The sequence below is a fragment of the Streptomyces sp. NPDC006544 genome (assembly GCF_040611715.1).
In the GTDB taxonomy this organism is placed as follows: domain Bacteria; phylum Actinomycetota; class Actinomycetes; order Streptomycetales; family Streptomycetaceae; genus Streptomyces.
Map to the genome: position 1 here is coordinate 1 of NZ_JBEXOV010000053.1, position 51,985 is coordinate 51,985.

The 51,985-nt window shown below is 68.2% G+C and carries 48 protein-coding genes and 9 pseudogenes; 24 read left to right on the forward strand and 33 right to left on the reverse strand.

Annotation, left to right across the window (positions count from 1 at the left end):
* A pseudogene (locus ABZY44_RS23210) lies at positions 1–853 on the forward strand (hypothetical protein); the annotation flags it as partial.
* Between the two features lie 63 nt (positions 854–916).
* Here the strand turns inward: ABZY44_RS23210 and ABZY44_RS23215 are convergent.
* The 3 genes from ABZY44_RS23215 to ABZY44_RS23225 form a co-directional block, all read right to left on the reverse strand.
* On the reverse strand, positions 917–2,200 hold the full coding sequence (locus tag ABZY44_RS23215; protein ID WP_356656789.1) for a DUF6545 domain-containing protein: 1,284 nt from the start codon (positions 2,198–2,200) through the stop codon (positions 917–919).
* The gene (locus ABZY44_RS23220; protein WP_356656791.1) at positions 2,200–2,823 is read right to left on the reverse strand and encodes a toxin-antitoxin system, toxin component; all 624 of its coding nucleotides are present in this window, start codon (positions 2,821–2,823) and stop codon (positions 2,200–2,202) included. Before ABZY44_RS23220 ends, ABZY44_RS23215 begins: the two co-directional genes overlap by 1 nt.
* 467 nt (positions 2,824–3,290) lie before the next feature.
* On the reverse strand, positions 3,291–4,007 hold the full coding sequence (locus ABZY44_RS23225; protein ID WP_356656793.1) for a hypothetical protein: 717 nt from the start codon (positions 4,005–4,007) through the stop codon (positions 3,291–3,293).
* A gap of 465 nt (positions 4,008–4,472) precedes the next feature.
* Between ABZY44_RS23225 and ABZY44_RS23230 the strand changes: the two genes are divergently transcribed.
* From ABZY44_RS23230 to ABZY44_RS23250, 5 genes are all read left to right on the forward strand, one after another.
* Positions 4,473–4,610: a hypothetical protein gene (locus ABZY44_RS23230; RefSeq protein WP_356656795.1), complete on the forward strand. Its 138-nt coding sequence runs from the start codon at positions 4,473–4,475 to the stop codon at positions 4,608–4,610.
* A gap of 869 nt (positions 4,611–5,479) precedes the next feature.
* Positions 5,480–6,019 carry a winged helix-turn-helix domain-containing protein gene (locus ABZY44_RS23235; protein ID WP_356656797.1) on the forward strand — a complete coding sequence of 180 codons (540 nt, stop codon included), beginning with the start codon at positions 5,480–5,482 and terminating at the stop codon, positions 6,017–6,019.
* A complete protein-coding gene (locus tag ABZY44_RS23240; protein ID WP_356656799.1) occupies positions 6,016–6,315 on the forward strand; it encodes a hypothetical protein in 300 nt (99 codons plus the stop codon). The genes ABZY44_RS23235 and ABZY44_RS23240 overlap by 4 nt, the downstream gene beginning before the upstream one ends.
* Before the next feature lie 182 nt (positions 6,316–6,497).
* Positions 6,498–7,586: an IS110 family transposase gene (locus ABZY44_RS23245; RefSeq protein WP_356656801.1), complete on the forward strand. Its 1,089-nt coding sequence runs from the start codon at positions 6,498–6,500 to the stop codon at positions 7,584–7,586.
* A complete protein-coding gene (locus ABZY44_RS23250) occupies positions 7,583–8,350 on the forward strand; it encodes a transposase (RefSeq protein ID WP_356656803.1) in 768 nt (255 codons plus the stop codon). The genes ABZY44_RS23245 and ABZY44_RS23250 overlap by 4 nt, the downstream gene beginning before the upstream one ends.
* A gap of 403 nt (positions 8,351–8,753) precedes the next feature.
* Here the strand turns inward: ABZY44_RS23250 and ABZY44_RS23255 are convergent, their stop codons facing one another.
* The 4 genes from ABZY44_RS23255 to ABZY44_RS23270 form a co-directional block, all read right to left on the reverse strand.
* Complete coding sequence (locus tag ABZY44_RS23255; protein WP_356656805.1) at positions 8,754–9,407, reverse strand: hypothetical protein; 654 nt, start codon at positions 9,405–9,407, stop codon at positions 8,754–8,756.
* Positions 9,408–10,016: 609 nt separating this feature from the next.
* Positions 10,017–10,487: a hypothetical protein gene (locus ABZY44_RS23260; RefSeq protein ID WP_356656807.1), complete on the reverse strand. Its 471-nt coding sequence runs from the start codon at positions 10,485–10,487 to the stop codon at positions 10,017–10,019.
* Between the two features lie 515 nt (positions 10,488–11,002).
* Positions 11,003–11,239 carry a hypothetical protein gene (locus ABZY44_RS23265; RefSeq protein WP_356656809.1) on the reverse strand — a complete coding sequence of 79 codons (237 nt, stop codon included), beginning with the start codon at positions 11,237–11,239 and terminating at the stop codon, positions 11,003–11,005.
* A gap of 70 nt (positions 11,240–11,309) precedes the next feature.
* On the reverse strand, positions 11,310–17,537 hold the full coding sequence (locus ABZY44_RS23270; protein WP_356656876.1) for a DNRLRE domain-containing protein: 6,228 nt from the start codon (positions 17,535–17,537) through the stop codon (positions 11,310–11,312).
* 757 nt (positions 17,538–18,294) lie between these two features.
* Here ABZY44_RS23270 and ABZY44_RS23275 point away from each other — a divergent pair.
* Positions 18,295–18,672: a hypothetical protein gene (locus tag ABZY44_RS23275; protein WP_356656811.1), complete on the forward strand. Its 378-nt coding sequence runs from the start codon at positions 18,295–18,297 to the stop codon at positions 18,670–18,672.
* A gap of 317 nt (positions 18,673–18,989) precedes the next feature.
* Here ABZY44_RS23275 and ABZY44_RS23280 read toward each other — a convergent pair whose 3' ends face one another.
* The 5 genes and pseudogenes from ABZY44_RS23280 to ABZY44_RS23300 all read right to left on the reverse strand — a co-directional run bounded on the left by ABZY44_RS23280 (position 18,990) and on the right by ABZY44_RS23300 (position 22,647).
* A complete protein-coding gene (locus ABZY44_RS23280) occupies positions 18,990–19,262 on the reverse strand; it encodes a hypothetical protein (RefSeq protein ID WP_356656813.1) in 273 nt (90 codons plus the stop codon).
* A gap of 249 nt (positions 19,263–19,511) precedes the next feature.
* Positions 19,512–20,382, reverse strand: a pseudogene (locus tag ABZY44_RS23285) (transposase); the annotation flags it as partial.
* Positions 20,383–20,443: 61 nt separating this feature from the next.
* Positions 20,444–21,028: pseudogene (locus ABZY44_RS23290) on the reverse strand (ISAs1 family transposase); the annotation flags it as partial.
* A gap of 37 nt (positions 21,029–21,065) precedes the next feature.
* A pseudogene (locus tag ABZY44_RS23295) lies at positions 21,066–21,433 on the reverse strand (transposase family protein); the annotation flags it as partial.
* Between the two features lie 200 nt (positions 21,434–21,633).
* Complete coding sequence (locus ABZY44_RS23300) at positions 21,634–22,647, reverse strand: YncE family protein (protein ID WP_356656815.1); 1,014 nt, start codon at positions 22,645–22,647, stop codon at positions 21,634–21,636.
* 887 nt (positions 22,648–23,534) lie between these two features.
* Between ABZY44_RS23300 and ABZY44_RS23305 the strand changes: the two genes are divergently transcribed.
* On the forward strand, positions 23,535–24,293 hold the full coding sequence (locus tag ABZY44_RS23305; protein WP_356656878.1) for an NlpC/P60 family protein: 759 nt from the start codon (positions 23,535–23,537) through the stop codon (positions 24,291–24,293).
* Between the two features lie 1,442 nt (positions 24,294–25,735).
* Here the strand turns inward: ABZY44_RS23305 and ABZY44_RS23310 are convergent.
* Positions 25,736–26,023 carry a hypothetical protein gene (locus ABZY44_RS23310; protein WP_356656817.1) on the reverse strand — a complete coding sequence of 96 codons (288 nt, stop codon included), beginning with the start codon at positions 26,021–26,023 and terminating at the stop codon, positions 25,736–25,738.
* Positions 26,024–26,507: 484 nt separating this feature from the next.
* Here ABZY44_RS23310 and ABZY44_RS23315 point away from each other — a divergent pair, with 484 nt between their 5' ends.
* The gene (locus ABZY44_RS23315; protein WP_356656882.1) at positions 26,508–27,059 is read left to right on the forward strand and encodes a hypothetical protein; all 552 of its coding nucleotides are present in this window, start codon (positions 26,508–26,510) and stop codon (positions 27,057–27,059) included.
* A 43-nt stretch (positions 27,060–27,102) separates the two neighbouring features.
* On the opposite strand, the pseudogene ABZY44_RS23320 reads toward ABZY44_RS23315, so the two are convergent.
* Positions 27,103–27,258 (reverse strand): annotated as a pseudogene (locus tag ABZY44_RS23320) (HNH endonuclease); the annotation flags it as partial.
* Between the two features lie 901 nt (positions 27,259–28,159).
* Here ABZY44_RS23320 and ABZY44_RS23325 point away from each other — a divergent pair.
* The 3 genes from ABZY44_RS23325 to ABZY44_RS23335 all read left to right on the forward strand — a co-directional run bounded on the left by ABZY44_RS23325 (position 28,160) and on the right by ABZY44_RS23335 (position 29,459).
* Entirely contained in the window at positions 28,160–28,372 is a 213-nt protein-coding gene (locus ABZY44_RS23325) for a hypothetical protein (RefSeq protein ID WP_356656819.1), read from the forward strand.
* Positions 28,373–28,448: 76 nt separating this feature from the next.
* Positions 28,449–29,000 carry a hypothetical protein gene (locus ABZY44_RS23330; protein ID WP_356656821.1) on the forward strand — a complete coding sequence of 184 codons (552 nt, stop codon included), beginning with the start codon at positions 28,449–28,451 and terminating at the stop codon, positions 28,998–29,000.
* Between the two features lie 267 nt (positions 29,001–29,267).
* Positions 29,268–29,459 (forward strand): hypothetical protein, encoded by a 192-nt coding sequence (locus ABZY44_RS23335; RefSeq protein WP_356656823.1) that lies wholly within the window; start codon positions 29,268–29,270, stop codon positions 29,457–29,459.
* A gap of 182 nt (positions 29,460–29,641) precedes the next feature.
* Here ABZY44_RS23335 and ABZY44_RS23340 read toward each other — a convergent pair whose 3' ends face one another.
* On the reverse strand, positions 29,642–30,052 hold the full coding sequence (locus ABZY44_RS23340; RefSeq protein ID WP_356656825.1) for a hypothetical protein: 411 nt from the start codon (positions 30,050–30,052) through the stop codon (positions 29,642–29,644).
* A gap of 254 nt (positions 30,053–30,306) precedes the next feature.
* Here ABZY44_RS23340 and ABZY44_RS23345 point away from each other — a divergent pair, with 254 nt between their 5' ends.
* Both ABZY44_RS23345 and ABZY44_RS23350 read left to right on the forward strand, forming a co-directional pair.
* Positions 30,307–30,453, forward strand: a complete 147-nt coding sequence (locus ABZY44_RS23345; protein ID WP_356656827.1) for a hypothetical protein — start codon at positions 30,307–30,309, stop codon at positions 30,451–30,453.
* A gap of 151 nt (positions 30,454–30,604) precedes the next feature.
* Positions 30,605–31,174, forward strand: coding sequence for a GNAT family N-acetyltransferase (locus ABZY44_RS23350; protein ID WP_356656829.1), 570 nt, complete (start codon positions 30,605–30,607; stop codon positions 31,172–31,174).
* Positions 31,175–31,190: 16 nt separating this feature from the next.
* On the opposite strand, the pseudogene ABZY44_RS23355 reads toward ABZY44_RS23350, so the two are convergent.
* The 3 genes and pseudogenes from ABZY44_RS23355 to ABZY44_RS23365 all read right to left on the reverse strand — a co-directional run.
* Positions 31,191–31,277: pseudogene (locus tag ABZY44_RS23355) on the reverse strand (IS5/IS1182 family transposase); the annotation flags it as partial.
* 694 nt (positions 31,278–31,971) lie between these two features.
* Positions 31,972–32,844 carry an IS3 family transposase gene (locus ABZY44_RS23360; RefSeq protein ID WP_356656831.1) on the reverse strand — a complete coding sequence of 291 codons (873 nt, stop codon included), beginning with the start codon at positions 32,842–32,844 and terminating at the stop codon, positions 31,972–31,974.
* Positions 32,841–33,140, reverse strand: a complete 300-nt coding sequence (locus tag ABZY44_RS23365) for a transposase (protein WP_356656833.1) — start codon at positions 33,138–33,140, stop codon at positions 32,841–32,843. Before ABZY44_RS23365 ends, ABZY44_RS23360 begins: the two co-directional genes overlap by 4 nt.
* A 199-nt stretch (positions 33,141–33,339) precedes the next feature.
* Here ABZY44_RS23365 and ABZY44_RS23370 point away from each other — a divergent pair, with 199 nt between their 5' ends.
* A complete protein-coding gene (locus ABZY44_RS23370) occupies positions 33,340–33,651 on the forward strand; it encodes an NIPSNAP family protein (RefSeq protein ID WP_356656835.1) in 312 nt (103 codons plus the stop codon).
* Here ABZY44_RS23370 and ABZY44_RS23375 read toward each other — a convergent pair.
* Together ABZY44_RS23375 and ABZY44_RS23380 are read right to left on the reverse strand one after the other, a co-directional pair.
* Positions 33,648–34,592 (reverse strand): annotated as a pseudogene (locus tag ABZY44_RS23375) (IS481 family transposase). The gene ABZY44_RS23370 and the pseudogene ABZY44_RS23375 sit on opposite strands and share 4 nt — an antisense overlap.
* Before the next feature lie 70 nt (positions 34,593–34,662).
* Positions 34,663–34,944, reverse strand: coding sequence for a hypothetical protein (locus ABZY44_RS23380; protein WP_356656837.1), 282 nt, complete (start codon positions 34,942–34,944; stop codon positions 34,663–34,665).
* A 106-nt stretch (positions 34,945–35,050) separates the two neighbouring features.
* Between ABZY44_RS23380 and ABZY44_RS23385 the strand changes: the two genes are divergently transcribed.
* Together ABZY44_RS23385 and ABZY44_RS23390 are read left to right on the forward strand one after the other, a co-directional pair.
* Complete coding sequence (locus tag ABZY44_RS23385) at positions 35,051–35,458, forward strand: DUF3662 domain-containing protein (protein ID WP_356656839.1); 408 nt, start codon at positions 35,051–35,053, stop codon at positions 35,456–35,458.
* Positions 35,459–35,815: 357 nt separating this feature from the next.
* A complete protein-coding gene (locus tag ABZY44_RS23390) occupies positions 35,816–36,097 on the forward strand; it encodes a hypothetical protein (RefSeq protein WP_356656841.1) in 282 nt (93 codons plus the stop codon).
* 542 nt (positions 36,098–36,639) lie between these two features.
* Here ABZY44_RS23390 and ABZY44_RS23395 read toward each other — a convergent pair.
* Complete coding sequence (locus ABZY44_RS23395) at positions 36,640–36,993, reverse strand: PRC-barrel domain-containing protein (protein ID WP_356656843.1); 354 nt, start codon at positions 36,991–36,993, stop codon at positions 36,640–36,642.
* A 269-nt stretch (positions 36,994–37,262) separates the two neighbouring features.
* Positions 37,263–37,787: a DUF1877 domain-containing protein gene (locus ABZY44_RS23400; protein WP_356656845.1), complete on the reverse strand. Its 525-nt coding sequence runs from the start codon at positions 37,785–37,787 to the stop codon at positions 37,263–37,265.
* Positions 37,788–37,957: 170 nt separating this feature from the next.
* Here ABZY44_RS23400 and ABZY44_RS23405 point away from each other — a divergent pair.
* Positions 37,958–38,407, forward strand: a pseudogene (locus tag ABZY44_RS23405) (transposase); the annotation flags it as partial.
* 157 nt (positions 38,408–38,564) lie between these two features.
* Here ABZY44_RS23405 and ABZY44_RS23410 read toward each other — a convergent pair.
* The 6 genes from ABZY44_RS23410 to ABZY44_RS23435 form a co-directional block, all read right to left on the reverse strand.
* Positions 38,565–39,770, reverse strand: a complete 1,206-nt coding sequence (locus tag ABZY44_RS23410) for a peptidylprolyl isomerase (protein ID WP_356656847.1) — start codon at positions 39,768–39,770, stop codon at positions 38,565–38,567.
* A 635-nt stretch (positions 39,771–40,405) separates the two neighbouring features.
* Entirely contained in the window at positions 40,406–40,810 is a 405-nt protein-coding gene (locus ABZY44_RS23415; RefSeq protein WP_356656849.1) for a hypothetical protein, read from the reverse strand.
* A gap of 157 nt (positions 40,811–40,967) precedes the next feature.
* A complete protein-coding gene (locus ABZY44_RS23420; RefSeq protein ID WP_356656851.1) occupies positions 40,968–41,270 on the reverse strand; it encodes a hypothetical protein in 303 nt (100 codons plus the stop codon).
* Positions 41,271–41,379: 109 nt separating this feature from the next.
* Positions 41,380–41,595, reverse strand: a complete 216-nt coding sequence (locus ABZY44_RS23425) for a hypothetical protein (protein WP_356656853.1) — start codon at positions 41,593–41,595, stop codon at positions 41,380–41,382.
* Between the two features lie 184 nt (positions 41,596–41,779).
* On the reverse strand, positions 41,780–43,024 hold the full coding sequence (locus ABZY44_RS23430) for an MFS transporter (RefSeq protein WP_356656855.1): 1,245 nt from the start codon (positions 43,022–43,024) through the stop codon (positions 41,780–41,782).
* Positions 43,025–43,074: 50 nt separating this feature from the next.
* Positions 43,075–43,362 (reverse strand): hypothetical protein, encoded by a 288-nt coding sequence (locus ABZY44_RS23435; protein ID WP_356656857.1) that lies wholly within the window; start codon positions 43,360–43,362, stop codon positions 43,075–43,077.
* A 104-nt stretch (positions 43,363–43,466) separates the two neighbouring features.
* Here ABZY44_RS23435 and ABZY44_RS23440 point away from each other — a divergent pair, with 104 nt between their 5' ends.
* Entirely contained in the window at positions 43,467–44,168 is a 702-nt protein-coding gene (locus ABZY44_RS23440; RefSeq protein ID WP_356656858.1) for an ISAs1 family transposase, read from the forward strand.
* A 38-nt stretch (positions 44,169–44,206) separates the two neighbouring features.
* Complete coding sequence (locus tag ABZY44_RS23445; protein WP_356656860.1) at positions 44,207–44,485, forward strand: hypothetical protein; 279 nt, start codon at positions 44,207–44,209, stop codon at positions 44,483–44,485.
* 726 nt (positions 44,486–45,211) lie between these two features.
* Here ABZY44_RS23445 and ABZY44_RS23450 read toward each other — a convergent pair.
* Positions 45,212–45,910 (reverse strand): hypothetical protein, encoded by a 699-nt coding sequence (locus ABZY44_RS23450; protein WP_356656862.1) that lies wholly within the window; start codon positions 45,908–45,910, stop codon positions 45,212–45,214.
* Positions 45,907–46,179, reverse strand: a complete 273-nt coding sequence (locus ABZY44_RS23455; protein ID WP_356656864.1) for a hypothetical protein — start codon at positions 46,177–46,179, stop codon at positions 45,907–45,909. Before ABZY44_RS23455 ends, ABZY44_RS23450 begins: the two co-directional genes overlap by 4 nt.
* A gap of 528 nt (positions 46,180–46,707) precedes the next feature.
* Here ABZY44_RS23455 and ABZY44_RS23460 point away from each other — a divergent pair.
* The 3 genes and pseudogenes from ABZY44_RS23460 to ABZY44_RS23470 form a co-directional block, all read left to right on the forward strand.
* Positions 46,708–46,773 (forward strand): annotated as a pseudogene (locus ABZY44_RS23460) (transposase); the annotation flags it as partial.
* A 123-nt stretch (positions 46,774–46,896) separates the two neighbouring features.
* Positions 46,897–47,130, forward strand: coding sequence for a winged helix-turn-helix domain-containing protein (locus ABZY44_RS23465; protein WP_356656880.1), 234 nt, complete (start codon positions 46,897–46,899; stop codon positions 47,128–47,130).
* Between the two features lie 209 nt (positions 47,131–47,339).
* Positions 47,340–47,867 (forward strand): hypothetical protein, encoded by a 528-nt coding sequence (locus tag ABZY44_RS23470; protein ID WP_356656866.1) that lies wholly within the window; start codon positions 47,340–47,342, stop codon positions 47,865–47,867.
* Positions 47,868–47,899: 32 nt separating this feature from the next.
* Here ABZY44_RS23470 and ABZY44_RS23475 read toward each other — a convergent pair whose 3' ends face one another.
* The 3 genes from ABZY44_RS23475 to ABZY44_RS23485 all read right to left on the reverse strand — a co-directional run bounded on the left by ABZY44_RS23475 (position 47,900) and on the right by ABZY44_RS23485 (position 50,681).
* On the reverse strand, positions 47,900–48,184 hold the full coding sequence (locus ABZY44_RS23475) for a hypothetical protein (RefSeq protein WP_356656868.1): 285 nt from the start codon (positions 48,182–48,184) through the stop codon (positions 47,900–47,902).
* 251 nt (positions 48,185–48,435) lie between these two features.
* A complete protein-coding gene (locus ABZY44_RS23480) occupies positions 48,436–48,879 on the reverse strand; it encodes a hypothetical protein (RefSeq protein WP_356656870.1) in 444 nt (147 codons plus the stop codon).
* Positions 48,880–48,956: 77 nt separating this feature from the next.
* Complete coding sequence (locus ABZY44_RS23485; RefSeq protein WP_356656872.1) at positions 48,957–50,681, reverse strand: hypothetical protein; 1,725 nt, start codon at positions 50,679–50,681, stop codon at positions 48,957–48,959.
* A 482-nt stretch (positions 50,682–51,163) separates the two neighbouring features.
* On the opposite strand from ABZY44_RS23485, the gene ABZY44_RS23490 reads away from it, so the two are divergent.
* Positions 51,164–51,826, forward strand: a complete 663-nt coding sequence (locus ABZY44_RS23490; RefSeq protein WP_356656874.1) for a hypothetical protein — start codon at positions 51,164–51,166, stop codon at positions 51,824–51,826.
* The last annotated feature ends 159 nt before the right edge of the window (positions 51,827–51,985 follow it).

A 51,985-nucleotide genomic window follows, 5' to 3' on the forward strand; every position in this document is an offset into this window, starting at 1 on the left:
ATCAGACCCCCGGGGGGGGCGTGGCAGGGGGCAGGCGGGGCCACCCCCCCCCCCCGCTTCCGCTCAGCAGGCGAACACGTACGCGGACGAGGCTGAAGCGTCCGCCCGCAACGCCCAGGCCTCGGCCGACCAGGCGAAGCAGGCAGCGGCCACCGCCCGGACCGCCGCCCGCTCGGCGAACTACTCCGCCAGCCAGGCACTGAAGTCCGCTCGAAATGCGCGCATATCCGCCGACAGCGCCAAGGAGCAGGCGACTTTGGCCCACACCTCCGCGGTCCAAGCGGGCAGGAGCGCGATTGAGGCGGCCACCGCGGCCAGTGAGGCTCGCCTCGAGGCGAGCATAAAGCGGGGCTTGGAGGACACGGCAACGGCCGAGTTCGAAGCGAACCGGCAGGCGGCCGCCGAGTCCACCAAGACGAACCCGGCCGATACCCCCGAGCACGACACCGTCAAGCTCGGCCTGTCGAAGTCGGAATGGCAGCATTGGTCCCACACCACACATGAGTGGGCCTTCTACACCGGCGTAGGTGCTATCGCGGCCGGTGTCGCCGGTGTGGCCGTCGGCTTCACCCCCCTCGCTCCCGGCGCCCCGGTACTGCTGGCGACAGCAGGAATTCTGAACATTGCCAGCGTGGGCCTCGACCTCGTGAGCGCGTTCTGCGCCGGCATGGGCTACGGATGGACGAGCAATGAGTTCCAGACGTCCGCCGGGCTGGCGGTGTTCAGCCTGCTCTCCTTCGGGTTCGCGAGGAACCTCAAGTACATTCCCGGCGTCTCCCACGCCGTCGGCGAGCTCACCGCATTGGCAGTTGACGGGTGGACCTCGATCCTCAATCGGATGACCGCGCACTGACGGAGGTGTACTGAAACACCTCAGGGGCCGGCGGCAGTGCGCTGCCCGGCCCTTCGGGGGCAGTCAGGCCGCCGGGACCGGGGGGTTCGTGTCCGTACCCCGTGCCGGTCCGCGCCCGTGCGGACTTTCCGTCTGCCGGCCGCTGCGAGCCGGTCCCGGGACCAGGGCCCGGGAGATCGAGACCAGCAGGTCGCGGTCATCCGCCTGCGCGGCGTGCAGCGCGGCCACCGCGTGGCCGCTCCCGTCCGTCGCCGGCGGCGGCGACGTGCGCGTACGGGTGTCGGCCGCCGCCGTGAACATGGCGGCGAACCCGGCGGCAACGGCCTCACGCTCCGGAGTCCCGCCATCCTTCGCCCGCCGGTAGGCCGCCTCGCGCACCTCGTCCGTGCAGTGGGCGCACAGTTCGAGCATCCAGTCGTGGATGGTGGTCATCCGGTAGAGCAGGACCTGCTCGGGTCCGGCGTACCAAGGCGGGCGCAGGAAGACCGCGTTCCTGGGAGTGGACCCGGGCCGGCGTACCAGACGCCACAGGGGCCGCAGGGCGGTGAGGGCGAGGAGCGGGTTCCACACCCGGTCGATCAGCCCGGGCCCATAGGCGGGTACGAGGAGCCCGACACCGATCATCATCCCGCTCGCCGACATGAGGGGTGCCAGGCCGTCGTTCAGCGCGTCCCAGTCCCGGCCCGTCCAGCGGGCGGCGATGGCGGTCAGCTTGAAGGAACCGAAAACGATGTTGCCCAGGGCCGCGACGACCATGACCAGCAGCCCGATCCGCAAGGATCCGTCGACCGCCGTCTTCGGCTCGTGCGCCGTCCTGCGGCGGATGTCGAGAATCCAGTTTCCGCACACGCTGGTCGTGGCCACGCCCGCAGCGACGTACGCGAGCAGGTAGAGCACGAGCATCTCGCGGATGAACGGGGTCGAGGCGTAATACGTGTCGAAGTCCCCCGGACGCTCCACCGGGACATCGCCCAGGGCGAAGAACACCACCAGCGCCACGATGACGACGCAGCAGCCGGCCTTCCATACCCGTACGCGCTGGAGCGTACGGGCGTCCTCCCCCGATCCCCCTCGCCAGTAGTCCAGCAGCACCAGGGATGCGCACGCATAGGCGCTCATGACGCAGTGGACGAGGAGGGCGGAAAGGTTGCTGACGCCGGTGAGCCGGTTGACGGCGGTGACGGTCGGCGCCGAGGAGAGGATGAAGCCCGCGCAGGGCAGGAGCAGCAGAAGGTTCACTGCCCGGACCGCAGGACTGCGCCACCCCCGCAGGAGTGCGGGCAGCTTCGCCAGCACGGCGGCGCCCAGGACGCCGGCGGGAACGTAGTAGTCGGCGCCGTGAGCCATCACCGGTCCCCCAGCGATGCCCAGACGCGGCCGAGCAGATCGTCGGAGGGGGCGCTGCCGCGTCTGCCGAGCAGGAAGGGCTGAAACTTCGCCGCGAGCAGACGGCCGAACCTCTCCGCCCGCCGTTCCTCCGCCACGCTGTATTCGGTGCGCGCCGCGACATCGGTGACGGGGTCGCCGATGGCCCACTGGTCCCGGGGCACGCGGAGGGCCGCCGGGGGCCGGTTGGGGGCCCCGCTGCTGCCGGCGGCGCCGCCCGTTGCACTGCCACGGCCGGCCGCACTGTCGGGCCGGCGGCCTGCCGTACCGTCGGGCTGATCCCCCCGGCGCTCCTTGCGATGCCACAGCTCGTGACCGAGTATCACCATCTGATGTATGGGCAGGGTGTTCTTCTCCACCACGACCACTTCGTGGTCGCCCAGGTCCAGCCAGAGCCCGCTCACCGTGTTCGCTGGGAACGGCTCCAGCATGAGACGGACCTCGCGGCCGCTGCTCTCCGTCAGATAGGCGCAGATCGCCCGGAACAGCTCGTGCGGATCCTGCCCGGCCGGGCGCGACGCCCCCGCGAAAATTTCGTCCCGATGGCGTTTCATCGCGCGCGAAAGGACCACCGCGTCCCACATATCTTCCCCACCCGGACGCATCCTTTGCCGACACCGTTCTTCCAGCCTCGAACGATTTGCGGCACTCGGTCAGTTCATATCACTATCCCAACAGTTCGAGGACCGGTCTGAGGACCGGCCCTCACCGACCGCCTGCCGGACGAGGCGAGTGCTGCGATCGGTGCGATCGGTGCGATCGGTGCGATCGGTGCGATCGGTGCGATAAGGATGGTGCGCGGTGGCGTCGTCGTATCAGGAACCCAAGCTCCGGGGCGGGTTGGTTCCCGGACATACGCGCTCCCGCGGGCTGAGATTGGAACGACACCCCCGCATCCGCGAGAGTAGTCACTCCGCAGGGCTCGGGCAACCACGGCCCGACGCACATCGTCCCTGGCCAGAGGCCATTTGGCCCGGCGGTTGGACGCACGGTCCGCGTATCGGCGACCCCTCAGGGCGCCGCGGAGCGAGCGGCCTGAGGCGGGGGCCGGCTATCCGTGCGCGTCTGCCCGGCCCTCACGGGCACGCTCCTCGCGCGAGCGCCTGGCAACGGATTCGATGAGGGCGATGATGGGCTGTGCGGTGTCCTCGGGTACGTCGGCGAGCGCCCGTGCGGCGTAGTCGACAACTCCGAGAACGGAACCGGGGGACTCTGCGGAGTCGGTCCGCCTGAAGCGCTGAAGGTCCTGCTCCTGGCGGGCCACGGTACGCTGCAGAAGCTCCTTGTGGATCTGCTGGAGCACCCTGTCCAACGCTTGGGCTGGCTCGGCCACGAGGAACTCGATGCCCTCTCCGAAGAAGCCCGCGATTCCCGCCGCGTGATCGAGGTTCGGAGCCTTCTGCGTCCTGATCATCTTGTCCAGCCACTGCGTGCTCGTACCCGCACCCGCAGCGACTTCCGCCAGTGAGTACGTACGACGCTGGCCATCGGGGAATGTGTGCAGTCGTGTGGAGCGCAGGAAGACGATCCGGCCGACCACTCGGCGGTGACGCTCCTCGACGGGATCCGCTTCGCCTCGCTCACCCTGCGGCAACGGCTCACCGCGCAGCAGCGCGTGCACGTCCTCTACGGGCAGCCCCGAGGCGTACGAGAGGCCGCCCTCGCCCTCCACCCGAAGCAAGTCCTCGCGCTCGAGCCCGGTGCGCTCGAGCAGGGAGAGGATGTCCTGGGCGGTCCTGGCGGGATCCGCGGCGTACCTCTCGCTCATGTCTCTTCCCCGGGTCTGTACCTGCCGACAGCGTATGGCCTACTTGAAGATCAAACGATATCGACTGCAACTGGGCCTGAGCAACCGCAGACTACATGCGGTCGCCTGCAGTTGATCACACGCCGCGGCCAAGAGCCCCTGCCCCACGCGGCGGCCCGAGTCCGTGGCCGCTGCGGGAGGCGCGGGCGTAGTGCCTGGGCGTCGTGCCCGGGCGCGGTGCCCCGGGGGCAGACAGGCCGCCCAGCGGTGGGTACGTGTAAAGAACGCGTCAAGAGCCGGCGCGCGGTGTGCCGGGAAGTCTGAGCAGGAGCGCCGCGTCCGGAGGGTCAGAGGTAGGGGCTCCAGCGGCCGAAGCGGGCCAGCAGCGAGCGCCGTCGACCTTTCAGGACGACAAGCGCATCATCCCGGCCTGGGCGGCCGGGATCGCGGTGGCCTCTATCGGCGTCGGCACCGGAATTCGACGCCATGCCCCACGGTGCCGGTGAGGATGTCGCCCTGCTGGCGCTGTCCGTCCCCCTCGCCGACGCGGCGGACGGCCTCACCGCGACCGCCACTGCCCACACCATCGCCCCCGCTGGCGCGATGCCGGAGAGCCGACCGTGACCGACTTCCGTCTCACCGCACAGCGCACCGACGGCGACCTCGCCCTGGCCCACGTCGCCGGATACCTCGACATAGACACGGCCCCCGCCTCCGCGCCCAGGCACTCGCCCTGATCGAACAAGGCCACCGCCACCTGATCCTGGATCTCGGAGCCGTCACCTTCTGCGACTCCTCCGCCTCAACGCCCTGATCGGCATCCTCCGCTGCGCCAAGACCGCCGACGGCACCCTGGTCCTCGCCGCCGTCCCCGACCGCCTTCAGCGGATGCTGGACCTCACCGGCATCAGCGCCCTGCTGCCCGCCCACCCCACCGCCGCCCACGCCCTCGTCGCGCATACCCCCAGCCAAGACAGGGCCACCGCGTAACCTCTACCGCGGTGGCCGCCGGGCAAAGACGGCCACCGCTGTCGTGACCGAACCCATCTGTCGAGTGGCCATGCGAGGCCCGAGGGACCCGACGGGCTGCTGCCGCCGGGGACCTACCAGCGGAATGTACGCATACGCATCTGTTCGCGCATCCGCACCGCGCGGGCATGCCGGGGCCTGACACGGTCACGGAGTTCCCGTGCCTCCTTCAGGTCGCGCAGGAACTGAGCACGCCGCGCTCGACGCTGTATAGGGGTCTCCGGCATTCCGCGGTCGTTGATCTGTCCGCTCGACTGTGTGGCGGGCATCGGCCCCTCCTTCGGCTGGTCCGGTCATCCCTCTTCGCCGACGCGAAGCAGGCCCCCCGAAGTCGCTTGCCCCCGGCCAGCGTGGTCATGCGAGCTCGCGCAGATCAGACGCCAGGGTGCAGTAGGGCTTGTACTGAGGATTTCGGGTTGTCGTCGGGTGGTGACGGTTCATGATCCCTGCGGTATGCCGGTGGTATGCGCTATCCGGAGGGTGGGGGCCTGACCGCTGAGCGTCGGGCGTTTCGTGAGGGGATCCGGCTTCAGGCCGGCGAGCGGTTCGCGGCGGGTGAGAAGACCGTCGTGATCGCGAAGGACCTGCGGGTGAGTGTGCGGTCGGTGGAACGCTGGCGTCGTGCCTGGCGCGAGGGCGGCATCGAGGCCCTGCACTCGACGGGCCCGGCCAACTCCCCGGCCGTCACCGATGCCCAGTTCAGCATGCTCGAGGAGGAACTCGGCAAGGGCCCGTCAGCGCACGGCTTCGAGGATGAACGGTGGACTCTGGTCCGGGTCCAGACGGTGATCCGCCGCCGGCTGCGGGTGTGTCTCTCGGTAGCGACGGTCTGGCGGCTGCTGAAGCGGCACGGCTGGTCCTGGCAGGCACCGGCCCGCAGAGCACTCGAGCGGGACGAGCACGCGGCGGAGCTGTGGAAGAAGGAGGTGTGGCCCCAGGCCAAAGGCTCGCGGCGGCGTGTGGGGGCTGGATCGTCTTCGAGGACGAGGCCGGATTCTCCATGACGCCGCCCCGCGCCCGCACCTGGGGCCGGCGCGGACACACCCCTGTCATCCGCGTCCGCGGACGCTCCCGCCGCCGGACCTCGGTCGCCGCCCTGTGCTGCTACAAACCCGGCGAGAAGAGCCGCCTCATCCACCGGCCCCGCAACCATCTCCTGCTCAAGGGCGCCCGAAAGAGCTTCTCCTGGCAGGACTACCGCGACCTGCTGGTGAGGGCCCATATCCAGCTCGGCGGCCCCATCGTGGTGGTCTGGGACAACTGTGAGACTTGCAGTGTGCCGCTGGGAGCGGACGCCTGACCCGTGGGACAACTGGCCGCCGTGCCCTGTTCAGGATCTGTCGGCGTCCGGTTCCCAGTGGCGCCTGCTGCCGTCGGCCCGGTGAGCGTGTCCCGATAGGGGCTTTGCTGCACAAGGCACCATCACAGTTCTGACCGCCCACCGGACCGGCGTCGGCCACCAGCCCCAGTCCGAGGAGCCTTGTGACCGTCACCAGCTTGCCCCATCCCACAACCACTACGCAGCACGTTCCGGCCCTGGCGGAGGACGTGATCTTGGGAGTCGACACCCACAAGGACGTCCACGTCGCCGCGGTGATCACCACCCTGGGAGCCTCGCTCGCGCACCAGGAATTCCCGACCACGGCCGTCGGCTACCATCAACTGATCTCCTGGGCAAGGTCGTTCGGTTCCCTACGACGCGCCGGCGTCGAGTGCACCGGGTCCTACGGAGTCGCACTCACCCGGGCCCTGCAGCGGGAGGGCATCGACGTCGTCGAGATCAATCAGCCAGACCGCGCCACCCGGCGCAAGCGCGGCAAGACAGACGCCATTGACGCTGACGCGGCCGCCCGGTCCGTTCTCTCGGGACGGGCCACCACCACGCCGAAGAGCACAGACGGTCCCGCAGCCGACATGCGCGTGCTGCGGCTGGCCAAGGAATCGGCCGTCAAGGCGCGCACGCAGGCGATGAACCAGCTCAAGGCTGTTCTCCTGGTCCTCGACCCGGCCCTGCGTGAACAGCTGACGGGCCTGAGGAACCCGGCCCTGATCGCTACCTGTGCGGGACTCGACGATGACCGCAGTGAGGCCGCGTTCACGATGCGCCTGCTGGCCCGCCGGGTCCAGAACCTCTCGCTGGAGATCAAAGAGCTGACCAAGCGCACCACCAAGGCCGTCCGGGCCAGTCGGCCACAGCTACTGGAGCTGGTGGGCGTCGGGCCCGACAGTGCTGCGGTCCTCCTCAGCGCTGCAGGTGACAACCCCGACAGGCTCACAGATGAGGCCTCGTTCGCGGCCTTGTGCGGTGTGAGCCCGGTCGAGCAGTCCTCCGGCAAGACCCGGCGAAGGCGCCTGAACCGCGGCGGTCACCGTCAGGCCAATGCAGCCCTCTACCGCATCGTCCAGTCCCGCATTCGCTGGGACGAACGCACCCAAACCTACCTGGAGCGACGCACGGCCCAGGGCATGTCCAGGCGCGAGATCATCCGCTGCCTCAAACGGTACGTCGCCCGGGAGCTCTACCGACACATCCGGCCTCAGGCGACCACAACGGTGGCTCCCGCTGCTTGACGAACCATAGGGGCATCCTCAACACCCACCTGGCCGCCGGGCTGAAACGCTACGAGGCCGAACACAACTGGCTCACCACCATCCGCCTCCCGGCATACGCACCAGACCTGAACCCGGTTGAAGCCGTCTGGTCCCTCGTGCGCAGAGCCACGGCCAACACCGCCTTCGACACCCCGACGACCTCGACCGCACACTCCGCCGCGAGTTACGCAGAATCCAGCTCCGACCCCACCTCATCGACGGCTGCCTCACCGCCACCGGCCTGGCTATCAACCCACCGACCCCACCCTGAAATCCTTAGTAACTTGTCCTTCGGTTCCGACGTCCTTGCAGTGGTGACTTCAAAGGCTCACCCGATCCACGTGGGCTCCCTTTCGGGCCGGACCACCGGGGCCCGAATCCGGCGAGTTATGCGAGAGACGGGTGAAGGTCCCGATCTCCCGGTTTCCTCTCGCCTTTCGGTCCACCGGCTTTCGCTTATTGGATCATCCTTCTCCCGCCGGGGAGTTCAGCTCTCCTTGCGGTCGGCCTACGCGGCTGGGGTGGGCGCCCCCTCTACCCCGGGACCAGCGGTGTCCTCCCTCCGGATTCAGTTGTCCGAAGGTCGCTTGGTGCCTCACAGCACCGGGTCCTGTGACCGCCGCCCACATGCCATCGGCGCGGTCGTATCGTCACGGGGCATCATCAAGGGTTCACTTGCGTTCGCCCGTCCAGCCTTCCCCTCGCCTGTGGCTCCCCGATGGCCAGGGCACCCTTGGACTTGAACGCTCCGCTTCACACCCCGCCGTTACCAGAGACGCATGGGAGCGCGGGGACGGGCCGTGGACACTGGCCCGAAGTTCAGCCGATCGATACCTCCTTCACGCGGCTGTCCTTACTTACTTGGAGCGACCTCGTGTCGCACACCGAGCGCGATAGGTTGCGCCGATGGACAACTGCGATGCACAGAAGGGGTGTGACCGCACGCCAAAGGGGCAATGGGATGATCTTGAAGTCCTGAGAGCTCCGCGTCCGCTACCCCGCCACCCGTGGCCGGAGGACCCGACTGCGGCCGAGCCGCCCCGGCGGCTCAACGCGCCCAAGTAGCGGCAGGCTGCCCCGCACCGCCTGCCGCCGACTGCATCGACGGGCGCTCCCCGGCCGGGGAGCGCCACGGGCAGCCCGGGGTCAGCCGCCACCCGAATTAGCCGAGGCCGAACCGCCGGAGAACCAGGTCGAGTGGGACCGCGGCCGATCGCGCGTGCGTCGCTCGGTGCGCAGCCGCACCACGACCGCAGCCGGGCCTAGCAGGGCCTTCAGCGCGTCGGCGAGCCGCTGCGGGTCGCCCTCGAACGGGAGCGGGGCGAGCCGCTCCCGGCCGTCCCGCAGGACGAGTTCCAGCGCGAGCGTGGAGACGGCCGGCTTGTAGTCCCCCTGGTACGGCTCCACCACCTCGTGTGTCAGCCGCACCTCGCGCAGGGTGTCGACGGGCAGCCAGTCGTCCGGCCCGGCGGCCCGGACCAACCGCAGGGACGCGGGCACCCCTGTCGGCGCGAACTCCACCCGCAGGATGTCCCGGGCCCGGGAAAAGGCCAGCGCCGGCCAGCCGATCAGGTACTCCAGCCCGGCGATCACCCCCACCACCACGAACACGGTCGACGCCCGCGCCCCGGCCAGCGCCATCCCGAAGGCGACGACCAGGGTCGGCGCGCCCAGGACGAACGGAATGAACAGCGCCGACCCCGCCGAGGTCAGCGCGTTCCACGTCGGCCCGGCCGGGCCGGCGCGCAGGACCAGATCCGTCGAGTCGGGGCCTTGTCTCAGCAAGGGATCGGTGGCCATGCCTCCAGCGTAGGACCGGTCCGCAAGAGCGCCTCAACCATATCCGGCCTATGGGGCACGACTTCTGACGGCCCGTATCCCTCAGCCGGCGGGCGCGGCGGGCTCCCAGGGCTCGAACCACGGGTCGGGCACCTGCTCGGCGGCGGCCATCAGCGGCTAGAGGGTGGCGCCGTCCAGGAACACGCGGTGATCAGCCGCTTGAACCGCGGATACGCGGTCCGTTCGATCGAGGTCACAACCCACCCCAGGCTCCAGACGATGGTTGACATCACCACCAACGACACTGAGCCGAACAGGTGACGGGCCGGGACCTCACGGCTTCGAGATCATCTCACTGCCCCTTTTGGGCTCACCTTGGCTGGACCCTCAGAACGCGTGCAAGTCGCGGGCGATGTGGTCGAGGGCCGGCCAGGCAGGGGGCCCAACAATCAGGGGGTTGCACGCCGCAGACCATCGTGAGCTGCGAAACCCCAGCTCAGCGTGTGGCCGCTGCCTAGCGCGGGCCATCTATCGCGCACAGCGCCAAGTAGCGTGCTCAAGTGTCCGTTGTCATCCAACCAAGGCGTCCTGACAGCGAACACAGTCGTTGCGGCTTCTTGGCCAGCGAACCTACGCGCGTGAGGCGAGGAGTCGGGCTGCGGCGGCTTCTAGCTCAGCACGAAGCACCCGCTGGCATTCCAGCGGTGCGCACACCGCAAAGGCGTAGTTGCGGATGGCGCCTGACAAGACCACTTGGAGGTACTCGGGCCCACCCGCTTCTTCACGACCCAAGAGGATTTCGACGGTGAGCCGAGCCCCGTCCGTGAGCCGGCGCGATCCGCTCTGCGGTTCGCTGTCGACCAGCACGAATTCCTTCTCGTACGGGCCTTCGGGTGGGCAGGCCAGCAGCCACTGGGCGAACGCGGCGGCCCGCGGTGCGCCACCCCTCAGTGTCGTGCGGCCGATGTGGTAGGCGTCGAGGCACCAGGTACCGTCCGGATCCGTGTTGATCGCCAACCACAGGTCGTCAACAGGCGCGCCAGCGTAATGGCTGCCACGCCATCCGAACCGAAACCCTGCCTCATCGTGCTCGTCGGACACTGTCGATCCTTCTCTCTCGCCGAACTGTGGTTGGCAGTCCACCTGACGCAAGTCGTCGGTCAACGAACATAGTCCGGCCAGGTCAGCGCATCGCCGACGACTATCCACGCTGACAACGAGAATGTCGCGCTCTTCTTCCAGCTCACGGATCCTCTTGCGGGCGGCCAGCTCCGCCTGAACGGGTCGCCGCCGGCCCGCGAGGCGGCCGGCGGCTCGGAGTGGGCGCCAGGTCGGCGGCCGTCGGAGGCCGGCATCGCCGGGTCGCGCCACTGATGGAGCTGGGCCTGACCGCGGCCCCGGACCGCCGCCGACGGATCTCCGGGGTCGGGCTACGACGAAGCCGGGGACGAGCTGGATCGCCTGCTGGAGGCACCGGCCGTCAGGACTCGGTTCGGTCCATCCGGTCGGCTGGCCTGCACCAAAGGGGTGCGAATACCTCGTGCTCTCGGATGTGGCAAGGCCCCGCACGCCGCGTGTGCGGTGTGCGGGGCCCGGGGAGACGCCGTGTTTCTCGGCTATTGCGCCGGTGCCCGGCGTTCCACCAGCCAGCCTGCCGCGAAACTCACGGTGGCGAGCCAGAACAGCGGTGCGGCGAAGGCGCGTCCGTTGACAAGCGTGAGCGCCGTGCCCACCAGGACGTACAGGCAGCCCATCAGGACCAGGGCGAGCGAGGCCCGCCGGTGCTGAGCGCGCTTGCCCGGGGCACCCCCAGTAGTTTCAACACCGCGTGGACTGTTCGAACTACTAGTCATTGGTTCCGACTCCGTGGAGGTCCGAAGGTCTTCCGAAAGAGCGGCCTGGAGAGCGCCGCTTGGGTGCGGATCAGCAGCGGCCGCGCCAGGGGTAGGCGTACTTGCCGACCATGTACCTGGGCACCCACCATTTGTTCCAGATGCTCGCACCCATATTGATGTGCAGGCATTCTCCTCGGTTTGCAGCCCAGTAGGCGACGACTTGGATCGTCAGCAGGATCAGCGTGAGGATCGAGGACAGGATGATGATGATGGGAGCCGCTGGGACGAAGATGACCGACAGGATGGCCGCCACCGCGCCGATGACGCCGTAGATGAACCAGCCGTAGTTGCCGATACGCCACGTGTTGCGCTTGTTCACCACCACCGTGACGTTCACGCCGCCCCAGCCGGTGCCCCAGCCTCCTGGCGCCCAGTAGCTCGCCGAGAGCCGGCCCCACGAGTAGGACCAGGTCTTCGAGCGGCTCCACCTGCCGTCCAGGTCAGTGCAGTTGACCGGGTCGCCCGAGCAGTACTCGTAGGCGTTGGCGCTGCCCGCGTACACCGGGTCCAGGGACAGGAAGCGGCCCGTGCCCGGGTTGTACAGGCGGGCGCCCATCAGGACGACGCCCGAGGGGGATTCGGCGGAACGCTGCTTCTCGCCCAGCCAGCCGTAGCGGACGGGCGCCTGGCCGCCGCGGGGGTTGCCGTACTCGTCGTTGTCCAGCGCCGTCGGGGCCACTGAGGCGTCCAGGGGAAGCTGGAGTGCGACGTCACCGTGGATGTTCGACAGCTGCAGGACGATGTCACCGGTCTTGCTGGTGGTCGCGCCCATGGAACCGCCGAGGGTCTCGACGACGCGGGTGACTGCGCCGCTTCCGTTCTCCGTGATCCAGCGCGGGCTGTCGCCGTCGTCACCGTAGTGGCTGACGCGCGACCCCGTCTGGGTCCACGTCGAGCCGCTGCCGGTCTCCGTGGTGGTGGAGCGGAAGCGCAGCGCCGGGTCGAGCAGCCACGTCTGGCGGGTGCCGTTGCCGGTCTGCTGGTACGCCAGGTCGTTGGCGTAGTAGCCGGCGGTCGCGCCGCCGTTGAAGGAGGTGGTGCGGCCGAAGGCGTCGTAGACGGTGCCGCCCGAGACCAGTCGGTCCGCGCTGTCGTAGGTCTGGGTGGTGGTGGTGCCTCCCGAGGTGGGGCAGTCGGTGCCGGGTGCGCCAGCGGCGGTGGTGAGGGCTGTGCGGTTGGCCCGCTTGTCGAAGGTGTAGGTGCGCTGAGTGCAGACGGTGTCCGCGGTGTCCTGGACGCTCGCGATCCGGCCCGCGCTGTCATAGCGGTAGACCTGGTCGGACCAGCCGCTGTGGCGGGTGATCTGGCCGTGCGTGGAGTGAGCGACCGTGTCCGACAGGACGGCTGCGCCGTCGCTGTCGCGGACGTACGAGCGGGCGCTGATGTCGCCGCCCGCGTCGCGGGTCTGGTTCATTGTGTAGCCGCCGGGCAGTTTCTCGCTGGTCAGGCCGCCGTCAGCGTCGTAGGTGGCGCTGAAGACGCCCGCGACGGAGTCGGTGGCCTTCACCGCGAACCCGCGCGGCTCGGCCGCGTGGTCGTAGGTGTAGGTCACGGACGACGGCACGTTGTCGCTGACCTTGACCGGGCGGTCGAGCAGGTCGTACTCGGAGCCGGTCGTGCCGCCGTCGGCGTCGGCGTAGGAGATCTGCCGGCCGAGCTTGTCGAAGGCGCGGGTGACGGAGGCTGCGCCGGCCGTCGTTTTCAGGAGCTGGCCCGAGACCGGGTCGTACTCGTTGGTGACATCGGGAACGGCCTGCCCGAGGCCGCCTGCGACCTTGGCGGTCTGCGCCCGGCCTGCGGCGTCAAACACCGTGGAGCTGGTGCGTGTCACGCCGTTGGCGGTCTCGGTCGTCTTGGTGACGTTGCCCCAGCGGTCGTACTCGTAGGTGTTGGTGGGCAGCTGGGAGGGGTTGGCGCCGCCGCCCGTGATCGCACCGGACGGACCGGTTGAGCAGAGCAGGTCAGCCCATTCGGGACGGCCCTGGCAGGTGCCGGTACCGGTCGCCGACCAGTAGGTGGAGAACCGGCTGGTGGCGTCCGTGGCGGTGGCTCCCGGCAGGATCTGCCGGGCGACGCGGCCCTGGGCGTCGTAGTCGGTGACGGTGGTCAGCGCGAGGCCCGCCGGGTCCTGGACGGACTTCGTGGCCAGGCCCTTGACCCAGTCGACCTCGGTCTTGGTGACCTGGCCCTCGGCCATGACACCCGGGTACTCGCGCACTTGGGCGCCGTCGGTGACCGTCGTGAGCTGGCCCTCGATCTGCGCCGTTCCGTCGGTGGGACGGCCCTCGTCGTAGACGTTGACCGTCCAAGGCCGGGCGGTGACCGGGGTACCGGCCGTGGCCAGCGTCGTGGCCCCCGACTTGAGGTCGGCCGTCAGGTCCACCCGGCGCAGCGGGCCGAAGGCCTCGAGCTCGCGCGCTCCGTCGGGGCTGTAGACCTTGCGCACGGAGAGCAGTTCGGCGCGCTCCGCCGTGGACAGGCCCTCAATGCCCAGAGATGCCAGGGCGGTGCGGTCTGCTGCCGTCAGGCCGAGGGCGAGAGACCGGTTGGCAGCCGAGAGCTGGCGCACGGTGTTTCCGAAGCGGTCGTTCTCGGTGGTGCTGATGTAGCCGCCTGGAGCCGCGGTGTTGACCGGCTGGCCGGAGACTCCGAGGTAGTGGACGGTGGCCCGGGCGTAGTCGGCTGCCCCGAGCGTGGCGCCGGAGTTGCCCGAGGGCACGGCATCCGCCGGGAAGACCGCCGTCGCGTCACTGGGGACGTTCTGCTGCCCCCAGCCCTTCACGTCCGTCGCGCCCATCTTGTACGGGGCCGGGGCACCGGTCAGCGGGACGTCGTAGACGACGGTGGTGACCGCCGTGCCCTGCTCGGTAGAGACGCTGCCCTGCGTGAGGGCGGCCCGGCGGACGCTCGTCAGCATCCCGTCGGTGCTGCTCGCGCCGACCTTGCCGTACGTCAGGGTCCAGGGCTTGTCGCCCTTGGTCTGGTACGTCACGATGCGGCCGGCCGTGTCGTAGCCGTACTCGGTGGGTGCCTGCGAGGCGCCCAGCCGGGGGTCCGACTGCTGGCGCAGCCGGCCTTGGTCGTCATAGCGGTACGCGGACACGGCAGTGGCCGTCGCCGAGGCGGCGCCCGGCTCGGTGGCCCACTGGCGGATCTCCTTCACCTGTCCGGCGAAGTCTCCCAGGGCGGACGAGGTGGCGGTGGTGGAGTCCGCGTATACGAACTCCAGGGCGCGGCAGCCCTTGGTGGCCGGGGCCGCCTGGCAGGCCGCGGCCGTCACGGCCGAGGTCGGCGCGATGATCGTCTTCGGCCTGACCACGGGCTTCCCGCCCACCTGGACCGTCTCGGTGACGGTCGTGGTGGTGGAGTTGTTGAGACCGTCCACGTATGAGGTGGCCGCCCGCCAGGTGGGCGGGTTCGAGGCTTGCACGGGCACGAAGGTGGTGACCCGGCCGGCGTTGTCACGGAGGGTGAAGTCCCCTCCGAAGCCACCGGTCAGGGTGTAATCGGACAGCCAGGCCTCCGGGACCCACCCGGTCTTGGACTGGTTCGCGGTGAAGTGGTACTGGGTGTCGTCCGCGAGCACCTTGATGCTGAGCGCCGTGTCCGAGGTCCTCACGAGGGTGCCGTAGGGGCTGGCGACCTGGGTGGAAGCGGCTCCGTAGAGCCATTCCTTGCCGAAGATCGCCGCTTGGCCGCCCTCGCTGCTCAGGAGCTTCGCCGCGGCCTGCGGGTCGATCGAGGAGGCCGTGCGACCCACCGACATGCCGTAGGTCGAGGCGTCCTGGCTGGAGAGGGTGTAGTCACCGGTGAGCAGGTTCAGCGAACCGGGGCCGATCTCCGTGGCCGCTGCGTCGTCGGCGCTGCGGTTGACCACGACCGGCAGGGCGTTGGTGCTGCCGGTGGCGCCGGCGGGGCCGGTGAAGTCGGCCTTGATCTTGACGCTGCCGTCGGGGTTCACGGTGGTGCTCGCGTTCCACACCAGCGGGGCGTTCTGACCGCCCGTCAGCGGGACGGGCCAGCCGGTCAGGGGCGTTCCGTCCTTCGTGACGTCACCGGCAGGGATCGCCGTCCAAGGGTCGGCGTCGGAGCGCCGCCAGGAGAAGGAGACCTGGTCGAACTTGGCGGCGTCCGCCTCGGCGACCAGGGGCAGCCGGCGTGCCGTGCGCTCGCCGTCGGCAGGCTGGGCAAAGCCGCCCGGGCCTGCGTGGAAGGCGTACTGGACCGGCGCCGACTTGTTGTCGGCCTTGTCCACGGCACGGACCTGGAGGGTCTGGTTGCCGTCGCGCTGCGGGGCCACGGCCAGGGGCACGTCTGCGGCGCTGCCGCCGGTCGTGACCTTGGTCCAGCTCACACCGTCCAGCGACCATTCCAGCCAGTTGTGGTCGCCGGCCGGCGGGGTGACGGTGAAGGTGCCGGTCTGGCCCGCTCCCTTGACCCACTTGTCCGTCGGATAGTCCGTGGAGGTGACCTTCACGGGCACCGCGGGGGCCTTGGTGTCGACGGTGAAGGTCTTCCACGCCGACCAGCCGGGGTTGTAGCTGGTTCCGTCGTAGGGAGACGTACGGAACTTGTACGTCTTGCCCTCGGCGAGCACACCGGCGGGCACGGTCACCGAGGCGACCTCACCGGATCCCACGAACGGCGAGACCAGGACGTTGCCCACCTGGGTGTCTGTGGCGGAGTCGAAGATCTGGAAGGTGCCGTCGACCTTGTCGCCGTTGGCGTCGACGAAGGAGTCGCGCAGGCTCGGCGTCAGGGTGTTGACCGTGTAGGCGCCGCCGTAGGAGTAGAACGGGGGGCCGGCCTCCTGCTTGGTTCCGGTGCGCGGCCGGTAGTTGTAGGTGACCGTCAGCTTGGGCACGTTGCTGGTGGCGTTCGCGGAGTTGACCCGCTTCCACTGCGTGGTGACCGCCTCGCTGGACGCGCGCAGGCCCATGCTGGAGGAGTTCGCCTTCGCGCTCGCCCACGTCTGTACCAGGCTGGTCACGTCCGCGTCGATCCAGCCGTCGGGCGCCGCCGTACAGCCGGGGTTGCCCTTGGTCTGGGTAGAGGTGGCGTACTTGGTGGCCATGGCCGGCTGGTTGGTCCAGCGCGAGGCCGTGGTGGCGGCGCCGGCGGACCAGACCTCCCACGGGTAGGGCTGGCAGTCCGTGTTGCCCGAGTGGAAGTTCCACAGGGACAGCTTGGCGCTGGACACCAGGGCGTCGGAGATCGGGGCGGTGTTCCAGGTGATGAAGGAGCGCGCGGTGCGGAAGGTGCCGTCGCCGTTCTTCGTCCCCGGGTTGCCGAAGTCCAGCTCGGTGTCGTTGGACCAATCGACGGTCTCGCCCTGCTGGACGTAGGCGTCGAACAGACTGCCCAGCGAGGAGGTCGAGGGATCGACGGTCACCGGGTACGCGGTCTTCGGGTCCGCGAGGAAGCCGGCGTCGGGGGTGAGCACAAGGTCAACGCCGCCCGCGGCCTTGACGACCTTCAAGTCCACCTTGGCCCGCCGGGTGTGCTCACCGGAGACCGGGTCGACGGTGGCGTCCCACATCGTGGGGGCCGGCATCGTGGCGGTCGTCTTGCTCTTCCTGTCGGTGAAGAGCAGGCTGCCGTCGGGCTGCTGGGCAACGTCCAGGCCCATGGTCCGCAACGGCAGGGTGTACGAATAGCCCGCCCCAGGGCGGGACTTGACCTCGACGAACTGCTCGAAACCGGTACGGGTCGCCTCGACGACCAGGTCGCCCTGCGGGACGGCGTTCTCGTACGTCGCCTTCGTCCCTGAGAGCTTGGGGGCGGGCAGCGCGCCCTTCCACTGGAGGGTGATCTGCTCCTCGCCGGTGCCGAGCGTGACCAGATCGGTCGGTGCGGCGGCCTTGGAGGCATCGGCCAGAGCGCTGAACTTCTGGGCACCCGCCTTCGCCAGGCGCAGGCCCCTCGGGTGAGCCTTGGGTCCGACGGATCCGTCGGCGGCCTGCACGAGGTCGAGGTCGACGTCGCGCCACTCGTGGGTGGCATCGTCGCGGAACCGGACCGGCCCGGCCGCCAGTTCGCTCGTCAGGGTGCCGTCCGGGTTGACCCACGTGGTGGAGGTCTCGGTACGCTCCGAGAGCGCCTCGACCCGCTTGCCGCCCAGACGGGCCGCGACCACAGCGGACTTGATGTCCACGGCCGTATCGGCGGCCGACTTGCTCGGCGCCTTCGGCTTGCCGGCGGGCTTCACGGGAGCCGCAAGGGCCTCTTGGCCCCCATACATCGCGGTGACTGACATGACCAGGGCGACGGCGGCGGCTATTCGCCGCAGACCGTCCTTGCCTCCTGGCCACACCTGGCGGCCCCAAGGCCTGCCAGGCACGTTCTTGCTCATTCTGTTGTCCCCTGTGCAGTACCGGTCGCCCGGCATGAGAGTCCCGACCCTGATTGAGTCCCGGGATCCGGACCCTAGCGGCCAGAGAAACTCCGCGAAGAGGAACAAAGCGAGCTAAAGATCATCAGATAGAGAGGGTACTTTCCATAAATTTGGATCATCCGTACGGCATCTTTACGCCGGGCAATACGCCCACCTCTCGGTGTCACGACTCCTGGCCCACCTGCTCAACCTCCGGCCGCCGGATACGCCCTTGCTCTGGGCTCGCTCCAGTGCGAGCACCCTTCATCGGCCGGCCACTCGACCACCCCAGCCGCCACCGCGAGAACAACGAAGGCAACAAGGGCGCCGCTGCACTGGATGATCACGGATATCGCGTCGCCGACGGCGGTCCGGGTAGTGTGTGCCGGCCCCGGAAGCTCGGGGCCTGAGAACGAACGGGGTGGGGTATGCCGAAGCATCGGCTGTCCAGAAAGGGGCGCTACATCACGCGTGCGGTTGCCGCCCCGGTTGCGACTGCTGTGGGTGAGCTTGATCAGCCCACGACGGAGGCCCGGCTGCTGTCGGAACTCGGGTTCTGGCACAACTTCTGTGGTGGCGAGCTGATGCCATACCCATCGAGGTGACCAGGTCAGATCAACCCTCGCGTAGCGTTCGACGCATGCACACCACCCTTACGGAGCACGCGCGGTGCGTCTGGGGCGACGAGTACGGCCCGACGCCTGAGTGCGAAGCCCGAGAGCACCACTGGATGTACTTCGCGGAAGAGCTGACCTTTGCCGATGCCGAGGCGATCCTCGCCATGCTGCGTGAGCTCTGCCCTCACTTGGTCGACGGCCTCCTGCCCGTGTGGGTCCGCAACCTCGCCTACCGGCTGATTCTGCTCCAGCGGCCCGACGACCCGGCGATGATGCGCGAGGCGGCCCTCAACCTTGAGGCACACGGCCCTTCCTGGGACGACATCGCCGAGGACCTCCGCACCCGAGCGGACTCCCTTGACCCGGAGGGAGCCAGACCTTGGGGACAGGGTTCGGGGTAGGGGCGTAGCTGTGAGCCGTAGGGGCGTATTCACGTGCGCACGCATGACTTCGTGGGACCACCCCGCATCCCCCTGCGCCCGACCATCGGCCCGTCACCACAGAAGTTGAGCCAGAACCCGTGCTCGTGAACATCGACTCCGGCCCGATCTGGGCGCCTCCCAAAGCCCTGAACAATCGGCGCCGAAACTCGGTTCTGGCACAGTTCTTGGGGAGTCGTCGCGGAGTGTCACCTCGATGTTCGATTGCGAGGACACGGTCCGAGTGAAGCGGTACGCCTTGCTGGCTATCAGTCGGGAGTGACGCTGCGGCCGTCATCTCAAGGGGTTTGAACGATTGAGGCCCGGTCATCGCTCATCGCGGTGTAGATGGTCACGATCGAGGCGACAGCCTCAATTTCGGCCGGTCCAACGATCCGCAGCCATGCGAGCTCGCAGAGTCCGTCGAACCGCCGGACACGGTCAACGGTGTCCGCAGGCCACGGGTGCGGTAGCGCCGGGAGGTGGATCAGGGAGATCTCGTCGATGAAACTGCCACCGATCTGCGGGGGCTTGTCGACCGAGACGTGGTGGAGGTTGGAGAGGGAGATCACTACGTCCGGCTTCCATGGCCCCTACCTGAGAGTGATCTCCAGGGAGTCTTCCTCGGCGAAGGCGTCGAACGAGATGCGACTGACGGAGTAGCCGACGCATGATGAGAGTGTGCGTGCGGCGTTGGCGCATCGATTCTTGAAGGCGTCTCGCGTCTCAGTCTTATCCGTCACAGCGAGAGGCTACGAGCCCCAGTAGCCTGCGGCGACCGGGTTTGCTGGGCCGGGTCGACTGGTTCATGACGCTTGAGGTCACTGAAGCAGGATCATTTTGCGGAGAAGCTCGAAGCCGGCTCGGCCGTAGAGCTGCCTCTTGATCTTCTTGATGCGGTTCACGGCTCCCTCGATGCCGCCGGAGCTCCAGTCCGGTGTGCGTCCGGCTGTCACGGCGTCGAAGTCTCGGTGCAGATGGAGTGCGAAGCCGGTGAGGCCGGGTAGCTGGCTGGCGTCGACCGAGTCGATCCAGGCAGGAAGCGTGGCACCCAGACGGTTGCTGAGTATCTCGCCGAAGTCGCGGACATGCCTGGCGGCTGCGTCCAGTTCGGGGCAGCGCGTCAGGACATTCTTCAGGCCGGCGCGGTCGTCCTCGCTCAGATTTGGTGGGGTGTCGGGTGAGCCAGCCGGCCACCTGCCGTACCGACGGCGGCCGCGGCCGCGCGCCGGCCGGAGCTCCGCGGAGGCTGGCGATGTGGGCGCGGACCATCTGGTAGGTGACGGGCGCGCTGGCGGCAGCAAGTTCACTGCGGAGACGGGTGACGCTGGTACATCCCCCGGCGAACCGTCGTTCCACGTAGGGCTTGTAGGGGTCCAGCCTGCTGGGTCGGGGCCGGTGGTCGCGGATGGTGTCCTGCCAGCGTGCGGCGTTCGCGTACCGCAGGACGGTGTTGAGGCCCCAGCCCAGGTGCCGGGCGATCGCCCGGCGTGAGTGGCCTTGGGTAAGCAACTCGCGGACCAGGACGTGTGCTGCCTTCTTGCGCTCGGCCCGTCGGCCCACGGGTGCCGAGCCGTCCTGCGGCTGACCGGAGTTCAGCCGGGTGGTCTCCGGCAGCATGCCGCTGGGCGACGGGGCGCGCAGGCAGTCGCGGTGGGCGGCGACGCAGGTCTCCACGGCTCGGCTCACCCCCGTGGCCCCTGATCCAGGTGGAGAGCTCTGCGCTGGTGGCGTCGAAGACGCTCAGGCTGGTGATCAGGTAGACACGCTCGATGGTCAGTTTGCCGGTGCTCATCTCGCGCCGCCACCTGACCACTTGGATCGCCTGGCGGACGCCGGGGTAGTCGAGGTGGGCGAACGCGGCGGCCTTGAGCCGGCGGATCTCGTCGCGGTGATGGGCCCGGGCACGGGTTCGGTGCCCGAGCGGGATGTCCTTCCAGGGCAGCTTCCTGACCTGTTCGTGCAGGCCGGGATGGTTCTTCTTGGCGACAGCCAGGTAGTGGGCACCGCGGCTTGTCAGGTAGGTGCCGTGACCGCGCTGAGTGTGCAGTGCATCGGTGGTCGGCACAGCATCCGCCAGGTCCAGGGGGTCCAGCAGGGGCTGGAACGAGGGGATCTCGTTGCTTATGGAGGCGACCTGCCGCTGGGCCAGGACCACGCCGTGGTGCTCCATCGCGGCCAGCAGCCCGATCGCCGCGGCGGTCCTGGTGCGCGAGCCGCGGACCACCTTGCCGTCGACCGCGATGACACGTCGCACCGGCCGCTCCCCCTGCCGGCAAGGGCCCAGGTGCCGCCCTGGCCTGCAGGTATGCGCTGATCGCCGTGTCCAGTGCGTCACCGTCGACGCGTTGCAGCAGACGCCGCACGGTGGCAGGGTGCTTGCCGCTGCAGAAGGGCCGGTTGGCGGCGATCCGGTCGATCGGCAGCAAGGTGCCGTCGAGGATGACGTACGCCTTCCCGGCCGCGGCGCGGACTGCCTCGGCCAGGGTGGGGGCGAGCGCAGTCAGCAGCTCGACGGCCTCGACCACGTACCGGTAGGCGGTGGTGGTGCCGACTCCGAACCCGGCCGCGAGCTGGGCGTAGGTGTGCCCGCACCGCAGATGGGCGAGGCGAGCAGCGCCTGGCGTCCAGCGGTCAGGCGCCGCCATCGGGTCCCGCGCTCGTTGCGCCGAGCGCGCAGCTGCTGGGACAGCAGGCGCAGGGCCGAGGTGGACACGTCAATGCCGGACGGGTGGACAAGCACATGAAGCCCCTGGTGGAGACGGTTCTCTTGGTCGAAAACTCATCTACCAGGGGCTTCAGCCGCCTGTCAGCCCAACTGCCCAATCCACCCAGCAGGTTGGAAGAGGCTGATTGGGTGCCGTTGGAGGCAAAGGCGTCAGGTTCGGATTTCGTCGGCAGGAAGCGCGTGGCGCCTGGATCTGCCGAGCGCTCGTGTCGCCGTCACAGTCGACCGACGGCTACCCCCATGGTGTCGCCGGCGCCGACGGTGATGGGGGTCACGGCGTTAGTTGCGGTGTTGATCGCGAACACGGTTCCCTGAGGTGTCCCGTTGCCGTAGGAGCCGACCACGTAGGCGCTCTTGCCGTCGGGGGTGAAGGCCACCTCCGTGGGACGGAAGTACCTGCCTGACCCGGTGTCCGGCGGGATGTCGCCGATGGGGATGGTCTTGGTGACCTTGTCGGTGGTCAGGTTGATCACCGACACCTTGCCCTGCCTGATCTTGTTGTCGACGCCGACCACGTAGGCCCGCTTGCCGTTGGGACTGATCGTCAGCCCGCCCGTGCCGGCACCGGGGATGGTGCGGACGATCTTCTGCTTCACGAGGTTGACCACCGAGACGGTGCCGCTGCTCCCGGTCACGTAAAGGCGCTTGCCGTCAGGGGTGACCGCCATGCCGTTGGCCGCTTCGTTGAGGCGGATGGTGGCGATGACCTGGTTGTCGGCGGTGTTGATCACGGACAGGCTGCCCTTGCTGTCGGCCACGTAGAGGCGCTTGCCGCCGGGATTGATCACCACCTGGTCGGGCCTGCTGGTCTTGATGGTGGCAGAGACCTGGTTGGTGGCGGTGTCGATCACCGACACCTTGTCCCCGTCGAAGGGGTTCTGCACGGCCACGTAGACGTGCTTGCCGTCCGGGGCGATCGCTTCCCCGTAGAGGAGGTCGGGAGAGAGTTCGTCCTTGTCGAAGGGGATGTCCGTGACGCTCTTCTTGGCGATGTTGACCGCCGACACGTACTTGAAGGCGTTGGTCACGTAAAGACTGGCGCCGTCGGGGGTGACCGCGACCTGCTCGGGGCCGCCGCCGACGGCGGTGGTCCCGAGCCCCTGGACCTTGTTGGTCCTCGTGTCGATCGGGTACACGTGGCCGTCGAGGCTGGTGACGTAGGCGTAGACCTGCCGTTGCGGCTTCCGCGGGTGCGGGGCGGCCGTGGCAGGCGCAGGTGCCAGGAGCACCAGCCCTAACGTGATGGCTACCGCGACGGTTCGCCGTACAGCGGATCGCTGAAAGTGCACGTGGACCTCCGGATCGACGTGATGGTCTCTCGTGCCACCCGGTGTACCGCCGCGACTGACCAGCCGTCAGCGGATCTGTACGTCAGTCACCCGGAAGAGTGCCAGCCTGCGCAGCACGCGACGCGGGATGGCACTGGGCCTTCGACCGTCACCCGGAGTCGCACACCGGCGGAAGCGAACAGCCGCCTACCTCCCCGCCCAGCCCGGTCAGTTCGAAGCCCCCGGATCCGATTCGCGGAACTGCACAGACGAGCCTACGAGAGCCGTGTGCGCCGGGCACCGGTCTCCGGCGCGGCAGTCACCCTGACCCACCTGCATCTCCGCCCGTGCGAACTCGCAGTCCTCCTGCACCTGCTCGAGTGCGCCGAAAACGCCTACCCCGGTGCTCTCACCAGGCTTTGCTGGCCGGCGACCTCAGGCCCCCGCGCGGGCGGGCCCCCGGAAGCCGCGGAAGCACCAGCGGGCCCTCCAGGAAGCGGAGCGCCACATGCAGACACCCGGATCACCAGCCTCGTCCAGGCCGTCCTCACCCTGCATCTGACCAGCTCGGAGTGAGGATGGAAAAGGCTCAAGGTGCCGTCGGATGGGCAGGCCGCTGATGTCCGCTGGGCGACGCCAAGGCCTCCGGCCTCAAAGACGACGTCCGTCACCTGGCGCTCGCCGGCTACAACGCCGGCTGGGGCGCCGTCCTTCGCTTCGGCGGCGTCCCGCCCAAGTCCTTCTCCGAGGGCCAGACCTACAACTACGTCATCAACATCATGAAGATGATGCAGGACTACGAGGGCGCTCCCCTGCTGAACGTGGGCGGCAGCGGGGTCGGCTCACAGATGCTGCGTCGGGCCGCCGCTCGGACCGGCACCCCGTACGCCTACGGCGGCGGCAGCCCAGCCGGTCCCGGCCCGGGCTCCTGCGACGACGGCAACGGATACGTGCGCGGGCGCTGCGCGGACTCTTCCACCGTCGGCTTCGACTGCAGCAGCCTGGTCCAGTACGCCTACTGGCCGCACACCCAGCTCCCCCGCACCGCCGCCGCACAGTACAAGGCCACAGCCCACCGACCCGTCTCCCGCGGCGAACTCCGTCCCGGCGACCTGCTCTTCTGGCCACCGGAACGGGTCCATCTACCACGTCGGCCTCTACGCAGGCGGCGACCGGGTCCTCCACGCCCCCCGCACCGGCCGCCAGGTCGAGGTCGTCCCGCTCGACCCGGCGATGCTGGCCGCGGACTACCGAGGCCACCCAGGTGTAGTCACGTGAAAACACGCTGGGTGAGGCAGCAAGCGTCACGCAAGCTATCCAGCGAGGGAAGCAAAGGCTGCGGTGATCACGGCTGCCAGGGTGAGCGTGGCAGCAAATACAGCCCCAGCGCGGGTGACTGCCGCCGGGTAGGTGGCTCCATCACGTCGGGCAAGGTAACCGCCAGCGACACCGGCCAAAACTGCAACCAGAACGACAACGGCGGTGGTGAGCAAGATCAGGGGCAGGTGCCCAGCCATCGTGTACTCCTCTTCAGCGGAATGAAGTTGCTGTCTGCCGCCGAATCTGGCGGTGGGAGTGTTCGCCAGGGTTCACGCATACGAGGATGAACATCATTGAACGCTGCAGGAGGGAAGGGGAGCAGCGCTTGAGCGAGCAGATCTCAGAGGTACAGCAGGCCGCCCTCAACGCCTTACGCCAACGACTTCAGGAAGGGTTCGCGACCTGGGGGCGGACCGTGGAACTACTGGCCAGCCGCGCAGAACTTGGCAGGACGGTCGTTTCCCGGGCGCTCAACGCCAAGCCGGACAACATCCCGTCCACCCGGACTCTCAGCAAGCTGGGCAAGGTTCTTGGACTGGACGTTCAGGAACTGCTGGACCTGCGGAGCAGGGCGACGAGCGAGCCGGAGGCGCCTGGAGTGGGAAAGCTGATCACGGACTGGGACCCACACGACCTTGAAGTACATCCCGCCGCAGATCTCCCCCAACCGGACACGTGGACGGCGGTCGCCCCTGGGCGAGGCTCACTCCCCAGATACGTGGCGCGAGCCCACGACCAAGTGCTCGCCGACACCGTGACCGCGGCGGTGGCCGGGCGCAGTGGGATGGTGGTGCTAGTAGGCCCGTCCTCCACCGGTAAAACCCGCGCATGCTGGGAAGCCGTGCAGCCGCTGGCCGATGCCGAATGGCGGCTATGGCACCCGTTTGACCCCACCAGGGCTGACGCGGCGCTCATGGACCTGGAACGCGTGAGTTCACGCACCGTGGTGTGGCTGAACGAGGCCCAGCACTACCTCGGGGCCGCTTCGGATGGCACTGGCGAACGGATCGCCGCCGCCCTGCACACCTTGCTCACCGATCCCGCCCGTAGCCCGGTTCTCGTACTGGGAACACTCTGGCCCGAGTACGAGCGCAACTACATGGCTTCCCCGCGCCCTGGAAGTCCGGACCCACACACGCGTGTGCGGGAGCTGCTGACGGGCCGGCTTCACACCGTCCCCGACAGCTTCGACGAAGACGCTCTCACCCAAGCTGAGTCCTTTGCCGCGGCAGGCGACCGACACCTTGCAGACGCGCTGCCGCGCATCCGCAAGGGACGCCTGACCCAGCACCTCGCCGGCGCCCCTGAGCTGCTCCGCTGCTACAAAAGGGCCACTCCGGCCGCGCGCGCGATACTGCGCACCGCCATGGACGCGCGGCGTCTCGGCGCCGGACTGCACCTACCGCTGAGCTTCCTCACGGACGCCGCCATCGGCTATCTCGACGACGACGAGCACAACGTCCTCCCCGACAGCTGGTGTGACAAGGCCCTGGACGAGCTCACCCGCCCGGTACACGGCGGTCTAGCCCCTCTGGGCCAAGTCCGTGCCCGTGTCACCGACCAGCGGCCTGGCTCGCCAGTCGCCCTGCCTGTACCGCAGCCGGCGATGTACCAGCTGGCTGACTACCTGGAACAGCATGGCCAAGACGAACTCCGACGTCTGTGCCCGCCCGCCTCCTACTGGCGCGCTGCGCACACGCACCTCACGGGTCCGGATGACCTTGCTCGCCTAGCCGAATCCGCGCTGAAACGCCATCGCCTCCAGTGGTCCTACCACCTCCACGTACGGGCCGCCGACCGCGGCAATGTCGAGTCCCTGTACAAGCTCTCCGTGATCCGGGAGATCATGGGAGACACAGAAGGAGCGGACCGCCTGCTGCGAGAAGCCGCCGCCAGCAACAGCGCCGAAGCCCTGGTAGCACTTTCCCGAGCCCGCGAGGAAGCCGGACATCACCAGGAAGCCGAGCACCTCGCTCAACAGGCAGCGGTCCTCGGGAATCCGCACGGGCTGACCCACTTGACCCGTATGTGGGAACAGGCAGGACGCCACCAGAACGCGGGAAACGTCGCACGTGAAGCAGCCGTCCACGGGGACACTTTTGGCCTGACACACCTGGCCGAAGAGCGATACAAAGCCGGGCATCCTGAAGAGGCGGAGCGGTTCGCCCAGGAAGCAGCAGCTTACGGAGACCCTTATGGCCTGACGCAACTGGCCAGACTCCGTGAGGAAGCCGGGCATGGCGAAGATGCAGAACGGCTCGCGAGACAAGCAGCCGCCAACGGGGACACACATTCCGTGGCATTTCTTTCCCAACTTCTCGATGGGCTAGGGAATCACCAAGAGGCCGAACGCCTCGCCCGTCAGGCAGCAGCCCTGGGAAACAGCGACGGACTGGCATCTCTTTCGAGGAGAGGAATCCGGACAGCCTCGCGAAGCGGAACGGCTCGCACAACTAGCAAATGGGCCCCGAGATTCATACGTTCTGACATATCTCTCCGTCATGCGGGCCATAGCGGGGAAGCATCAGGAAGCCGAACGCCTCGCGCAACAAACAGCCACACTCGGAAATGCCTATGCTCTGGGGTTCCTTGCCGAAATTCTAGAGAGATCCGGACAACACCAGGAAGCCGAACGCCTCGCGCAACAAGCAGCCGCCAACGGGCACCCGGATGGCCTGGGGAAACTGTCCATCATTCGCGATCAGGCAGGACAGCACCGTGACGCCGAACGCCTCGCACAACAAGCAGCCACACTCGGAGGCAGTCAATTCATGGCTCACCTGGCCGGAAACCGGGAAAAGTCAGAGCAGCACGAAGAAGCGAAGCGTCTCTCACGAGACGCGGCTGCTCATGGAGACTTTGTCACCCTGGCCTATCTATCCAAGATGTGGATGAAGGCCGGGCAAGTAAACGAAGCAAAAAGCTACGCACGTCAGCTTCTTGATGTCGGCTTACACCCCCACGTTTCCCCCAAGGCGACACTATCTGACATCGCCTGCCAATTTTGGCCTCACGGCTTGAATCCCGATGGAACACCCACCCCGCCTTGGTAATCTCGCACTTACGCCTCCCCGCACCGTAAATCACCGGCAAGGTCCTGGCCGGGGGCTGCCACTCGTCGGGGCCTTGGTCGCCCTTGGCCCGGTTCGTTGCCGCCGACACAGCCAGCAGCTGGGGGCGGGTGAGGTCGCTCGCAAATTCCTTGCGGCGCTCGGCCGTCCAGGAACCGGCCCCCGAACGCCAGGCATTCGCCGGCAGACCACGAAGACGACCTGCGCGGAAGGTCCGCCCGCGCAGGTCGTCTTCGCGGTCCACGCTCAGGAGACAACCCGGAGGGGTAAGTAATGGAATTGGGGGCGAACCCGGAAAGGGTTCGCATAGAAATTGAGGCACGGGATCCCTACCGCATCATGTGGCTCGCCGGTGGACGCCAAGTCGACCTGACACAGCACTGCCTGAAGACCTTCGCGGAGTGCGACAGGCCAGCCGTGGACCATCGACTCCGGCGGCAGACACTGCTGCTGCCGGCGGACAATCCGCCGACGGCCTGGTACCTGTGCGCTCTCCCGATCCCGTGGGACCGGGGCAGGAACGCGCACCTCGGCTTCGAGCATGCGCCAGGCCAGGAGTGGGAGGGGGACGCTCTCGTGCCAGGCTTGGCGTGCGGCTCAAGAACGCGCGGCCGCTCACCGGCTGGGGCGAGCACTCCATCCCCGCTAGTGAACCGCTCCGGCAGGCTCGACTGTTTCGGACTTGCCGAAACTGGCAGTTCGGATGGTGGCTGAAGCAGAATTGTAACGTCCCGGCAGCGCCCACAGGGGCGTCGCAGCTGGAGGAACAGCCGGGTCCTACGCAGCTGACCTTCAGGGATTAGCTTGCGAGCATTTTAAGACAGCGGCTGAAATGCACCCTTGAAGGGCAGTCCAGCGGCCGTTAAATTTACCTGGCCGCCGGACTGCTGTCCGCGGCCACAAGGTGAAGTACACAAGGAGCAACGCATGCGGCGAAAGCACCAAACCTGCCGCTGACTCGTGAATCGCGGGCCAGCGGGGTTTGACATTGGCTTGGTTGCCCATCCGGGCACCTCCGAGGGAGACGTATGCCCTCAGGCGGAACACCAAGCCACCCCGCTCGCGTATCCGAGGAGTGCACCTTGCTGGACCGTTTGATCGAGCTCATGTCCCAGACCCGGACCCTCCGCTCCGTGCTGGACTTCTGCACCACCGTCGTGCGCCTGCTGCCCGCGTTGGTCGTGGTGGTCGCCCTCATCCCGTCGTTCTTCCTCTTCGCGTTCATCTCCGCCAGCGCGCGCAGGTCGGTCCTGGAGATCGTGGACCGCCTCACGAAGTGGACGCTCGCCCGCTAGCAGCTCGCAGCCCCGCCGCCGCCCTCCGATACAGGATCATGGAAGGGCGGCGCGGGGGTTTCGAGGAGCTGCGCACATGGGCCGCCCCAACCGGGCCGCACGGGCCGCCATCACCCAGCGGCGTACCGACGCCATCGACCTCAAGCTGGCCGGGGTCGACTGGCTGACCATCGGCCGCAAGCTCGCCGCGGATCCCGCGAGCAACAGCGACCGGATCGCCTACCCGCAGGGGTACGGCATCGAGGCGTACCGACGCGGCGCCGAGCCGCCGAGCGACAGCCGCCTGATCGAACTCGCCTGCAAAGACGTGTCGAAGGCACTCGCGGAGCGCAGCACCGTACTGGACGAGAGCACCGATGAGCTGCGCAAGCTCATGGCAGAACGGCTGGAGCGGCTGTTCTTCGGCGTGTACCGCTCGGCGATCCGAACCGGTGACCTCGCCGCCGTGGACCGCGCAGTGCGCATCATCGAGCGCAGCAGCCACCTCCTCGGTCTGAACCGCCCTGTCCGCACGGAGATCACCGGCGCCGACGGCGGCGCCGTACAGGTGAAGACCACAGGTCTCGATGAGCTAGAACGGCTGATCGCGCTGGCCGGCGACTCCGGATCCGAGGATGGGGAGGGCTGACGAGTCTGCGGTTCTCCAGCTGTACCGCACGCTGCCCGCGTCGCGCCGCCGTGAGATCGCCGCAGCCTCCACACCACAGCCCCGTGCCCGCCTTGCCCAGATCGAGCGGGGCCTGGCGATGGACCGGTCTCCCGGCGCGATGGCGGCGATCCTTCCTCCTCCACGGCCCGAACCGCAGCGGCGATGTGAGCGGTCCAGGACTCCTCGACGCTCTTGAGGTCCGGGTCCCGACGCAGGGCCCGCGCCTGCGCAGGGTCCTGTACCCGCGTGAAGTCGGAGCTCGCGCGGCCCGCCGCCGAGACCGCCATGCCCGCGGCCACCGCGTCGTCCCACGCCGATTCCACTTTCTTCTTCAGGTCGGCGAAGCCGGTGTGCGCGTCCGTCAGAAGCTGGGCTACAGCCTTCGCCTCCGTCTGCGCGGACCCGTACTCCCGCCGTGTCGTCGCGAACCTGGTGTGAGCGGCCTCGACGCTGAACCCGAACCAGTTCTGGCCGAAAGTGATCTTCTGGACCGTCTCCCCGTAGCGCTTTTCCACCTTCGACAGATCAACGGCCACGGACTGCCATTTCTCCGCAGCCGTCGTCAGGACGCCGAGATCGGTCGTCATGACTTCCTGGTACGTCAACACGCGCCCGCCCCCCTACAGCCCGTCAGGCTTCGACTTCGGACCCAGCGCACGGAGCCCATCACCCGTCTGCACGTCCTTCTGCACGAACATCCCCAAGGCAGCGCGCAGGGAGGCTTTCTCACCGCTCAGACGTCCCATGAGCATCTGGACCTGCCGGCCCCACATCTCCGACACCTTCTTCAGGCCGGACGCCGTCTCCCAGCCGTCAAGGGTTCGTGCCGCCGCGTTCGTGAGCTCTTTCGCACCGTCCGCGGCCTTCTTGGTACTGGGCTCCAACTCGGTCTCGACGGTATTCGCCGCCGCGGTCTTCTCCGCCGGCGACGAGCCGAACAAGCTGCCCCCGCCTCCCGGAGCAACCAGGCCAGGCGGTACACCGTCTACGCCGTTCAATCTGGTACCGGTGCTGGCCGGATCTTCCGCCATCCCAAACCCCTCCCCCTCTTCCCCTTTTGGATCAGAAGCCCACACCTGCCAAGGGTTCCCCGATCTGGCCGCGGCCACCAGCCAGCTGCCCGACGGCCTGGTCCTCGACGGCGGGTTCGTCGTCTGGGACACCGCAGCCGGCCACCGGTCCTTCGACGCCCTCCAGCGCCGGACCGCCGCCCGCAGGCGTACCGCGGCCGCGCTCGCCGCGAAGACCCCGGCGTCTGTCCGCCCGCGCAGCACAGAACACCGCCATGAGGGAAGCCCTGGTAGACCTGCCGCCCATGGTCATCGCCGACCTGCTCGGCATCCACGCCAAGACTGCCGAACGCTGGGCCGCCCCCGCCGACGGGAACACGTCCGAATATTTGGCAGCGAGACGGGGCGCCCCGCAGGGCTAGGAGTGTGGGTCAGTAAACAACTCCTGCAATGCCGCGCCTCGTGGTGCAGTGCGGCTGCCGACCGTTGCTCTTGAAACAGTGTGGCTGCCGGGCAGTCGTGATGCGACAATCCGTCCGCAACTTGATCCACATCTGCGTCCCGGAGGTACGCATGGACATCGCCTCGCTGCTGCCGTTGGCCACGTCCCGCTTGTCGCTGCGTCTGTTCACTCCCGGCGACGCCGACGACCTGTACGCCTACCAGAGCCTGCCGAGCGTGGCGCGCTACTTGTACCGGCCGGCGCACACGCGTGAGCGCAGCCAGCAAGTTGCTGCCGAGCGTGCGGCGCAGACGGCTTGGCGCGCCGACGGGGACAAGCTGTCGCTCGCTGTCTGCCGACGAGATGAGCCCGGCGTCCTTGGCGAGGTGAGCCTCCGCCTGGCCGATGCCCGCGCCGCCCAGGCCGAGATCGGCTGGACTCTCGACCCAGGCCACGAGGGGCACGGCTACGCGACCGAGGCGGCCGCGGCGCTGGCCGAGTTTGCCTTCGACACGCTGGGCGTGCACCGGCTCTACGCACGGCTGGATGTGGAGAACACCGGGTCTGTGCGGGTCTGTGAGCGCCTCGGGATGCGCCGGGAGGCGCACCTGGTCGAGAACGACCTCGACGGGGATCGCTGGGGCAGCGAGTACATCTACGCGGCGCTGTCCGCGGATCTTGACAATCGATCAGGCGATTGAGTCCGATGCTGCCAGGCTGGTTCTTCGGCTCTGGCATCGTGTGCCTGATCTGACGTCGTCGCAGGTAGCACCCGTTGCGGCAGGAGCCTTACATCTTGTCACCGCCGGCGTGACCAGATCGGGCGCGGGGGTGCTCGCCCTGTGGGCGAATACTGCAATTCTCGAAAACCGACACTCCACCAGTGACGCAGAAACACCACCGAGGCGATACGCCCGGCGTTCGCCGCCGGGCGTATCTGGCTTGCGGATCGGCTATCGACGCTGCGGGTCCGTGGCAGCCAGTACCGCGTCGGCCTGGTCCCGAGCGCGCTGCAGGTCGGCTTCACAAGTGCACCTTGTGTCGTCTGCCCGTGCCGAGATATCCGCGGCCCCCGACGGACAGCTTCTTCCGGATCCCGGGCGAGCTTCCCGCAGGCCGCTGCGGCGACCGGCACACCGCCCAGTCCCACGAGCGCGTCATGCACCCCGGTCTGCAGCCAGTCGGCCTGGTTGTCGTCAGCCCCGGCAACCGCGAGAGCGATAAGCCTTATGGCAGCGACCGTCCCCACCCGGGCCAGGGCCTCTGCCGTCTGCCGGGTCACCGCCGTGTCCTCCACATCCAGCAGCAGTCCGACCAGCGTTTCCGCAGCCTCAGGAACATCAGCGAAGGAAGCAAGGTCACGCCCGGCACGAACACGTTGCGTCCACGAAGGAGACGACGCCTCAGCCAAGGCCTCCTCCAACCCACTCGTCATCTCTGGCACGACCAGACAGTCTCTGAGCTTGTTCCGCTTTGACGGACACCGTTGGTGTGTTGGTCAGGCCGCCAAGGCGGTTTCGTATTCGGCGGGACTGCGGTAGCCGAGGCTGCTGTGGAGCCGTCGCAAGTTGTACCAGCTTTCGATCCACTCGAATATGGCGGTGTGGGCGGCGGTCCTCGTGGGCCAGGGGTGGGTGTCGCCCAGCTCGTTCCTCAGGGTGGAGAAGAACGATTCCGCGAGCGCGTTGTCCCAGCACTGACCGGTGCGGCCGACGGACAGCCTGATGTCGAACTGCAAGGCCAGGGCGGCTAGTTCACGGCTGGTGTATTGGCAGCCTCGGTCGGAGTGGAAGATCACCGGGCCGGACGGGCGGCGGGTGTGGCAGGCGGCCTCGAGGGCGTCGGCGACGAGTTCGGTTCGCAGGTGGTCGGCGGTGGCCCAGCCGACGACGCAGCGGGAGGCGATGTCGATGACGGTGGCCAGGTAGAGCCAGCCCTCGTCGGTGGCGATATAGGTGATGTCGCCGCACCAGCGCGTGTCGACCGCTGCCGGGTCGGGCCGAAAGTCGCGGAGGACCAGGTCAGGACGCGTGGCGGCCTGGGGGTCGGGGATGGTGGTGCGGTGCCGTCGACGACGGTGGCGGCCGGCGAGTCCGGCTTGCCGCATCAGGCGGGCCACCCGCCTGCGGCCGCAGCCAGCGCCCTCGCGCTTGAGGACGGCGTGAATGCGCGGGGATCCGTAGGTTCCGCGTGACTGCTGGTGCACGGTGGTGATCCGCTCGGTCAGCTCAGCGTCTCGCGCCGTGCGGGGACCCGGAGCGCCAGTGCGGCGGGCGTAGTAGGCGGTTCGGGAGACCTCGAGGAGTTCACACGCCTTCTTGACGCTGTGACCTGCAGTTTTCTCCGCCTCGATGAACGGGTGCACGTTCACCGGGTCTCCGTCGCGAAGAAAGCCGTCGCACGCTTGAGGACCTCTACGTCCTCCCGCAGCCTGCGGTTCTCGCGCCGCAGAACCGCCAGCTCCTCGCGCTCGCCGCTGGTCAGACCGTCCCGATCGCCCGCATCGACCTCGGCCTGACGCACCCAGCTCCGCACCGCGGTCTCGGTCAGGTCGAAGTCCTTGGCCACCTGGCCGACCGAACGGTCACCACGCCGGCACAGACCGACGATCTCAGCCTTGAACTCCGCCGTGAACGAGCGTCGAGGACGCACCTTCTTCTTCCCCATGCTCTCCATGATGGACATCATCCTTCCGGGGCCCAAGCCCCTTATCTCGGATGTCCGTCAAAGCGAAGCAAGCCCACTCATGGCCACAGAGAAGATCGAACCCCGGGCAGAAGCTGCCCACACGCTTGACGAGAACATAGAGGCACCTCCCCTTGGTTCTGATCACGAAGTCCGAACCATCACACGGCATCATTCAGGGATGATCACTATTCATCTGAAGTACGAGATAGACGCTGACAAGCTTGAGGATTTCGAAGAGTACGGTCGCCGCTGGGTCCGGCTCGTCAACCGTTTCGGCGGGACGCACCACGGCTACTTCCTGCCGAGTGAGGGCGACAGCGACATCGCCTACGCCCTCTTCTCCTTTCCCAGCCTGGCCGCGTACGAGCAGTACCGCACGGACAGCATGTCCGACGCGGAGTGCCAGGAAGCGTTCGAACTGGCTCGCGACACCGGCTGCATCAAGCGGTACGAGCGCCGCTTCCTCCGGCCGCTCGACGGCCTGTCCTAGGTGTATTGCCCTGTGAGGTCGGGGACGCGGCTGGCGGGGTGGTTTGCCCTTGAGGGCGGTGTGTCCGACGTGGTGATTGTAGGTGAGCAGCCACTGGGGGAATGCGTCGCGTCGTTCCTGTTCTGACCGGTAAGGGCGGGCGTAGACCCACTCCTCCAGCAGGGTGCGGTTGAGGCGTTCGACCTTGCCGTTGCTCTGGGGCTGGTAGGGCCGGGTTCGCTTGGCGCGATCCCGGCCGCCGCCAGCAGATCGCGCCAGGCGTGCGACTTGTAGCAGGAGCCGTTGTCGGTCAGCACGCGTTCGACGGTGATCCCGACGCTGGCGTAGTAGGCCTGCGCCCTGCTCCAGAAGGCGGTGGCGGTTCCCTTCTTCTCGTCGGGCAGGATCTCGCTGCAGGCGAAGCGGGAGTGGTCGTCGACGGCGGTGTGGATGTACTGGTAGCCCAGACGGGGCCGTTTCCTGCGGCCGGCCCGGCGGCCCAGGACCTTGTGGCCGCGGCCGTCTGGGATGTTCCCGAGCTTCTTGATGTCGACGTGGACCAGCTCGCCGGGCCGGTCGCGTTCGTAGCGGCGTATGACACGGCCGGTGGCCCGGTCCAGATGGGTCAGACGGGCCAGGGCGAACCGTGTCAGGACCCGGTGCACCGTCGAGGGCACGAACCGCAGGTGGTGGACGATGCGGGCCGGTCTCCACCGCCGCAGGACCCTGACCTTGACGATCCGCCGCTCGGTGCGGGTCGCCGTCCGTCGCGGGCTGTGGTGCGGGCGGGAGGAGTGGTCGCTCATGCCGGCCTCACCGCGGGACCGGTAGCGGGTGGCCCAGCTTTCTGCGGTGGTGGGTGAGACCTGGAAGCGTTCGGCGGCACGGCGCAGTGGCCAGCCGTCCTCGACCACGCAGCGGGCCAGACGCAGGCGTCCGGTCTCGGTCAGGGCTCGGTGCAGGCATCGTCTGCACTCCTCTCATGAGACCCATCTGACCCTCTGTCACCACTTCCCGCATCTCGGGGGAACCTCAGGGCCAGACCTGGGGGTTCTTACCACCGCGTACCCCGCCTTCAGGCGCCCCTCGATGTCGCTGCCCGCTCTCTGTCGCCCATGCCTCGACCGCCTCGTGGACGACATCGACCTGATGGCCCCAGGCCTTGAAGGCCGCCGTCCCCTCCGCGTGGGCGTACACCGACCAGCCGCCCTCCGCCGAGGGCCGCCTACGACGATCCTGGACCTCCCGCACCCACGCGGTGTCAGAACGCTTCGGGAGCCGGATCAACGCGTCGGTCAGTTCGATAGCAGCCACGGCCGGAGCCTGGAGCCCGACTCTGACAACGCCGGTGGTCGTCGCGCCTCCGGCTACTGGTCTAGAGCGGGCGAGTGACGTCGTCGAACCCGGGCAGGTGTAGTTCATGGACACACTGAAGGGCTGGGAGCGGGCGATCGAGCGGGCCGAGCAGGTACTGGTGGAGAAGCTGTTCGGGAGTGATGCGATGGAGGTAGAGGTGGTCGAGGTGCTGCTGCGGACGTGCGACGAGCAGGCCGTCGTGTGCAGCTCCCAGCGCACGGTGGTGCCGAACGTGTACACCGTCGAGCTGCCTTCGCCCGTGTACGCCGAGATCGGCCCGCACCTCACCGTCGTGGGGCAGGAGCTGACCGACCGGTTGGAGCGCCACGGCGAGCGCGAGGGCTACGAATGGGCCGGGCCGCTCACGGTGCGGCTCGACGAGGCCGAACAGGTCCCCAACGGCCGCTACCAAGTCCGCTGTGCCCCCATGACACACATCACCTCCGCACCACTGAGCGCTCCGAACGCGTAACCCGGCGGTCCTGCCGCCCCCGTTGGGTTCGCTCTGTCACCATTACGAACGCCTCGTGGGGCGGTCGGCCTACTGGCGGGCCACGGTCCTGTTTGACGGCGAGTTGGGAAGCAAGCACCCACACCTCGGCGGCCTGGGCAGCGCCAGCCGGGCCTTGGCTCCCTCCGGTGCGCGGCGGCGTCCAGGAGCAGCGGCAGCAGCTGATCGACCTGCCTGGCGGGCCGCCGCTCAGAGAACACCCTCAGCCCCGCCGACCCCACCTAACGCGCCCCAGGTCGCGGTTGGGGCCTCCGCGCGGCGGCCCTCGGACCGGGGGCGCCGCGCGGAGGCCCGGGGGCAGGGCTTAGATTCGGCCGCGTGACCGTACCTGCCGTCTTCTTCTGGATCCTGCTGGCCCTCGCGGCCGTACTTCTCCTCCACGCCGCCCGGGCGCTGCCGCGCGCGCTCCGGGCCGAGCCCGGCGCCCGGACCGACCCATGGCTGACCTTCGCCGACAACGTGCTGTCGCTCCCGCTCACCGTCGCCCTCGCGCTGGGCGCGATGGAGGCGGCGTTCTACGCGACGCTCCTGCTGGGCCCCGTCGCCACCTGGAGCCTGGTTCGCTCCTTCCGCTCCACCGCCGCGTCGAAGGCGGCCTAACGGCTGGTGGCTGGCTGCCTTTGACCTCACCCACCAGACCGGGGTCGCGCCGCCGGCCGCGAAGGACCAGGGCGAGGTGACGGCGTGCCTCGGCGTGCAGGTGCCGCCGGTGGAAGCGGCCGCCGCCGTTCATCACGAACACCACCGCCGCGACATCCACGGCCGCCAAGGCGACGTCGACGATCACGGAGACCCGGGCCCGGATCGCCGCGGCTGCGGCGCGGGCGCGCTCGAGGAGCGAGTTGATGACGTCGGCGGCCACCTGGAGGTGTTGATCGCGCTCTGCTTTCTCTCGGCGCGTAGTTGCGCGAGGGGGCGGGGCCCCCGCGCCCGTGTACCCGGACACAGCACCCACCCCGCGCAGCCCTGCAGGAACACCCCCACGAGCGCCCCGAACGCGACCCGCGGCTGCCTGCCCGACATCACCACTGCATCGTCCCTCCGTTGCGCGATTCTCCTACATGGGAACGATGGGACACCCCGGGCCCCGCGTGACCGCACTGCCCGCCGAGCCCGCCCTCTAGCCCGCGTGACCGCCACGCCTACATGTGGGGTTGGCCGTAGTACCGGCCGAACCGCTCCAGATAGTTGGACTCGCCGGCCTGCTTGGCCTCGTCGTACTCCGGGGCGTCCTTGATCTGGTCCTTCGTCCGGTCGACGTAGACCTTCTCCCCGATCATGTCGATGCGCTCGATGGTCCCAGCCGGCAGCAGCACACGCTTGCCGAAGATCCACGCCCCGGTGTCCACGACCAGGTAGGAGGCTCCGACATCCTCGGAATGCTTATCGATCTTGCCGATGCTCCCGTCGGTGGCCTCGACCTTGTAGCCGACGATGTCGGTGCCCTTCAGGTATCCCGCACGAGGGTGGTAGCCCCAGATGTCGAACTCGCTCACAGCGACGCCTTTCGGTTGTCCATGACTACGGACAACCTGACCAGATCGCACCGAACGCAAAACCCAGGCACGGGAAAGCCACTCCGCTGCCTGCCGCTCACGCTCTCCCGACCGCGACGGCGTCCCTACCGCCGGGCGCGGCAGCAGGACATCGACGGGGTTGGTCCGTATTCCCCGTCCCGGAACTGTGGACGGTCACGCAATTCCCCGGCCCGACGGTCACGTAATTCCCCAGGTGCTCGTGGTGGGGACGCCTGGTGGGTCGCGGGTCAGTCCCACCAGAGCACGACGAGCAGGTGGCGCTTGGCTGCGTCGAGGTAGAAGTTGCGCAAGGCGTTGAAGTGCTCCAGCAGGTACGCCCTCAGACCGCCGGTGATGGGGCCGCCCATCTGGCCGATCGAGGATTCGGCGTCACGCTCGTCGGCCGGCAGGGCGGCGAGAAGGACGGGCATGTAGATCTGGCCGAGCAGTTCGGAGACGCGCGCCACTTCAGAGACGCCCAGGCCGGTTGGGGTGGCCCCGAAGGGGGCTATGGCGTGTGGGTGAGTGTTAAGGAAGCCCAGGTCAAGAGCAGTGTCGCCGTCGGTGGAACGGCGCAGAGCATCGAGAAGGACCTCTTCAAGCCCGGCCACCTCGCCGACGCGTTTCAGCAGCGCCGGTGCCCAGTCCAGGTCCAGGATGTCGGACGCCGGTGGATCCCAGTGGGGATCGTGGTCCGATGACGCGGCGGCGGACTGACGGCATGCGGCGAGAAGCCCCTCGGGGATGCGGGCGAGCTGCTGGGTAACGGCCATGACGGCAGTATGCCTGCCGCGCCTACCGGATTTCGGGCTGCAGGCTCAGAGCTGCCCACGGTCGCCGCCCCCATGGGGACTCGTGACCGCCGGGGTGGGGAATTACGTGACGCTCAGATCCCGAAGCCTGGGGAAATACGTGACCGCTCACAAACGAGTTCGCCCACGGCCATGGCATGCGACGCTGCCGCTACCGAGGCCAGAGCAAAGCCCACATTCAACACGTCCTGACCGCGATCGCCGTCAACATCGAGCGACCCAGCGGACTACCGTCGGCCGAAGGAGCCCCTCCGCCCCGACAACCGACGGCCTTCCAGAACTACCTCGACCAGCACAAGATCCCCCGGCTCACAAGATCCCCCGGCTCACCTCCTGGCGAACCCTCGGCAGATGAACTCGACGCCTCCAAGATCCCCGACAGAGTCAAGCTCAGGGCCAGGCGCAGCCCACGGGCGCCGGTGGTAATACCTTGCACACAGGCCAGATGGTCTCCTCCGGTGGCTGTGGCAGTCACCAGCTCTACGGCCCGGCATCTGGCTCTGCGCGGTCGCGGAGTCCGGCCCGGGCATGGAGCCGGGACCGGACGATGGGTGCGATGTCCATGGGCGGCACCGTACTGAGTCCACTGGTCGCACCCTTGGGCGCTTCGCGTAGTCCGGGCACAAGGTCCGGATCCCTGCGCTTCCGCACCCAGACGCTTCACCCGGCCGGCGTAGTCCGCCTGGGCGGTCACAGGCGCCAGGCACGCTCACGAGGACGCGACCACGCCGCGGTGCGTCAATGCCGGCAGGACGGCCAGACGCGGAGCAGCTCGGTCCGCAGCACGGGTGTGCCGTCGACCGGTGCCGGGTCCTCCGTGGTCGGCTCGACTCCTCGGGCGGCGACTTTGTCGAGTGTCGTCAGGCCTTCGGGGCCGACCGTGCCGAACACCGTGTAGTTCGGTCGCAGCGCGGAGTCGCCGTAAACGACGAAGAACTGTGAACCGTTCGTGTCTGGACCGGCGTTGGCCATCGCCAGCAGGCCGCGCCCGTAGAGGCGGCGCGCGCCGGTCGGGTCGGTCGGTGCCGGCGGCAGGTCCACCGGCAGCTCGTCCTTGTACTTGTACCCGGGCCCGCCCTCACCGGTACCGGTCGGGTCGCCGCACTGCAGGACCTTCAGCGTCGGATACGCCGTCAGACGGTGGCACACCGTTCGGTCGTAGAACCCATGCCGTGCCAGGTGCAGGAAACTCTGGACCGTGCACGGCGCCTTGGCCTGGTCCAAACGCAACGGGAGCGGTCCCTGGCTGGTCGGAACAGCCATGTCAACCGTGCCACGGCTGGGGGTGCGTCGTGGGTCAGGCGGCAGCGGAACAGGACGCGCGGGCGGCTCGTCCGGGGTCTGTGTGTACTGGCAAGGGCCGTGCGTCGTGCGCGGCGGAGCACCGTCGGAAGCGGTGGCGACACTCCCCCCGGACACGACTAACGCCACGGCCGCAAATGTGCTGATCAGTGCCCGTTTCATCTCGCACGCCCTCCCGATGATCGCCGAGTTCTGAAGCGGTCGCATTCTAGAGCGTGGGTTTGGTCTGCGGCGATAGTTACTGAGGATTACCTCGACGACCCAGCGCTGCTCCTGGTCGTGGGCGATCGTCGCGGGGCCGGAGGCGGTGACCTTCAGGTCCGCCTTGCGGACCTCGGCCGGTATCCAGGCGTGGCCGTGATGGCCGTCGTAGCCGTTGCCGTAGTTGTCGCCGCAGTTCGTGTCGTAGCCCTTGCCGTAGCCCTTGCCGTTGTTGCCGTGGCCGTTGTTCTTCACCCAGGCGTCGCCGTAGTTGCCGCTGTACTCCGCGGCGGCGGGTCCGGGGACCGCCACCGAGGCGCCCGTGACGGCGACGGCGCCGAGCAGGGCGGCGGCGTGGCGGGATGTGCGGTTTCCACGGGAGAACATGAAGCAGACGGCCTTTCGGTCGCAGAAGGAATAGGGTGCCGCGCTCGGCGACATCGATAGGCCTGCCCCCCCTGAGCGCGCTCGCTGTTCCGTATGCCGATAGACCCGGATCAGCCTGCCCTTCGCCCCGCTCCACCCAGGACCCGCCTCGTCCGAAAGAACCAGTCAGGACTTGCCATGCCCCCTCGGCAAGGCAACTCGTCCACGCGAAAGCCAAGATCGGCCCGGCATTGAACCCGCATCGCCCTGCTGCAGACCGGTCTGCTGGTCATGGCACTGGGCTCCCGCCCCGGCCTCGCTGGACACCGGCCGGGCGGGCCTGGGTGGCAACGGCGGCTCAGAGTTGCCGGACACCACGGGCAACGGCCACGACCGTGGTGACGGCTACGCCGCCTTCATCTGGACGTCCTGAGTCCCGCCACGGGGAAAGCCCGCGCCCCTGACGGGCGCTTGCCGCGCAGCAAGAGCACCTGGCTCCAGTCGGCCTCCAGGGTCGGCTGGGGCCTGCGGTATGTCAGGCATCGACTCCTGCGCGTGCAACGGGAAGACCACCCGAGTGGGAAGCCCGTTCGAGTCGCACGTTCCATGATCGGTTGAGATGCGGCTTCTGGGTACCGGCAGACGCTTCACGCCAGACCACCGGCGCATTCGGCGGGGCGGTCCCTCGACTTCTGCCATCCCCACGAGGACTACTCCTCGATGTTCAGGCGGGCGATGTCCGCGGCGTACGCGGCGGTGCGGACCGTCGAGGTACCCGACACGAACAGGCCGACGCCTCCGATAGCGAAGGGAAGAGAGAGCAGCAGGCCGGCGGTGATCGGGCCCCAGTCGCGCGCGCCGTCGCAGCTGTCTCCCTCGTCCACGCGGTAGGACTCGCGGAGATATCCGGTCTCGTGGAAGGCGCGGGACTTGCACTCGATAGCACCGCGGTGGCCGTCGACGCTGAAGGGGAACACGAGCAAGTACCCCAGCCACAGCCAGATGAGTACGGCCACGGCCATCAGGCCCCGTCCCCAGCCCTGTTCACGCAGGCCCCGCACCCGGAACTCCCTGTCGTACACCTGCGCCAATGAGTTCATAGGGGTGACATTCATACGGGTGAATCTAACCCAACCGACCCTTGACCTCGCCCTCTCGGCTTCGGGATGACCCACCAGGCGCTGGACCGAGGACTCCCGGCCACCTGGCTCCCGCTGACGTCCGCGGATCACGCTCGCGGAGGACGGCCCGGCGGGGTCTGGAACCTGGTGGTCACGGTGCTGCTGGAATGAGGCGGTCGTCCCACGCGAACACACCGGTGCCCCTGGCCCAGCTGAGTCCGTGGACGCCGACCGGCCCCAGCATGCTCGGGACATCCGCCGCGGTCTGCCGGGGCTTGTGGAAGCGGGTCACGTACCAGATGCCCCGGATCGGGTTACGGCAGTACTGGCCCGCCGCAACGTGGCACTTCGGGCAGGGAACCGCGGCGCAGGCATCCCAGGCCCGCCGGAGAGCAGGTTCGACATCGGCCGGGTCATGCCCGGTCGTCTTGGACGTGAGCGCGAAGTACTCCATCGCCTGATCATGCAGTGGGATCAGTCTCCCGTCAGCCGAACGTGCCACCTTGTCGACGTCCCCCAACGCGCGCCCGGTCAGCTCTTGTCGGTGACCGGACTCGAGTGCCCTACTCCGTCCCGGAAGACGGCGCCGGCACCGCGGGTGTGCCGGGGGCCGGGTTGAGGCGGAGCCACGCCGTCAGGGCGGCCTGGAGCTCGGCGACCTCCTGATGGGCGAGGGCCTCGCCGCCGGCCCCGACCTGGAGGCGTACGTCGTCGGCGGTGACTCTCCAGCCGACCGCCCGGTGCGTCGGCGAGGTGACGGCGGAGCCGCGGGCGAGCACGCGAAGCGCTCCGTCGACCCGGGACGGAGGAGGTGGTGTCCGGTCTGCGCGGACGAGATGCTTGGGGCGCGCCGGCAGGCCGATGGCCGTGTAGAAGTCGCGGAACGCGTCGTCGAGGTGCCGCGGAGCGGACGGCGCGAGGCCGATTGGGAGGGAAACGCCGGCCCAGTCACCGGCACCAGGTCTATGACGCGGCCTGGCGCAGATCCCGCAACGACGGCGTGGCCAGACCAGCGACCCCGGCCACGCAGCCGAGGACAGAGCACAACGCGATCGCGCTCCTGGCATCGGCCGCGCTCGCGAGCCACCCCAGCACGTTGTTCGCCACCACCAGCGCCGAGCTCTGCACGAGCGACAGCAACGACTGGACCCGCGACAGATGCGTATCCGGAGCCCCGGCCAGGACCAGCGGCCCCAGGTGACACGCGAACATGCCCGATCCCGCACCGACCGCCACGGCGGCGACAACGGCCCAGGCAGGAGCCGGAGCCGCCGCGAGTGCGGCGAATCCCAGCGCGGCGAGTCCCAGACCAAGGCACGCGCCCACGCCGATCCGACGTATCGGCCCCCGACGGGCAGTCAGCAACGCGGCCAAGAGAATCCCGGCACCCTGCCCGGCGGCAACCAGACCTGCCGATCCCGGCCCCCAACCGTTCGAACGGGCCAACAGCGGGCCGAGCAAAGCGACTACCGGAAGCAGCCCCGCTGCAGCCGCAGCCGTCAGCAGCAACGCGGGCCGCAGGACCGGATCCCTTGCCACGACCTTCACCCCGTCGGCGATCCCCGCGAGCAGGCTCTGCGCGCGGGGGAAGGGTTGCGCCTCGGTCGCCGGGCGCACCCACACCATGACCGCCAGGACTGCGGCGAAGGTGCCTGCGTCGACCAGCGCTGTCCCGCTCAGGCCCGCGACCGCCACCAGCACCGCCCCCAGCGGCGCCCCGAGCAGGGAAGACACCTGGCCGCCTGCCTGCCGCAGGGCCATCGCTCGGGGCAGTTGCTCCTTGCTCACCAGGCGACGCGGCATCGATCCCGTCGCGGGGAGATAGAACGCATCGACGGTCCCGACCACAGCGGCGAACCCGATCAGCATCCACGGCGGCGTCCCCCAGACCCGTCTTGCCACGGCCAGGGCCAGTACGGCTGCGAGCATCACCACATCTCCGGTGATCATCACACGGCGGGCCCCAAAGCGGTCACCCACCGCCCCACCCAATAGCAGGAGTACGGTCCGCGGCAGCGTGATCGCGGTCAGCACGAATGCAGCCATCTGACCACCGTGGGCACTGGCTGCCCAGCTTAGAGCGAAGTAGAGGGCAGCGTCACCGGTCAGTGAAGCCCGGGTCCCCGCGAGCCACAGCAGATACGACCGGGGAAGAGCTGACCGGGATGGGGATGAGACAACGGAATCCGTGGTGCCAAGTGATGCCATGGGCGCTGACCATAGGTCCCTCAAGTTGGTCGAGGGCTAGTGACGCTCCATCAGGACCTTCTGATCGATGCTCGCTTCGCCGCGGTCTCACGAATTTCCTGGGCCCATGGCGAAGGGCTATGGCGATCCAACGTCACGGACATATAGTCTGCGAATCGTCGCAGTTCAGAGCAGATATCAGAGCTCCTGCGGTCGGTAAATTCGGCGACAAGCCACTCGTCGAGAAATTCCTGGATCTCCAGCATCGACCACAACGGCTCGTCCTCCACGTCCCGACCGCGGTGCTCGGCGGTGCGGCCGAGGTAACCGGGCAGGAACTGGCAGAACAGCGTGGCCACTGATTCGAGTGTGCGTTCGATATAAGGCCTCTCCGCCCGGGGAGCGTGGGCGGCAGGGCTGGAAAGTGATCTCCAGGGTGCGGCAAGCGGAGCGGAAGCTGAGGGTGCCGGACAAAACCAATGAAGTAACCGCGTTCACCGCCCTGTTGGACCCGTTCGACCTGAGCGGCACCGTGGTCACCGTCGACGCTCTCCACACGCAGCGCGAACCCGCGAAATGGCTGGTCGAGGCCAAGAACGCGCACTACCTCCTGGCGGTCAACGGCAATCAGCCCAGACTCCACGCCGCGGTCAGGTCCCTCCCCTGGAAGGAGGTGACCGCCCGTCGCTACGACCGCGAGGCCGGTCACGACCGACGCGAGACCCGCTCGATACGCACGCTTACCGTCACCGGTCTCGGCCTGGACTTCCCCCACGTCGTCCAGGCGGTGAAGATCCTGCGGCACCGCATCAATCTGAAGACCGGCAAGGTCACCCGGCAGACCATCCACGCCATCACCGACATAACCGCAGGCGAGGCATCACCACAGCGCATCGGCCGTATCGCCAGAGCCCAGTGGGGCATAGAGGCCGTCCACCACGTCAGGGACACAACGTTCGCGCAGGACGCTTCAAAGATCCGCACCGGACACGGACCGGAGAACATGGCCACCCTCCGAAACCTCGCGATCAACACCCTCCGCGACGTCGGCCACCACAACATCGCCGCCGGACTCCGAGAGGTCTCCTACACCCCCTTCGTTCGCCCACTCGACCTGCTCGAACTGCCCCTGACCTGCAACGGGACTCGACCAACCAGACTATGAATTAGCCCTGGCTACAAGCCCCTGAGAGAATCCCTGACATGCCAAGCCACACCGCGGAAGAGCTCCTCACCAACGTTCACGGTCTGACCCCTGAACGCGCGCAACAGCTCGGCGATCAGATCGACGAATGCAGACAGCTACTGGACACGAACGTCGACATGGACACCGTCCAGCAGCATCTGAAAGACAAAGGCGTCAGCATCATCCACGCCATCCTGATCACCACCAGACTGCTCGACGACGACAACCCGAGCAGACTGCGCACAGCACGCGAAATCGTGGAGTGCAGCCCAGCCCGAACACACAGCACTGCCTGACTACACAAACGCTCCCAAACCCCACCAGGACCAGGCCGCCGGGTAGCTGCGCGGCGGCGGTGATGAGGTCCGGGAAGCGGTCTTGGATCAAGGATCAGCGCCGGGTCTGGAGCAGCACCGCCCCGCCTGGTGCGGGTGGGGTGAAGACCAGGGCCCGGTGTCCGTCGAACTTCTACTCAAAGGCCCCAGGCCTCGGCCGTCCCGGGGGCCGGCAAGGCCTCGGCGGCCTGGGCGAGCATCGGCGCGAGAGGAGGGGTCGAAACCACTCGGGATGGCCTCCTCGCCGCTCGCACCTGCCGCCAGCATGACCGGCCAACGGCCACGGAGCCTGCGGGCGCCTCCACCAGGCCCGCCCTGTCGCTCAGACGGCCTCCGGAGAGCATTCGTCGCGACCTGGCATTGACCCGTTCTGCTCGAAGCCACAGTTCCGCAGCCCGGGTGCTCGGCCTGAACCGCCGCACTCTCAGCAAGTACGCCCGAGCCAACACCTGGCAGGAGGTGGTGCGGCGCCCGCCCCCGACCGCGTCCGGCCGCATGCCGGGCACCAATCGGAGCCAACGGTCCCGGCACGACTGCGGCGCCGGGGCGCGGGCGTCGAAGGGGATTGGCAACCCGCAGCGGGAAACGGCAACGGAAATCGGCAACGGCCCCCGGCGGGCCACCGTGAAGGTGGACCGCCGGTAGGGGAAATGGGGCGGACGGGAAGCCCGGATCCCGGGGCGGTGATCAGCCGTGGTCGCGGGCCCGGCGGGCACGGATCATCAGGGCCGTACCGAGCCCGGCGAAGATCGCGACGAGCCCGGCGCCGACGGCCGCGGTGGTGGTGGTGTCGTCGGCGGCGATCTCGGCGCCCGCGGCCACGGAGCCCTTGGGCACGACGGAGGTCTGGCCGGCGGTCTGCGGCTTCGCGGCGGCGGGCGTGGCGGAGGGCTGGGGCGTGGGCTTCGCGGAGGGCTCGTGGGAGACCGGGGTCTCCGGCCGGGGCTTCTCGGTGGGCTTCTGCGGGGTGTAGTCGTACGTGCAGCCCGCGGGCAGCTTCGGAAAGGCCGCGTGGCCGACCGGCTCGCCGTTCTGCAGGTGCCACTCCAGTACCGGCTCGGTGGAACTCGGGTTCAGAATGCGGACCTCGCCGTCGCTGGGCAGCAGCGCAGGCTCGAAACGGTTGAGCATCCGCCACGGCTGCTCGGAGAGGGGCCCGAGGAGTTCGGCCTGCGGGCCCTTCGGGGACATCGTCAGCCGGGCCTCGAGGCCCCGGCCCATGACCGTGCGGACGGGGGCAGACACGCAGGGGTCCGGCTTGTCGTCCTTGACCGGGTAGCTGGGGGTGCAGCCCTTGGGAAGGAGGGGGAAGGCCGCCGTGCCGATGGGCGTCCCACCGCCCTGGGTCCTCCACTCGAACACCGGTCGCGACCCGCTCGGGTTCACGATGCGGGCGATGATGCCCTCCGAGTCGGGCAGCGCGGGGTCGTGCGGTCCAGAACCTTCCAGGCCTCGCTGGATCCGGACGTGCGCAGGACGACCTTGGGGCCGTCCACGGACATCGACAGCTCGGCGGAGACACCCGCGCCGATGCTCTGCTCCTTGTTCGCGGAGACGCAGGTAGCCGGGGCCGCGGCGTAAGCGGCGCCCGCGGCGGGCGCGAGGAGCGCTCCGGCGAGGGCGATGGTGACGAGGGAAGCGCGGGCGGTACGCATGACGACTCCTGAGAGCGGTTTCGGAAAGGGAAGAGTGAGCCGCATGCCGCGTCGTCTCTGTCGGGCTTTCGTCCGGGTGAGGTTCTGGCGGGCTGCTGAGAAAGAACCTACGGATCTTGTTCGTGCGGACGATGTGCTTCCTGTCATGGCCCCGTAACAGGGACTGGAGCAGTCGATTCCAAGCGGATGGTCCGAAATAGGAAGGGGAAACAGTGCGCTGCGCCCATCCCCGCACAGGGGCGCCCGGCCTCGACGCTGTCCGCCTGGAAGCCAACTCGGCCTCCCGCCGTCCACCGCCTGAACCGACACCCCCCCGCCCGCGCTCCACATGGGCTTGCCCAGCTCTGCCTGACCACGACGGTTGCCGCAACCGCCACCGGCTCGATCGATACTGACTTCAGCTCGTCGGGGTGAATCTTTGTGAAGTCCCTGACGGGTGCGGGCGAGTGGCTGTATCCGTGGTGTGTGAGGTATGCGGATGGGGGCGGGCTGACTCCGACGGGGCGCCGGCGTCGGGAGTCGGTACGGATGCAGGCGGCTGAACTGTTTGAACAGCAGATCAGGCCGTCGGAGGTTGCAGGGCGGGTGCGGGTGAGCGTGAAGTCGGCTTACCAGTGGCACCAGTTGTGGCGGGACGGTGGTGTTCAGGCCCTGGCCTTCCGCGGCCCGAGCGGATCGCGGTGCCGTCTGTCCCCGCGGTGTCTGCAGAAGCTGGCCGTGTATCTGGAGCAGGGTCCGGCCGCTCATGGCTGGGTGGAGGACCAGGTGTGGACCGCCTCGAGGGTGGCCACGCTGATCGGCCAGAAGTTCCACATTGCTTACAGCGTCTCCGGGGCCACCCGGTTGATGCACCGGCTCGGTTTCTCCCCGCAGGTGCCTGCCCGGCGGGTCGCCGAACGCGACGAGCAGGCCGTCGCCGTGTGGAAGGAGGCGACCTGGGCGGAGGGGTAAAAGGGCGAGGGCGGCGTGCGGGCACCGCCGAAGACGTGCCCGGCCTCCTGCAGGCAGCCGGGCCCGACCCGGAGGGTCCCACGTGGAACGAACTATGGTCCCGCCTGTGCCACCAAGGAACGGTCTACCCTGCGAGCTACGCCCCCCTGCCCGCGCTCGCCGAGAAGGCGCGCCAGTTGACGGCTGCAGACCGAGCCACGCCCTTGCTCTTGGCCGCTTCCATCGTCGCCAACACCAACCGGCCCTACGAGACGCTTGATCCACAAGATGCCTACGCTGCCGAGATCGCTGAGCTGATCGAACTGGTGGAGCAGGCACTGCACCATCCGTCGCTGACCGACAGCCCAGGTCGCTACGTGGAACTGCTGGAAGCCCTGCTGGCTTTCGAAGGAGTCCAGGTGTGGGGGGAAGAACTGCACGGTCTCAACGGTGAGCAGTTCGAGGTTCCCTGCCCTGAGTGTGAGGCCGAGAACTTCGTGGTGTTCGGCGAGTACGACTACTTCTCAACCACCGACGACTTCTACATGAACGCGACCGCTGGGCACCGTAGGGAGTTGCAGCCCGCAGACCCCTCCTCTATGGAAGGAATGGCCGGGCGGCTCCACGCGCGAGCTCTCGCCGATGGCCAGCACGACGTCGCGAGCAAGCTGACCTACGTCTTCGGCAGTGCGTACTGCGCGGAGTGCGACGCCCCCTTCCGCGTCGATCACGCCATCGTGGCCCGCTGGAGCAGCTGACCTGCGACGCGCCACTGACGAAACCCTGCGCCTCACTGACATCGACTCTGCGCCCGACACGTGTCAGTAGGTGCTGGCGGCTCGAGGAGCATCCGGAAGCTGTAGAGGACGTTGTCGTGGAAGCGGTCGACGATGCCGCCGCGGCTGACCACTTCGCTGGCGACGAGGTCTTCGAGGGCTTTCCGCTGGGCGGCGTCGTTCGTTTCGATCCCCCCGTCGCCCCAGACACGGAGAAGGGCCTCGGCTTCGGCGGGCTGGATGTCGACGGAGACACTCACCGTCGCCCTGCGGCGCCGCGACGCGAAGGAGTCCGTCACCGCCATCGCCACCCAGCTCGGGTCGGCCGTTCCACCCTGTACCGCACCCTTGCTGCGTACTACGAAGCCGCTCGATCAGGTCTTCCGGCTCCCAGTCCTGCCGTATCCACCCCACCCCTTACCGTCACTCGTTCAGCTCAACGAGGCGGCCGGCGCAGGGAAACGAGGGCTATGACAGTTGCTCAGCGCGCTAGGCACCATCTGGCGGTAGCTGTACGAGAACAGGGCCTGCGGGCAGGTCCGGGAGTCCGCTACCCGACCAGGCCACAGGTTCTGACCTCGGGGATGCCCAGGCAGTAGGCGAGCGTGGTTCCGTCGGTGTGCTCTCTCAGGAGGTCGAAATACTCTGCGGGAATGACGAAAGTGGCGACCCGCGAGGGCGGCATGATCACAGTGCCGAGCCTCCCCACCAGTTCCGGTCGGCTGCTGTTCTCGACCTTATAGAGCCCGATGGGGACGCTCTCTCCGGCGAGGTAGCCGTAGACCAGCAGGTTGTGTGTGATCTCCCACCCCTCTGGCAGAACCATGCCTGGTGCGTCGAGACCGGCGTTGTCGCCCGTCTCGGGCGTGGGCCTGGGCCTGGGCCCGGCGTCCGCACCCCCAACCACGGTGTCGAGTTGCGCGGACAGCAGCGGGTCCTCCGTTACCGAAGGGCTCGCGGCCACCCTCGCCGGTGTGACCTTCTCGGCGGGCAAAGGCACGGGGGTGTGTCCCGCCTGGCAGCCAAGGGTCAGAAGGCAGAACCCAGTCAGCCACAAGCACAGTCGCCGGTTCACTCGCCAATACCTCTCATCTTCGGGCAGCGTTCGGGGGCGTTCCTCAGCTCTTTCGCGTGCTGCTCTTCGTACTCGGTGCGGATCTTCTCCTCGTACTGGGTGCGGGCGTCGTCGGGGTTCGACCCGTGCGTATTTTTCGCGGCGCCGAATTGCTCCAGGGCCTCTTCGTGGGCCGTGCTTGCGGTTTGGTCGTCGCAGAGCTCCAGGCTCCAAAGCGCCAGCCAACCGTGCCAGCGCGCCCGTTGGAACGGGTCCTGTCCGTGCTTGATGGCATCCCGGATGTGTTTGATGGCATCGGACGTCTTCCCCGATCTGTGCGCAAGACTGGCGGCGATCGACTCAGCGAACGCACGAAGCTCGTCCGCACCAGTGACGTCGTGGGCGTCACTGAGCTTCTTCACGGCCTCCATCACAGTGCCGTCGTCCGTCACCAGATGTGCGGAGATGCGGCAGTACTCAACCTGAGCGCGGTTCACCACGGCTTTCAGTTGGCCGAGGTCGGTCAGATCTTTGTCGTCGGCCAGTGCCTTCAGGCGTTGTGAGACCTGTTTGAGATCCTCGGCCTGCACCGTACCCGGCTGACACAACTTCGTGGGATCGACCGCCCTGCGGTACGCGTTCGCCTCCAGGCTGAGGGTGGCGCGGGCGCGCGCCTTCGCCCGTGTGCCCGGGCGGCTGGTCAGAGTGTCCGACGTGTCCTCGATAATGCGGCTGTAGTCCTTGCGGGCCGCCTCCAGAAGCTTGGTCCGGGAGGGCTCCAAGTCCGCGACCGCTTGTTGGTCAGCCGCTGCGCCGCGGAACAGGAGAGCCAGGTCGGACGGCACGAAGCTGTTCCGGTCCTGCCGCTTCGGATCGAGCAGGCCGTCCAGGATCTGTCTGGCCTTGGCCGGGTTGCCGGCACGCCAGGCGTCCATTGCGTCCAGGAACTCTGCCAGAGCACCGACCTGCTGTGTCAGATCCGTGCGTACCTTCTCCCGCACTGTCGGCGATGTCGTCCATCCGGATTTCAGGGTAATCCGCTTGCCGAGGTACCAGCCTGCGAGCTCCGGCAAGTTGGTGACCTGGTCAGATTTGAGGTAGACGGCGGGCAACAGGTGGGTTTGGTGGCCGCTGGGCTCAGTACGGGCCAGGCCGGCCACGACGATCTCAGCGTCCGCCTTATCGGCGAAGGTCGCAGTCTTCCGCTCCAGGTTGTTGGCGTCCGAGCTGATCAGTTCCTTCAGCGGCAGTCCCGCCTCGGCCGCATAGTTTCCGACGGCGGTCGAGGCGGGAAGAAGCCCGCCCTTGGCCGCGAGGGTGAAGTTGGTGGCGAAATCGTCCAGTTCCTGTTGGTCCTGTTCGTCGTCCGCGGCGGCGAAGCCAGCCACCGCCACGTCCCGGTCCCCGGCCATTCGGGCAAGCGGAGGCGTGGGGCGGAACTCGACGAGCACTGTCACGCTGCCGAGGAAGAGGATCGCGGCTGCCACCCACACCAGCACGCGCGTCCGCCGCCGGGACTCGGCGAAGTACTCCTGGATGATCTTCTTAACCGCCACCGCGTATCCGGCCAGGCTGGCGAGAACAATGAACCACAGCAAGAACCCGCCAAGGCTGGTGCTGAGCTGTTCCTCCACGAGGAGCGCGGCAGGCACCGCGACCGCGAACACCGCAAGAAGCGGCCACAGGAGGCGGGCGCGACCGCCCTCTTCAGGGATACGGATGTTCTGCGCGGAATGCGGCATGAGGCTCCTCACCCGGTGACTCGCGCACGCCAGCCGAGCACGTCAGCCGATCAGCAAGGTATGGCCATCAGCGTCGGTCGGCGATCACCGCCACCGTGCCCCATGATCCAACTGCCAGGAAGTTGCTCACATCGAGTGACACGGTGAGGCCACGGACTTCTTCCACCGGTACGACGGACCACCTTCTAGTGGCCGACGGACAGGACCGCGGCCTTCCGGATCGGAACGCCGTCTCGATGCACGGCGAGCGGACATACGCACAGCTGCGGTGAAATCAGCCAGCTCTGCCACACGAGGTGTCGCCAAGCACTGACACATGCGTGTCGCCCAGCATCGACGTCGTCGGTGTCGGTCGGGGCGGGGCTCTTCCGTCCAGTGAGGGCGTTGGTCAGGACAGCGGTGTCGGCCACTGGTCGACACCGGCACCCGACCGGAGTACCCCAGCGCGCCGTGAACCGTACCTTGGTCGCAACGTGGGACAGATGAGCGAGACCGTTTCCCCCGAGCGTCGCCCGCGCCGCAGGCGCTTCGAACAGGCGCACCTGTGGAGCTCGACGGTGACCGGGCTGGTGGCGCTGGGGCTCTCGCTCTACAGCTTCGCGGCCCTCAGACGGTCCCCGGAGATCGACGTATCCCTTCCCCATGTGCTCCGAATCTCGCAGGAGAAAGACGTCTGGGTCATCCTCCAGCCGACCATGTCCAGCAGGCTGAACACTGAGGACGTGGAAGTGGTCACTGATGTGCGGCTGGCGCTCCGGCCCAGCGGCACAACCGGTGTATCGCCGACGCCCCGCTTCTATTGGGAGAACAACGTCAGCTGGAAGTACGACGAGCAGACCGGTGGCCTCAAGCACAATCCGGTGTCGGACCCGGCTCCCCTGGTCGTCAGTCAGAGCATGCCGCAGCAGCCGGTGATCCACTTCATCGCTGCGGAATGGAAATTCCGGCCGGGCCGGTACGAGGGCACCGTGACGTTGTCCCGGGCGAGCAGCCGGGCCCCGATCACCAAACGCTTCTGCCTCAACATCACGGAGGAGGATCTGGGCCAGTTCCGGTCTGGGGGCCAGTTCCGCCAATTCGAGTTCCGCAACGACGTGCCACCCGCCGCCAGCCGCCAGGGCGACTGCTACGCAGGCTGGGCGTAGGCCCTGGTTTCATCACCTCTGTTTGAGCATGTTCTGCGGCGGGCTTCTGGGGCTCTGGTAACCCGGGCCTTCCCCCAAGAAGGTGGGCACGCGGTTATTGATCACGCGGCGAGTGTGAGTCTAGCGGCGTGGTGTCGGCGTTCGTATTCGTCGGGGCTG

What these genes read in the sequence shown, in the direction of transcription:
- ABZY44_RS23215 (WP_356656789.1), bottom strand. Translation starts at nt 2,200, where the DNA reads ATGGCTCACGGCGCCGACTACTACGTTCCCGCCGGCGTCCTGGGCGCC.
- ABZY44_RS23220 (WP_356656791.1), bottom strand. Translation starts at nt 2,823, where the DNA reads ATGTGGGACGCGGTGGTCCTTTCGCGCGCGATGAAACGCCATCGGGAC.
- ABZY44_RS23225 (WP_356656793.1), bottom strand. Translation starts at nt 4,007, where the DNA reads ATGAGCGAGAGGTACGCCGCGGATCCCGCCAGGACCGCCCAGGACATC.
- ABZY44_RS23230 (WP_356656795.1), top strand. Translation starts at nt 4,473, where the DNA reads ATGCCCCACGGTGCCGGTGAGGATGTCGCCCTGCTGGCGCTGTCCGTC.
- ABZY44_RS23235 (WP_356656797.1), top strand. Translation starts at nt 5,480, where the DNA reads ATGCGCTATCCGGAGGGTGGGGGCCTGACCGCTGAGCGTCGGGCGTTT.
- ABZY44_RS23240 (WP_356656799.1), top strand. Translation starts at nt 6,016, where the DNA reads ATGACGCCGCCCCGCGCCCGCACCTGGGGCCGGCGCGGACACACCCCT.
- ABZY44_RS23255 (WP_356656805.1), bottom strand. Translation starts at nt 9,407, where the DNA reads ATGGCCACCGATCCCTTGCTGAGACAAGGCCCCGACTCGACGGATCTG.
- ABZY44_RS23265 (WP_356656809.1), bottom strand. Translation starts at nt 11,239, where the DNA reads ATGACTAGTAGTTCGAACAGTCCACGCGGTGTTGAAACTACTGGGGGT.
- ABZY44_RS23270 (WP_356656876.1), bottom strand. Translation starts at nt 17,537, where the DNA reads ATGTCAGTCACCGCGATGTATGGGGGCCAAGAGGCCCTTGCGGCTCCC.
- ABZY44_RS23275 (WP_356656811.1), top strand. Translation starts at nt 18,295, where the DNA reads ATGCACACCACCCTTACGGAGCACGCGCGGTGCGTCTGGGGCGACGAG.
- ABZY44_RS23305 (WP_356656878.1), top strand. Translation starts at nt 23,535, where the DNA reads ATGCTGCGTCGGGCCGCCGCTCGGACCGGCACCCCGTACGCCTACGGC.
- ABZY44_RS23315 (WP_356656882.1), top strand. Translation starts at nt 26,508, where the DNA reads ATGCGGGCCATAGCGGGGAAGCATCAGGAAGCCGAACGCCTCGCGCAA.
- ABZY44_RS23330 (WP_356656821.1), top strand. Translation starts at nt 28,449, where the DNA reads ATGGGCCGCCCCAACCGGGCCGCACGGGCCGCCATCACCCAGCGGCGT.
- ABZY44_RS23340 (WP_356656825.1), bottom strand. Translation starts at nt 30,052, where the DNA reads ATGGCGGAAGATCCGGCCAGCACCGGTACCAGATTGAACGGCGTAGAC.
- ABZY44_RS23345 (WP_356656827.1), top strand. Translation starts at nt 30,307, where the DNA reads ATGAGGGAAGCCCTGGTAGACCTGCCGCCCATGGTCATCGCCGACCTG.
- ABZY44_RS23350 (WP_356656829.1), top strand. Translation starts at nt 30,605, where the DNA reads ATGGACATCGCCTCGCTGCTGCCGTTGGCCACGTCCCGCTTGTCGCTG.
- ABZY44_RS23365 (WP_356656833.1), bottom strand. Translation starts at nt 33,140, where the DNA reads ATGGGGAAGAAGAAGGTGCGTCCTCGACGCTCGTTCACGGCGGAGTTC.
- ABZY44_RS23370 (WP_356656835.1), top strand. Translation starts at nt 33,340, where the DNA reads ATGATCACTATTCATCTGAAGTACGAGATAGACGCTGACAAGCTTGAG.
- ABZY44_RS23385 (WP_356656839.1), top strand. Translation starts at nt 35,051, where the DNA reads ATGGACACACTGAAGGGCTGGGAGCGGGCGATCGAGCGGGCCGAGCAG.
- ABZY44_RS23400 (WP_356656845.1), bottom strand. Translation starts at nt 37,787, where the DNA reads ATGGCCGTTACCCAGCAGCTCGCCCGCATCCCCGAGGGGCTTCTCGCC.
- ABZY44_RS23410 (WP_356656847.1), bottom strand. Translation starts at nt 39,770, where the DNA reads ATGTCGCCGAGCGCGGCACCCTATTCCTTCTGCGACCGAAAGGCCGTC.
- ABZY44_RS23415 (WP_356656849.1), bottom strand. Translation starts at nt 40,810, where the DNA reads ATGAATGTCACCCCTATGAACTCATTGGCGCAGGTGTACGACAGGGAG.
- ABZY44_RS23420 (WP_356656851.1), bottom strand. Translation starts at nt 41,270, where the DNA reads ATGGAGTACTTCGCGCTCACGTCCAAGACGACCGGGCATGACCCGGCC.
- ABZY44_RS23430 (WP_356656855.1), bottom strand. Translation starts at nt 43,024, where the DNA reads ATGGCATCACTTGGCACCACGGATTCCGTTGTCTCATCCCCATCCCGG.
- ABZY44_RS23445 (WP_356656860.1), top strand. Translation starts at nt 44,207, where the DNA reads ATGCCAAGCCACACCGCGGAAGAGCTCCTCACCAACGTTCACGGTCTG.
- ABZY44_RS23455 (WP_356656864.1), bottom strand. Translation starts at nt 46,179, where the DNA reads ATGCGTACCGCCCGCGCTTCCCTCGTCACCATCGCCCTCGCCGGAGCG.
- ABZY44_RS23485 (WP_356656872.1), bottom strand. Translation starts at nt 50,681, where the DNA reads ATGCCGCATTCCGCGCAGAACATCCGTATCCCTGAAGAGGGCGGTCGC.
- ABZY44_RS23490 (WP_356656874.1), top strand. Translation starts at nt 51,164, where the DNA reads ATGAGCGAGACCGTTTCCCCCGAGCGTCGCCCGCGCCGCAGGCGCTTC.